Raw genomic sequence first — 57671 nt, 5'->3', positions numbered from 1 at the left:
GTCGCGCACGATCCAGCCGAACAATTCAAACACCAGGCCGATACCGATCAGCACCAGGAAGATACTCAGCTCGGTGGGCATGCGTCGACGGTTCTTGACCGGCGCGGTTGCCGGCTTGTTGTCTGTTATTGCGTTCATAACCCATCACCTTCTTATTCTATAGATCAGTGGACTGCGGTCATCCCGGAAGCCAACTGCATGACTTTTTCCTGGGTCGCCTCGGCGCGATCCAGGGTGCCCATCAGTTCACCTTCGTGCATCACCATCACCCGGTCGCTCATGCCGAGCACTTCGGGCAGTTCGGAAGAAATCATGATCACCGCCATGCCCTCGCTGGCGAGGAAGGCGATCAAGCGATAGATCTCAGCCTTGGCGCCCACATCGATACCACGCGTCGGCTCATCCAGGATCAGCAAGCGTGGGTTGGTCATCAGCCAGCGCGCCAGCAAGGCCTTTTGCTGATTACCGCCGGACAAGGTGTCGATGCATTGCTCCAGTGACGGGGTTTTCACCCGCAGCTTCTTGCACATGTCTTCACACAGGGCACGCAAGGTTTTCTGCTGGATAAAACCGTTGCCCGAATAGTGCGGCAACACCGCCATCTCCATGTTCTCCAGCACCGACAGGCACGGGAACAGGCCGCTGAGCTTGCGGTCTTCGGTCAACAGCGCAAAGCCTTTCTCAATGGCCATATGCGGGTCGGTAATGCGCACCGCCTTGCCGTCCAGGGTGATTTGCCCGCTGGAACTTGGGGTGATACCAAAAATGGTTTCCGCCACGTTGGTGCGCCCGGAGCCCATCAGCCCGGCGATACCGAGGATCTCGCCGGCGTGCAGGTCGAACGATACGTCCTTGAATACGCCGTCCAGGCTCAGGTCGCGCACCGACAGTAACAGCTCACCAATAGGCGTTTCGCGCACCGGGAACAGCTGGCTCAATTCACGCCCGACCATCATCGAGATGAGGCTGTCGCTGTTCATGCTGTCGGCCCGTTGCAAGCCGATGTATTGGCCGTCGCGGAACACCGCCACTTCATCGGCGATGGCGAACACTTCGTTCATCTTGTGGGTGATATAGACGATGCCTTTGCCCTGGGACTTGAGGTCGGCAATGATCGAAAACAGGTGGGCCACCTCCTTGTCGGTAATGGCCGAGGTGGGTTCATCCATGATCAGGATGTCGGAGTCGTAGGACACTGCCTTGGCAATCTCGACCATCTGCCGTTCGGCAATGCTCAGGTTGCCGACCTGTTCTTCGGGGTCGAGGTTGATGCGCAGGCGCGCCAGCAACTCGGCGGTGCAGCGGTGCATTTCGCGGTGGTTGACCATGTGCAGGCTGTTGAGCTGTTCGCGGCCTATCCAGATGTTCTCGGCGATGCTCATATGGGGCATCAGGTTGAGTTCCTGATGGATCATCGCGATCCCGGCCTTTTGCGCGGCCAGCGGCGTTTCAAAGGTGATCGGCTTGCCACGCAGGCGAATTTCGCCGGCGTCGGGCTGGTAGATGCCGGCGATGATTTTCATCAGCGTCGACTTGCCCGCACCGTTCTCGCCCATCAACGCCAGCACCGTGCCGGGGCGCACCCGCAGCTGCACATCGTCCAGGGCCACGACACCGGGAAAGCCTTTGCTGATGTTGAGGATTTCCAGCAGGTAGGGTTCGTCCAGCGCCAGCGCCGGGTGGGCGGCGGGCTGAGACGTGGCGGCTTGAGCAGGCATAGGGAGGTACTCCATCTGCAGGGCGGCCGTGACCGCCCTGCCAGCTTTTGTTGTTATGTCGGGGCTACTTGAAGTCTTTGACGTTGTCCGGGGTGATCAACTGGAACGGGATCACCACGTTCTGCTCGACCGGCTCCTTCTTGGCCATCTTGCGCGCTGCCTCCACCGAACCTACCGCCTGGCCCTTGGCGTCCTGGAAGGCCGACACGGTCATGTCGCCCTTGGTGATCGCGTTCAAGCCATCGGGCGTGCCGTCGACACCGGCAATCAACACGCTGCCTTTTTCCTTGCCGGCCGATCTCAGGGCCATGGACGCCCCGATCGCCATCTCATCGTTGTTGGCCAGCACCGCATTGAACTCCCGGCCCTGTGTCAGCCAGTCGTTGACCAGGGTCATGCCCCTGTCACGCAACCAAATGCCGGTCTGTTCCTGCTCGATCTTGATGTCCGGGTACTTGGCCAGCACTTCCTTCACGCCCTTGGTGCGATTGGTGGTGGAGTTGTTCGCCAGGTCACCCAAAAGGATCACGACCTTGCCCTTGCCGCCGAGTTTTTCGGCGATGTATTGCATTTGCAGGCGGCCGGCCTCGACGTCATCGGAGGTCACGGCCACCACGTCCTTGGGCAGGTCTTTCTGGTCGGGGCGGCGGTTGACGAACACCAGCGGGATACCCGCCTTGGTGGCGGCACTGATGATGTTCTTGGTCGACGCGGTATCGACGGGGTTGACGATAATCGCGTCGACCTTCTGGCTGATGAAGTTCTCGACCTGGCTCAATTGCTTGACCACATCGGCGCGGGCATCTTCGAATTGCAGTTGCACGCCATCACCTTTTGGATAGGACTTGGCTTGCTTGTCCATGTCCTCGCGCAGGTAGGTGAGGAAGGTGTCATCGAACGCGGACATCGTCACGCCCACCTTGAGATCGGCGGCGCCGGCCACACCACTGGCCAGTAGCATGGACAAGGCCAGGGCGGTAAAACGGATCGGGGTCTTCATGAACGGTCTGTCTCCACTTTCTTGTTGGTTTTTTTCGACGTTGCGTTGATCAGGACTCGGCTGTCAGTCGCACCACCGGCGCGCCTGGAATGCAGCACACCAGCGCGCCCTGGTTTTCGACGCACAGCACATTCAGGAAGGAGAAGTAGAACGGCCGGGCGCGGGGCAGTCCGCGTGGCGCTTGGAGGGGGCGTAAAACTCGCAGTACAGCGTTGAAGATTTTCATCTGACGGTACCTGGTTGTTTTTGATCTTGTTTTTGTTGAGTCGCCCGTAGGTTCCGGGACGTACTTTATGCAACCTGGAAAAGACTGTATTAGAAAATAATTTCCATATCAACCTGTTTTAGAATTTTATTCTATTTTCGTCGAAACCACCTGCTGGCGCTCGGCACTCAGGCGCGCGGCGTCCAATATACGGGTGGTTTCCAGGGCGTCATAGGCATTGACCGGCAGCGGCCCCTGCCCCACCACGGCCGCTTGCAACTGCCGATAGAATTGGGGCCAGCAGCCCTTCTCCGACGGCACCCGCTCACGCTCCGGCCCTTGCTCAAACCAGCCCCAGCGTCGATGCTCCTCGGCGCCCCAGTGTTCACCTTCGGTTTTCGGTGACTTGCCGGCCAGCAGCGCTTCTTCCTGGCCATCCAATCCGTCGACGGTGTAGCAGCCCAGGCTGCCACTGACGCGAAATCGCGGCGCCTGGCTGTTCTGCAACGCGTTGCCCCACAGGTGCGAAATCACGCCATTGGCATGGGTGAGGGAGACAAAGAAGCCGTGGTCCACCGTGGGATGTTCTGGTGTGTAGTGCAATTGGGCGAACACCCGCTCCACCGGGCCGAACAGTTGCAACGCCTGGTCCACCAGATGGCTGCCCAGGTCACGCAGCCATCCTCCACCGCTGGCATTGCCCACGGCCTGCGGACTGTAACGTTCCACACGGGATTCAAAGCGGGTGATGGTGCCCAGGGCGCCAGCGTCGATCAGTTTGCGCAGGGTCAGGTAATCCGAATCCCAGCGCCGATTCTGATAAACACTGAGCAACGAGCCCTGACGTTCGGCAGCGGTAATCAGGGCCTGGGCTTGTTCGGCGTTGGCGGCAAAGGGTTTATCGCTGACCACCGCCACCCCGTGCTCGATGGCTTCCAGCGCCAGGGCCGGGCGACCTTTGAGGGTGGTGGAAATCACCAGGGCATCGACGCCGGCTTCGACGATCTGGCCGATGGAGTCGAAGGCTTTGACACCCGGAAGGTCAGTACTCAGTTGCTTGCGACGTTCGGGTGAACGCGTCACCACGCCGACAAAGGTGGCGCCAGGCAGGGTGGCGATCAACGGCGCATGAAAAAAGCGTCCGCCGTGGCCGTAGCCCACTAGTCCGATTCGCATGTTCAACTCCAGAATTGATTTGGAAACCCAATCAACTGTGGGAGCTGGCTTGCCTGCGATAGCAGTGAGTCAGGCAATCAATCTGTCACTGATAGACCGCTATCGCAGGCAAGCCAGCTCCCACAGTGTCAACCACTTTTCTGCAGTGAGTTAGCCGTAGAAGCGCGGGCGATCCGGCAGGCTGACTTTCACAATCTGCCCACTGCCCTGGGCTTCAATACACGCATCCGCCGCCACCGCCGCCGCAAACCCATCCCAGGCCGACGGCCCGCCGACCTGCCCGGCCAGCACGCTGTCGATAAACGCCTGCAACTCCACGTCATAGGCACCGATAAACCTATCCTTCCAATCCATCAGGATTGCGTTGGACAGCTTCGCGTCGCTGCGCAGTTGCACCTGAGATGGTTCCGGCAACCTGGCGATGCCGCTCTCCCCTACCACTTCGCACTGGATGTCGTAGCCGTATTGGCAGTTCACAAACACTTCCACGTCGATACGCGTGCCTTTGGCAGTTTCCAGCAGCACGATCTGCGGGTCGCGCAGGTGCGCCAGCGCCTTGCTGGTCTTGCGCGGGAACACCACCTGCACGGACACGTAGTCGTCGTTGAGCAGCCAACGCAGCACGTCCAACTCATGGATCAGGGTGTCGGTGATCGCCATGCCGGTGTTGTAGTTCTCGCCCACCGTGGGGTTACGGTGCGCGCAGTGCAGCATTAACGGCTCGCCAATCTGGCCGCTGTCGATCACCGACTTGAGGGCACGATAGCCTTGGTCGTACGGGCGCATGAAACCCACCTGGACCAGGCGCTTACCGTGTGCCACTTCGGCCTCGACAATGTTGCGGCAGCCCTCGGCCGTCACCGCCAGCGGTTTTTCACAGAACACCGGTTTGCCGGCAGCAATCGCGGCCAGCACAAACTCTTCGTGGCTCGGCCCCCAGGACGTCACCAGTACCGCTTCGACCTCTGGCGCGTTGATCAATGCATGGCCGTCCGGGTACACCTCGGCGTCCAGCTTCAAGTCCGCCACCACCTGGGCCGCCTGCTCAAGGTTGATATCGGTGACGGCCACCACCTGGCTGTTGAGCAAGGCCTGGCTGCAACGACGAATATGGTCCCGGCCAATGGCGCCCGTACCAATCACTCCAAGTTTCAAAGACATGCAAACACTCCTCTTGTTGTTAGTACTGCCGGGCCTGGGCCAGGTGTTCATTGAGTTTTTTTGCCGCTGCATTCGTACGTTCACTGGTGGACACTTGCGCCACACCCACCCGCCACCACGACAGGTAGCCGTGGATCATGGTCTTGGGCAGCACCTTGATATCGATCAACGTGGAGACGCTTTGCGTGCGGGCATCCGCCAACGCCGCTTCCAGCTGTTCCAGCGTGCTGACCTTGTAGGTCTTGCAACCGTAGGCCGCTGCGCTCATGGCGAAGTCCACTGGCACCAGGCCACCGTCGAGCTTGCCGCTCTCGGGGTTGCGGTAGCGGAACTCGGTGCCGAAGCTGTCCATGCCATTGCCAATCTGCAGGTTGTTGATGCAACCGAACGCCATGTTGTCCAACAGCACCACGTTGATCTTGCGGCGCTCCTGGATCGAGGTGGCCAGCTCCGAGTGCAGCATCATGTAGGAGCCATCGCCGACCAGGGCGTACACCTCCTTGCTCGGCTCGGCCAGCTTCACGCCCAGGGCGGCATTGATCTCGTAGCCCATGCATGAATAGCCATACTCGACGTGGTAGGTGTTGACGCCCTTGCTGCGCCAGGCACGCTGCAAATCGCCGGGTAGGCTGCCAGCGGCGGCCACGATGATTGCGTCATCGGCCAGGCGTGCATTGAGCACGCCGAGCACAGCGCTCTGGGTCAGGCACGAACCGGTCAGCTCGATGAATTCCCGCAGCACGGCACGGTCCAGGTAGTCGTCGACTTCGGGGACAAACTCATCGCCCTGGTAGTGCGCCTGATGCACGCGGTCCACTTCAGCGTCGAATTGCGCCTTGGCGTCGGCGATCTGCTCGCCCCAGCCCGAACGGTAATCGCCCAGGGCATCGGCCAGTGCTTCAAGGGCGACTTTTGCATCGGCCAGCACTTGCACGCCGTCCAGCTTCAACGCATCGCAGGGGCTTATATTGAGGTTGAGAAACTTCACCTCGGGGTGCTTGAACAGCGATTTTGAGGAGGTGGTGAAGTCGGTATAACGGGTGCCGACACCGATGATCAAGTCCGCCTCAGGCGCCAGCAGGTTAGCCGCCAGGCAGCCGGTTTCGCCGATGCCGCCGACGTTCAGAGGATGGCTGGACACCACGGCGCTCTTGCCCGCCTGGGTTTCCGCGAAAGGAATATCGAAACGCTCGGCAAAGGCTTGCAGTGCCTGGTTGGCGGCGGAGTATTTGACCCCGCCGCCGCAAATGATCAGCGGCTTGCGCTTGCCGCGAAACGCAGCCAGCGCGTCGCCGATCATGGCGCTGGTGGCCGGGCGTCGGTCGATGCGGTGCACGCGTTTTTGCAGAAAATAGTCGGGGTAGTCCCAGGCTTCGGCTTGTACATCCTGGGGCAAGGCCAGGGTCACCGCGCCGGTTTCAGCCGGGTCGGTCAGCACGCGCATGGCATGGATCGCCGCGGTCATCAGTTGCTCGGGGCGGTTGATGCGGTCCCAGTATTTGCTCACGGAGCGGAAGGCATCGTTGGTGCTGATGCTCAGGTCGTGGAACTGCTCGATCTGCTGCAAAACCGGGTCGGGCTGACGGCTGGCATAGACATCGCCGGGCAAGAGCAGCAACGGGATGCGGTTGGCGGTGGCAGTCGCTGCGGCGGTGAGCATATTGGCCGCGCCCGGCCCGACCGAGGCCGTGCACGCATAGATCTTGCGGCGCAGGTGCTGCTTGGCGAACCCGATGGCGGCGTGGGCCATGCCTTGCTCATTGCGGCCCTGATGCACCACCAGGTCGCCGCTGCCCTGCTCCAAGGCCTGGCCAAGGCCCAACACATTGCCATGCCCGAAAATAGTGAACACCCCGGCGACAAACTTGCTCTGTACGCCATCGACTTCGATGTATTGGTTGTCCAGGAACTTCACCAGGGCCTGGGCCATGGTCAATCTTGTTGTGGTCATCACTTGCACCTTGTATGAATGCAATTGGAATGTTCAACACCGATCCACTGTGGGAGCTGGCTTGCCTGCGATAGCGGTCTATCAGTTGCACAGGTATTGCCTGACACACCGCTATCGCAGGCAAGCCAGCTCCCACATTCTGATCGCGTTATGGCAAGGGCTTTTGCAAATACGCCATGCTGCTGCCCAACGCCTGCCGGATATTCGCCAACCCGTGCACGCTTTCGGCAAACGGTTCGAACGACAGATAGCCGCTGTAGCCGGTGCTCAGCAAAGTATCGATCTGCGCCGCATTCCCGAGGATATCGTCCTCGCCCACCAGCACGCGGTGGCCATCGCGGATCGACTCCAGCGGCGCCTCGCGGTCTTCCACCCCGGAGATGTGCACCAGCCCGGTCAGTTCCGGGAAGAACTCATGCTCGCCGGCCAGGTGATGGTGAAAGGTGTCGTGCACCACCCGAAATACATCCAGGCCGCCGATGGCCTTGATTGCATCCACTGCCACGCGCTTGCGGCGCAGGGCGGATACGGTGAAGCCCAGGGGCTCGATAAAACCCAGAATCCCGTACTCGCGCAGGATCAACGCCAGTTCGCTCAACGCCGTGCGCAAACCAGCCGCGCGCTGCGCGTCGTTGCGCGTATCGCCAGGCTGATTGAACGGGCACATCACCAAGCCTTCGGCCCCGCACTCACGGGCGTAGGTGGCCAGTTCGATTGCCTGGGCACGGCGTTCGTCATTCCACACATCAAAGGGGTACAGCGCGTTGATCGACAACACCTTGATGCCCTGCGCTGCGCACAATTCACGCACGCGGCTGGCGGGTGTGCCGTATTCGATTTCACGGTTCTTAAGGTCGTTGCGGATCTCAATGGCCTCGCAGTTGAGAGCCGCCGCCAACTGGATGAAATCCGGCAGGGACAGGTTGGGGGCGACCATGCGGTTGAGGGCAAAACGTAGCGGCGACTTCATTGTTTTTGTTCTCCGTCCAACACCGTTTACAGGTCCAGCAGCCAGCTGTGCTGCGGGTCGTTATGGAAATGCCAGGCACGTTTGGGGCCGGCCATCACGTTCAGGTAATAAGACTCGTAGCCATACGGCACGCTGACCGGGTGATAGCCCTTGGGCACCACCACCAGGTCACTGTTTTCCACGGCCATGGCCTGGTCGATGCTGCGATCATCGGTGTACACGCGCTGGAACACGAAGCCCTGGGGCGGGTTGACCTGGTGGTAGTAGGTCTCTTCCAGAAAGCTCTGGTGCGGCAGGTCGTCGGTGTCGTGCTTGTGCGGCGGGTAGCTGGAGGAATGCCCCGACGGCGTGCGCACTTCCACCACCAGCAGCGAATGGGCCGGCTCGCTGTCAGGCAGGATGTCGCAGACGTAGCGAGTGTTGGCGCCTTTGCCGCGCACACTGCGCTTGCACTGCTCGGGGCGGATCAAGCGCGGGGCAAAACCCGTAGCACCCGGCGCTGCACAGACGGCAATTTGCACATCGCTCAGGGCCGTGACTCGGGCGCCAGTGCCCGGCGGCAAATAGGCGGCGAACGGTGACTTGTCTTCGAACACCGACTGGCGATCCCCCAGGTTCTGCCAATTGAAGCCTTCGCCTTCAATATTCACCCGACCGCTGAGCAGCACCAGGCACAGTTCCTGATCGCCCGCACTGACCGGCAGGGTTTCGCCCAGGCTCAGGCGGTACGCGGCAAAGCCCACGTATTCCAGGCGCCCGGCTTCCAACGCCACCATGGTTTGCCCGCGTTTGCTGCTTTTGACCAACAAGCTCATCACTCAAGTCCTCTGGTTGAGAAGCGCACGCAGGGTGTCGTAACCCTTCTTCGCGTAGATATAGCTGGGCGCCACGGCCGGGTCCTGCTCGGCTTCTACCACCAGCCAGCCCTTGTAGTTCGCCGCGAGCAACACATTCAGCAACGGTGCGAAGTCGATATCACCATCGCCGGGCACGGTAAAAGTGCCGTTGACGATGCAGTCCGGGAAGCTCCACATCTGGTTACGCGCCAGTTGCACCACGGGTTTGCGTACATCCTTGAAATGCACATGGCAGACGCGGTCGATATGCTTGCGCAGCACCTCGATGGGTTCGCCGCCGCCCATGTAGCAGTGGCCCGAATCGAACAGCAAGCCGACTTCCGGGCCCGTGCGTTTCATCAACTGGTCGATGTCCTCGGGGGATTCGACGTACGCGCCCATATGGTGGTGATAGGCCAGGCGCACGCCCTGGGACAAGGTGAAACGCGCCAGCTCGGTAAGCTTGTCGGCGTAAGCCTGCCAGGCCTGTTCACTGTGAAAACGCGGGCGCTCGATCAGGCGGATACGCGAGCCCTGGATCGAGTCGGCCACTTCGCCGTATACCAGTACCGAGGCGCCGTTGTGTTTGAGCAGTTCGACATGGGCGGCAATCGCCTCGATTTCTTCAGCCACCGAACGACGGGCCAGACGGCTGGAGTACCAACCGGACACCAGCGCCAGGTCATAAGGACGCAGCACGTCAGCGACGCCATTGGCATCCTTGGGGAATTTGCCGTTGAGTTCAAAACCTTCGTAGCCGATGTCCTTGCCTTCGCTCAGGGCCGTGCTCAGCGGGGTCTCACCGCCGAGGGCCGGGAGGTCGTCGTTGCTCCAGGAGATCGGGTTGATGCCAATTCGGATTGCGGGCATGGCTGCACCTTTTGTTTTTATCTTCAGAATTCACTGGGATCTGCTTTGTGTGGGAGCTGGCTTGCCTGCGATAGCAGTGTGTCAGGCAATACATTTGCAACGGATAGATTGCTATCGCAGGCAAGCCAGCTCCCACATTTGATCGTATTTACTGTCGGGCGCTGAGCCAGGCATTGATGAGCTGTTCGAAGGTCGCCTGCACCTGCTGGATCAGCGTTTCATCATCAATCTCCCCCGCCATCCACGCCCGGCTCGGCTCGTGGAAGATCGTGCGGCCCACGGCAAACCCACGGCAGGTGCTGCTCTGGCTGGCTTGCTTGAAGCCATCGGCGAGAAACTCGGGGGAAGCATTCAGGCCCAGCAACACCACGCCACGGCAGTAGGGGTCGCGTTCCTGGATCAGTTCGTCGAGCTTTTTCCAGTCTTCGGCCGATTGGGTTTCGATCTTCCACCAGGCCGGGTAAATGCCCAGGTTGTACAGGCGCTTGAGGCTACGGTAGAGCACGTCCGGGTAGGTGGACGGGTGATCCTTGGGTGGGATGACTTCCAGCAGCAGTTCGTGGCCACTGACCAGCGACGCCTCGTACACCGCCTTGAGTTGCGCTTCCTGTTCCAGGCGCAGCATCGGCTCGTCATCGGGGTGAAATTGCACCAGGCACTTGATGATCTGTTCCTGGGGCCAGGCAATCAGGTTGCTGCCGATCGAACGCCCGTGCTCGAACGCGAGGGGCCGCGAGTTCTGCACTTCCACAGGGCGAGCGATCCACCAGCCGCGACCGCTGGCGGCGTTGAGTGCATCCTGGCCAAAGCGTTGGTCGGCGAGCAGGCCCACATCCGCCTCGACGCCCTGCTCGGTGAGTTTTCGCTCGACGCGTTCGATGGCCTGGATAAACAACTGCTTGATGTCGCTGATACGCTCAGGGGCCTGGCCGCCTTTTTGCGCCAGCTCCACCAATTGCCAGCGGTGGTCGAAGGCAAAGACGAACAGTTGCTTCCAGGCTTTGCGCGGCACCGTGACACGGTGCAGGCGTTGCAGGGTCACGTCCTGGTCCGGCCGGGTGATGGGCACGGGGCTGTTGAACAGGTAATCGAGTTCGGCGGGGGTCGGCATCGCTGGCGCACAGGCGTGGCGCGATACCACCAGGCCGCCACAGGCATTGGCCAACTGGCTGCAACGCTCATCGCTGGCGTCATTGATCCAGCCGCTGAGGAAACCTGACATAAAGGCGTCACCGGCGCCCAACACGTTGAGCACTTCAACCCGCACGCCAGGATAGATGGCCCCGTCTTCCAGGCGCGCCGGAATTGCGCCGTGAATCACCGTGCAGCCCTGGGGGCCGAGCTTGACCACCAGGGTGGCCGGGGTCAGTTCACGCACGGTGCGCAGGGCGGTGAGCAGGTCTTCACTGCCGCCGGCAATCAGGAACTCCTCCTCGGTGCCGACGATCAGGTCGAAACGCGGCAGGATCTTCTGCACATGCTGGCTCACATTCTGGTCGGCGACGAAACGGGTTTCACCATCGGCCTTGCCTGCCAAGCCCCACAACACAGGGCGGTAGTCGATGTCCAGCACGCGCTTGACGTTGTGCCTGGCCGCGTAATCCAGGGCCTGGAGGCTGGCTTTGTACACGCCGTCGGTGGAGAAATGCGTACCGGTGATCAACAGCGCTTTGCTGGAGGCAATAAAGGCTTCGCTGATGTCTTCGGCGCGCAGGGCCATGTCGGCGCAGTTTTCGCGGTAGAACACCAGAGGGAAGGTTTCGCGGTCCTTGAGGCCCAGCAGCACCAGGGCGGTGAGGCGCTCCGGGTCGACCTTGATGCCGCTGACATCACAGCCTTCACGGGCCAGGGATTCCACCAGGAAACGGCCCATATGGTCATCACCCACCCTGCTCAGCATCCCCGACTTGAGCCCAAGCCTGGCCGTGCCGAAAGCGATATTGGCGGAAGAACCGCCCAGATACTTGGCGAAGCTGGACACATCCTCAAGCCGCGCACCGACTTGCTGCGCATAAAGATCGACGCCCAGGCGCCCGAGGCAAATCAGATCCAATTGACGCCCACTGGCAAAACGAGTCTGGCCCATGCTGGCTCCTGTTATTTTTATCAGCCTGCGTTGTGCCGCCGTGGCGACGGCAAACGCTCTTGGTGGGAGCAGACTAGAACGTCCTCTGGCAGCAATCAATATTTATTCCATAATTATTTTTAGTGGAATATTTTTTCCAATACCTCAGGATAGCGGCACGCCAGCGCCCATGCATCGTTTCAGCAGGCCACGCGGGCCGCGATGCCGGGGTATTTTTTTGTGCCTACCCTGTAGACTTGCGCCACCTATCAGCGCATCAGACGAACACGCCAGAAGGATTGCCCATGTCCCGCACCGATCCCGAGACTACCCTGGAAGAAACTATCGCCAGCCCTCCGATCAATGCCGAACGCCTGTTGCAGCTGATCACCGACGAATACGAGAGCCTGCCGCGCCAGCTCAAGCGTATCGCCAGCTACATGAGTCAGCAGAGTGACCGGATCATGGTCGACCGGATCAGCGACATCGCCCGGGAATGCGAAGTGCACCCTTCGGCCATCGTGCGGTTTTCCCAGCGCTTCGGCTTCAGCGGGTTCAGTGAGATGCAGGCGCTGTTTCGCGAGGCGTATACGCACAAGACCACGCCAGTGCAGAACTACCAGCAGCGCATTCGCAGCATGATCGCCAACAAGTCCCAGAAGGCCAGCGGCGGCGACCTGGCGCGCGAGTGCGTCAACGCCACCCTGTCGGGCATCGAACGCTTGGGGCTGGAGTTGGACGATGCGGCCTTCGAGAAAGCCGTGGACCTGGTGGTCAATGCCGACAACATCTACGTGGTCGGCGTGCGCCGCTCCTTTGCGGTGGCCGACTACCTGGTCTACAACCTGCAGCACACCAACAAGCGCATCCACCTGATCTCGGGGCTAGGCGGCAGTTATCGCGAGCAGATGCGCAGCGTGCGCGCCAACGACCTGGTGATAGCCATCAGCTTCACGCCCTACGGCAAAGAGACCCAGCACTGCCTGCGCATCGCGCAGCATCACCAGGCCAAGACCCTGATCATCACCGACAGCAACCTGTCGCCCCTGGCCAAGCGAGCGAATGCGGTGCTGTTGGTCAATGAAGGCTCCTCGTTTGCTTTCCGCTCGCTGAGCGCCACGCTGTGCCTGTGCCAGGCGTTGTTCATTGCGGTGGCGTATCGGTTGGAATTGAAGGTGGATGAGATTCATGAGCAGGTTGGGTTCGACGACTGACGGGGCCTGCCCTACCCCTGCCCCTGTAGGAGCGAGCTTGCTCGCGAAAAACGCAAGAACGCCGCGGCCATTTTGAATGAACGCGGCGCCCAGCAGTTCTTCGCGAGCAAGCTCGCTCCTACAATTAGTGCATGAAAATCGCGATCAGGATGATCACCGGAATCGGCACGCCGAGGAACCACAGCAGTAATGAGCGCATCATGTTCTCCTTGAATTAACGAACGTAGTTTTCGGTTTCGACGTACACCACGGCATCCCGGCGGCGGCCGCCGAAGGTGGCGGCGAAGCTGGCGAAGAACGCACCGATGAGCAGGGCCACGAAGGTCCACAGCGAGGTGTAGGCCGCTACTTTCGCAGCGGTGTCAGCGGCTTGTTTGGCTTTGAGCTTGGCGTCTTCAACGGCCTTGCGCGCGTCGCCATAGACCTTGTCGATACGGGCTTCGGCATCGGCCTGGCTAAGGTTGGTGCGCTGGCTGATCAGTTGGGCCAGGTAGGCGCGATCTTCCGCTGCCAGTTGGCCGTCGTTGCTCAACGTACGCGTCAGGATACGACCGACCACGGCGTGGGCTGCATCATCGCTGACCGCCGCTGGGCGATCATCGCGGAACAGGCTGTCGACGTAATAACCGAAGTCACCACTGTCGGCACCTTTTGCCGCGCTGCCAGCAGCTTGGGTGAGGCCGCTGGCGGCGCCCGATGCCACGCTGGCGCCAGCTTTCACGCCGCCGCTGACCACACTGCTGACCGAGCCGACCACCAGCATCGCCGTGATCAATGTGGCCACTGCCCACGCCAGGAAGCCATGGGCGGTGTCGCGAAAGTACACCTCGTCCCCGTGCATATTGGCCCACTTCACCCGCAAACGACCGGCGATGTAACCGCCCAGGCCCGAAGCAACGATCTGGGTGAACGCTAGCCAGACAATTGTGGAAATGCCAAGGCCCTTGGCGCTGATACCGCTGTCAGCCCAAGGCGACACCGCCGAAAAGCCCAGGCCGAAGCCCAGCAATACCAAGATCAATGACAGTGCAGCCGCCGCAGCGGCACCGGCGAAAATCGCCCCCCAGGAAACCCCGGAGAGCGTGCTTGACTCTTGCAGCGTGGTTGAGGATGTGATCATTGTTGTTTTGCTCCAGGCACGAAAAATGATGTTACAAGTCTCAAAACGGACAGTGCAGGCAGCGTGCCAGCGGCGATTAAAATTAAATTCCTTTAATTTCAATGATTTATTTAAATTGAACTTAGCCAGATCATGCAGGTTGCAATAAACGGCGATATTAGGCGGGCGTAATGCACTCCCCTGTGGGAGCTGGCTTGCCTGCGATAGCGGCATGACCGCCAACGAATATGCCAGCAGGTAAGCCGCCATCGCAGGCAAGCCAGCTCCCACAGGGCGATGTCGGTTTGAAGAAGATGAAGTTTTATTTAGGAAACATTCAGCAACTTCTTGGCAAAATGTCGCCACTTCTAGTGTGAACGCTCACCAGGTAATCCTATGACCCGCATTTTGACCATCGAGGATGACGCCGTAACGGCCCGCGAGATTGTCGCCGAGCTGAGTAGCCATGGACTGGACGTAGATTGGGTGGACAACGGCCGCGAGGGCCTGGTCCGTGCCGTGAGTGGGGATTACGACCTGATCACCCTCGACCGCATGCTGCCCGAGCTGGATGGCCTGGCCATCGTCACCACGTTGCGCACCATTGGGGTGTCTACGCCGATCCTGATGATCAGCGCCCTCTCCGATGTCGACGAGCGCGTGCGCGGCCTGCGTGCCGGCGGTGATGACTACCTGACCAAGCCGTTCGCCTCGGATGAAATGGCCGCCCGTGTCGAGGTGCTGCTGCGGCGTAAAAGCACCGTTCAGGAATTCGAAACCGCTCTGCGCGTGGCCGACCTGGAACTGAACCTGATCAGCCGCGAAGCCAGCCGGGCCGACCAGCCGCTGACGCTGCTGCCCACTGAATACAAACTGCTGGAATTCCTGATGCGCAACACCGGGCAGATCCTGTCGCGGATGATGATTTTCGAGGAAGTCTGGGGCTATCACTTCGACCCCGGCACCAACCTGATCGACGTGCACATCGGCCGTCTGCGCAAGAAAATCGACCCACCGGGCCTCACGCCGCTGATCCGCACGGTACGAGGCTCGGGCTATGTCATTGCTGAACCCCTCTAAAGGCTGGCGCTCTTCCAGCAGCCGCTTGCTGGCGCTGTACAGTTCGTTGTTCGTGGCGTGGAGTTGCATCCTCATGGGGGTGCTGTACTACGAGGTCTCAGGCTACCTCAGCGACTTGTCGCGCCATTCCCTGTTGCAGCGCCAGCATCTTTTCCAGCGTTTCGACGGCGAAGAACTGGTGGAAGCGCTGACCACCAGCATGACCTTCGACATGAAGGGCGTGGACGCCTATGGCCTGTTCGATGAGCAATTTCGCCCCTTGAGCGGGCCGATCCGTGCCGTACCACCCGACTTGCCGCTGGATGGCAAGATCTACGCCCTGACCAATTGCGTGCAATCCGATGACCCCAAACTGCCCAAGGACAGCTGCGACGCCGTGGCCACCCACACCGAAGACGGCCGCTGGCTGGTGTTGGTACGCGCCAACGGCTCGTTGTTCGGGGTAACGCGGATTATCTGGCACGCCCTGCTGTGGGCGCTGTCCTTGACCATCATTCCTGGCGCTGCCGGCTGGCACCTGCTGCGCCGCCGCCCGTTGCGGCGCATTCGCGGGATCCAGGCCAGCGCCGAGGCCATCGTCGCCGGCGACCTGACGCACCGGTTGCCGCTGTCCAACCGGCGCGACGAGCTGGACATGCTCGCCGCCATCGTCAATGCCATGCTCGACCGCATCGAAAAACTGATGAACGAGGTCAAGGGCGTGTGCGACAACATCGCCCACGACCTGCGCACCCCGCTCACTCGCTTGCGCGCCCAGCTTTACCGCATCAAGCAACAAGCCGAGGAAGACTCGGCCCACGCGGTAAAACTCGATGACGCCATCGCCGAAACCGACACGCTGATGGCGCGTTTTCGCGGGCTGCTGCGCATCTCGGAACTGGAAGACCATCAGCGTCGCTCAGGCTTCCTGGTGCTGGACCCGCTGCCGTTGCTGCGCGAACTGCATGATTTCTACCTGCCCCTGGCCGAAGAAGGCGAACTGGAGTTGGTGCTGCAGGCGCCTGACTCACTGCCGTGGATTACCGGTGACCGTGCGCTGTTGTTTGAAGCCCTGGCCAACCTGCTGAGTAACTCGATCAAGTTCACCCCGCCCAATGGCAAGGTGATCCTGCGAGCAGTCAACGACCTTGGGAGTACGCGCATCGAAGTGCTCGACTCCGGGCCAGGCATTCCAGCCGCCGAGCGCGCGTCGGTGTTCCAGCGTTTCTATCGGGTCGATGAGAGTGATCAGCAAGGCGGCTTTGGGCTGGGCCTGTCGATTGTGGCGGCGATCATCAACTTGCATGGCTTCAAGCTGGAGGTCGGCACCAGTGAGTTGGGCGGCGCCCGCCTGGTGCTGGAATGCCGCCAGCAACTGATGCCGGAATAGAACGTAGGAGCGAGCTTGCTCGCGAAAAACTCACAGACACCGCGTTCATTCAGGAAGCACGCGTTATCGTTGGCGTTTTTCGCGAGCAAGCTCGCTCCTACATTCATATCAAGCCATCTGACGCTATAACACGCTGCCCATGGCCTTGATCAACACCGGGTCACGCGCATAAATATCCGGCGCGTACACCAACTCGCCCTGGCGATCCACTTCTACCGTCCAATACCCCAACAGCACCGGTACCGGCGTGGCGAGCCTGAATTCATGGGTTTCGCCGGTCGCCAGCAGCTCATCGGTGCGGGTGCGTTCGGCGGGCGTTACGAGCAGATCGCGCAATAACAACGGTTGCTCGACCCGCACGCATCCCGAACTGAACGCCCGTGGGCCCTTGGTGAACAAGGGCTGGCTGGGGGTGTCATGCAGGTACACCGAATACGGATTGGGAAAGCGCATCACAATCTTGCCCAGCGGGTTACGCGGGCCGGCCTGCTGGCGCAGCAGGATATTGCCGGGGCGTGCCCAGTCGACTTGGTCGGGGGTCAATGGGTGACCTTCGGCGTCGAGCACCTGCAGGTTCTGCTGGCGCAGGTATTCAGGGTTGAGACGGATGGCGGGCAGCTTGTCCTCACGCATGATGGTCGGCGGGATGGTCCAGGTGGGGTTGAGGGTCAGCCGAGTGATGCGCGACTTGAGCAGTGGTGTCTGGCGTTCGGCACGGCCTACTTGCAGGCGGGTTTGCCACACCGGGATGCCGCTCTGATACACGCTCAGTTGTGCGGCGGCCACATTGACCACGACACCTTCAGGCTCCAGGTCCTGGGCCAGCCAGCGGAAGCGCTCCAGGTTGATGCGCAGCTGTTCACGACGCACCGCCGGGCTGATATTGAGTTCGGCCACGGTGCCGGCGCCGACCACGCCGTCGGCCTGCAACGAGTGGCTGAGCTGAAACGCTTTCACCGCTTTGACCAGTTCGCCCTGGTATTGCTTGCCGTTGCCACTGGGCAACTGAGCCAGGTAGCCACCGCTGTGCAGGCGCCGCGCCAGTTCCGGCACGCGGGGGTCGTTCATCCCCGGGCGCAACAACGCGCCCTCGGCGACCGGGTCCCAATGGGGCAGCGGTTGCTGGCGCACGCCGGCGTAGGCATTGCGCAGGCTGCGATACAAATCAGCGCTGGGCCGCGCCTGATCGAAGGCTTGGGCCATGTCTTGCAGGCCGGTGGCGGCGAACGCCAGTACCTCGGCATTAGGATCGCCACTGGGCGGCTGTGAATGCCATAGAGGCTCAAAGCGCGATTGCTGCAGGCGCCCGTAATGCAAATCCTGCAGGGCTTGCAGGTACTGCTGGCTGTTGGCGATATCGCTGCACAGCACGTTGGCCGTGGCATCCGCCGCAGGCAAGCTATAGTGGGTGGGGTCCAGGCCATCGTCGGCAAGCATCAGCAACTGGCTGTGCAAGGCTTGCCGGCGTTCGTCAGCCGACCATAGCGGGGCATCGCCCTGCTGCTGGTAAAAGGCTTGCAGGCGCACCAACGCGGCAGCATCGATACGCGGCGCAAGGTGCGGGCAGACACTGGTCAACTGCGCCAACGCCTGTTGCAGTGGCGCCAGCGCGACCGGTGCAGGGGTGGTGACGGGCAATGGCTCCAACGGCAGCGTTTCGGCTGTAGCGACCAATGGTGCAACGAGCAGGCAAATGCTCAAGTAACATGCGTGTTTTTTGAACAATTGACTTAGCTCCACTCCACAGCGGGGACTCGACTGTAGATGCTGACTTTTATACGCCTGCTCAGGCTATCCAGCCTGGGCTTGATCACTGGGTGCCTGGCTTTATTGAGCAATGTTGCGCTCGCCGCCAATGGCACCTCTCCTTCCCTGTATAGCAGCCTGGCGCGCTCGGCTCCAGAACTCAATCCCACCGTGCTGAAAAGCGCCCTGAGCGCCGTACAGTGCGCGGTCAATAACGGCGAGGAACGTTCCGATCGCCTAGCGGTTATTGACTACTCCCAGCCCTCGACCGCCCGTCGCCTGTGGATCTTCGACCTGCGCAAAAAGACCCTGGTATTACGCGACCTGGTGGCCCACGGCGCCAAGTCCGGGGAAAACTTCGCCACCCAGTTCTCCAACCTCGAGGGCAGCCACCAGTCGAGCCTGGGCTTGTTCCGCACCCAGGAAAGCTACCTGGGCGCCCATGGCTACTCGCTGCGCATGGACGGTCTGGAACCCGGCTTCAATGACCAGGCACGCGACCGCGCCATCGTGATTCATGCCGCCGACTACGTCAGCCCTTTGTGGAGCAAGCGCGAAGGCCGCATCGGCCGCAGCCAGGGTTGCCCGGCCGTGCGCCCGCAAGTTGCCCGTCAAGTGGTGGACAAGCTCAAGGACGGGCAGTTCATGTTTTCGTGGTACCCCGACCAGCGCTGGCTGAAGTCGTCGACCTACCTCAATTGCAAACCCCAACAGGTGGCGAGTAGTCGTACAATCCGTGGCGGATAGCCTGTCCCCATAGATAAAAGAGAGCGTCGCATGCTTCTACACACCTCCACCTGGATCGAAATCGGGCAGTTCCTGGAACGCAGCCGCACGGTGGTGATTCCCATCGGTTCCAACGAGCAACATGGCCCCACCGGCCTGTTGGGCACTGACTGGATGTGCCCGGAAATCATCGCCCACCACGCCCAGAAGCACGCCGATATCCTGGTCGGCCCGACCTTCAATATCGGTATGGCCCAACACCACCTGGGCTTTCCCGGCACCATCTCCCTGCGCCCTTCCACCTTTATCGCCGCAATTGGCGACTGGGTGCGCTCGTTGGCCGGGCATGGTTTCGAAAAGATCCTGTTCCTGAACGGCCACGGCGGCAACATCGCCACGATTGAAGCGGCGTTCTCCGAGCTGTACGCCGAAGCCAGCTTCGCCCGCCGCCCGGCCGGGTTCGCGCTGAAGCTGGTGAACTGGTGGGACCTGGAAGGCGTCACTGACCTGGCCCAGCGTCAATTCCCGGTCGGGCATGGCAGCCACGCCACGCCGTCGGAAATTGCCGTGACGCAGTGGGCGTATCCGGACGCGATCAAGTCTGCCGACTACTCACCACGAATCGCCAACACCGGCCCGATCCGCGAGGCCCTGGACTTCCGGGCGCGCTTCCCTGACGGCCGCATGGGCTCGGACCCGGCGTTGGCTACTGTGGAGAAAGGCGGTGAGTTGGTGGCGTTGGCGGCGCAGGGATTGGTCAAGACTGTCGACAGCTTCAGCAACGAAGCCAACCCCTGATCCAAATGGGGCCAATACCCTGTAGGAGCGAGCTTGCTCGCGAAAAAATCATAGGCGCCGCGTTTATTCAGGGAGCGCGCGTTACCGTTGACGTCTTTCGCGAGCAAGCTCGCTCCTACAGGGTGTCAAAGGTTGCCCCCGCCCACCTTTGGATTTGCGTTGTGCCTGGGTTTATCTGCAATCCTGTGCGGCCTGCTCCAGCCGCGATGGCTTGATCGCCGAAGCCAGCGGCTTGCGCTCGTACAGGAAGACCTTGGTGCCGTCCTGGGACTTGTAGGCCTCCAGCACATCATCGGCGGCAATCTTGCTGGTCAACAGCACCTTGGCGTGGCGCGAGTTCTGGGTGACGGTCGAGGTGATGCCGTGCTTTTCCAGCTTGGGCAACACGCATTGCACATAGCCGTCGGGGGTCTTGTTGGTTTGCAGGGTCAGTGATGGGGCATTTGGCGCCGTGATACAGCCGGTCAACAATAACGAAGCACAAGCCAGGGCCGGGGCGAAGAAAGAGCGCATAAACATTCCTGAAAATAACCAAATAGGGTTCACAACCATTCGCGGGTCAACCTGCGCGAACCAGGGCCTTGAGCGACGCATCGAACTGCTTCAGGGCATCTTGCTGTACATCGCGTTGTTGCTCGATCAGTGCAGCAATCTCCGGCGCCGCCTTGTCGTGCACCCACACTGACGGCACGTGCTTGTCCACCGAGCCTTCGGCCTTGGCGATAAACTGCAGGTTCGCGTCGTAGAAGCGTGCGACAAAGCGTGCTTCGACCCGGTCATTACGCTGGGTCAGCAATTGGTTATGGGTATCGAGCACCACCACCACATCCGGGTGCGCCTGCACCAGGGCATCCAGGCTGCTATAAACCGTCACCGAGAAAAAAGTGCCCTGCAACGAGTGCATCAACCAGTCGATCGCCAGTTCCGGGTCGGAGCTGTTGACGAACGCCTCGCGAATCCGCCCATCCAAGGCATCCTTGGCGCCGTTCAGCGCCATGGCGTGGTAGCGTTCAAGGTAGCTGAGGTTGTCGCGGGTGTTTTCGCTGAACAACACCCCCACCGACTGGGCACGCTGCAGAGAGTCTACGCTACCCACCAGTGGCAGCAAATGGCCTGTACGCACGTCATCGGCCATCGCCGGGGTGGTCATGACCGCGGTGCCCAGCATCAGGGCCATCAAAGCCAACTGGATAATCGTCCTCATCGCGCATTTTCCTTGAGCTGCGTCTCGATGTGCAGATTCTGCGCGTTTGGCGAAAAAACAGAACTTGTGATCCTTGATGGTGACTATCATTTGAACCGATAGTGTCAGGCCGCCCATAAAATCTATAAGGACCCGCCATGAAGCCCTACCAGAAAATCTTCGATCGTATTCGCGAGGCAGTCCTGCCAGAGTTTCGCGAGCGAGTCGCCGACTACCTGGTCGAGTACGAAACCGTGCTGCTGGACTCACACGCCGACGCCGCAAAAGGCAGCGCCAGCGCCGAGCAACTGCGCGGCTACTTGCGTGGTTTGAACACCATGCGCGTGTTGGGCATGGCCGATTGGGAAGACCTCGACCGGCGCGTTGCCCAGCAGGCAGAGCTAGAGCGCGGGCCGTCGCAGCTCGACCCACTCGCGCACTGACGGCCGCTGCCACTGGCGTTGCGCGTAGGCCACCAGCTGCGCTGGCATGGCGTCACCGTTGAGGATCAGACGATTGAGCATCACCGCCAGGTCCACATCGGCAATCGACCACTGGCCGCACAGGTACTCGCGGTTATCCGCCAGCAAGGCTTGCGCCGCGGTGATCAACTTGGTCGCGGCGGCTTGAGCCTCTGCTGACAACGGCGGCCTCTTCTGCCCGCAGAACACCACCAGCGTCGAGCGCTCCTGGCGAATCGGCAGCAGGTCGCTGCGCAACCACGCTTGAACCTGTCGCGCCCTCGCCCGCTGCTGCACATCCGCCGGGTACACGCGGGTCTTAGGGTAGGCCTGGTCCAGGTACTCGGTGATGGCCGAAGACTCCGACAGCGCAAAATCACCGTCTACCAGGGTCGGCACTCGCTGGGTCAGGGAGCGTTGGACGTAATCTGCCGCCTGGTTCTGCCCGGCATCGAGGTCCAGGGTGAGGGTCTCGAACGCCAGGCCTTTTTCGCGCAAGGCGACAAACACCGACATGGCATAGGGGCTGGTGAACAGCGAATCAACGTAGAGGTGCAGCGGGCCTTGGCTCATGGACAATCTCCTGGTGTGAGGCATCACGCTACGAGATCAGGGCCGATAAAGACAATGCAGGGTTTTTATGGGGGCATTCCTGGCAGGAATAGCGCGGCTAGTGGCAATATTATGGCTCACGCTGATTTTCAAGGAAGGAACAGCACATGAAACAAGCAGTTGTGGTTATCCACGGCATCGGCGAACAGCGCCCAATGGACACCTTGCGCGGCTTTGTCGAAGCGATGATCCCCACGGACACCCCCGATGGCACACCTCTGTACTGGAGCAAGCCGGATCGGCTGTCGCGCAACTTCGACCTGCGCGTACTGAAGGCCTCGGGCCGTACCTCGACGGATTTCTATGAATACTACTGGGCCCACAAGATGCAGGGCACCAAGTTCGGCCATCTGCTGGGCTGGCTGTGGGATATCTTCAAGCGCCCGCGTCGCGACATTCCCGAGGCCATCGTGCCGATCTGGCGCAGCACGCGCTGGACGGTGCTGGTGTTATTGCTGCTGGTTGCCAGCGGTACATTGGCCACGGCCTGGGGCCAATTGCCCCTTAGCGACAACCCCTTCGCGCTGATTCCCCTGCTGCTCGCGGCAATGGGACTGGCGCTGCGCTATTCGGCGCTGGCCTACCTGGGAGACGCCGCACGCTACCTCAGCCCCAACCCGCAAAACGTGATGGTGCGCGAGCAGATCCGTGCTGATGGTGTCGACCTGCTGCGCGCTCTGCACAATCAGGGTGACTACGAGCGCATCATCGTCGTCGGCCACAGTTTGGGCAGCGTGATTGCCTACGACATCGTCGGCTACCTCTGGCATGAGTACCACGACAAACTGACCCAACTGACCCCCAGCAACCGTGAGCTGGCAGCCCGTTATGCCAACCGCGAACCGCTGCAACCGGTGGTCAAGGATGCCCTGCCGGCCGCCGGCGCCTTGCTGGACGGCAGCCTAAGCAACCTGTTGAATTTTCGTCAGCAACAGACCGAAGCTTTTGCCGAACAGCGCGGCCTGGGCAACCCCTGGCGCATCACCGACCTAGTCACGGTCGGCAGCCCGATGGCCCACGCCAGCCTGTTGCTGGGCCGCAGCGTCAGTGATTTCAAACAGCGCATGGAACGCCGCGAAGCCCCGGCCTGCCCGCCGACCGAAGACACCCAAGGCTACGGCTACAACGCTCGCCAACCGCTGATGCTCGGCCAAAAGCCCTTCACCCCGCACTACCTGCACCACGCCGCAGCCTTTGCCGTCACGCGCTGGACCAACCTGTACTTCCCTGCCCCCTTCGGCCTGTTCGGCGACATCGTCAGCGGCCCGGTCAAGCCCGTGATGGGCGGCGGCGTGCTGGACTTGCCGGTGACCGTGGGCAACGGCAAAGGCTGGCTGGCCAAGTCCTGGCTCAGCCATACTCACTATTGGAGCGAACGCGGCGGTGCCCAGGGTTACCTCGACGCACTGGGCAAGGATGAACAGGCGATCACCCAAGGCCCGCGTCCTTCAGCCACTGAAGCGTTGCGGTGGGCGATAGACCTCAAGGGCGTGCGGCGGTTTCGCCGTGTCGCCACCCAGCAGAGCCTGGCGCCTGAACACGCCTAACCGGCGAAGCCACCGGCCTTGAGGAAGGCGAGTTCTTCATCGGTGCTCGCCCTGCCCAACACCCCATTACGATGGGGAAACCGCCCGAACCGCTCGATGATGTCGGCATGCTCCTTGGCCCAGTGGTAGGTGCTGGCATCCAACTGCTGGTTCAGCGCCAGGGAGCGTTGCTGGTCCTGCGGGTCTTCCGAATGTTCAAAAGGCAAATAGCAGAACGCGCGCAACTGAGGTTCAACCTGTTGATCCAATCCCGCGTCCACCATCTTTCGCGCATAAAACCGCGCCAGCGGGTCGGTGGCGAACATATGCGCCGTGCCGCGAAAGGCGTTGCGCGGGTACTGATCCAGCAGGATCAATAACGCCAGCGCGCCATCCGCCGTGGTCAACCAACCTTCGAGTTCACGCCGTGCAGCCTGCATATGAGCCGCGTTGAATCTATCGCGAAAGTCCCTATCGAACCCCTCGTCCTTGGTGAACCAACGCTTGGGCCCCGCCTGTTTCCAGAACGCGATTACAGCTTCGGCCGAGTGTGGGGTCATACTTGTCATCAGCGCCTCGCTTAATGTTATAGAATAACGTCAATATTTTGCCTGCGTGTGATCCTTAACTTATGACTGACGCTATGACTTTACGCAAACGCCTGCTATCCATCGACGCCCTGCGCGGCCTGGTGATCCTGTTCATGTTGCTGGACCACGTGCGTGAAACCTTCCTGCTGCACCGCCAGGTCAGCGACCCCATGAGCATAGACAGCACCGAGCCTGCGTTGTTTTTCAGCCGCACCCTGGCTCACTTGTGTGCGCCGGTGTTTGTGCTGCTCACCGGATTGTCGGCTTGGCTGTACGGTCAGAAATATCAGGGTCGTCGCGACGTGTCGGCATTCTTGTTCAAGCGCGGGCTGTTCCTGGTGGTGCTGGAATTCACCCTGGTCAACTTCGCGTGGACCTTCCAACTGCCGCCCAGCGTGATCTACATGCAAGTGATCTGGGCCATCGGCATCAGCATGATCGCCCTCGCCGCGTTGGTCTGGCTACCGCGTGCCTGGCTGATCGGCTTGGCGCTGGTGATTATCGCCGGGCACAACCTGCTCGATGGGCTGCACTTCGCACCGGGTTCGATGTTGCATGTGCCGTGGACGATCCTGCATGAACGCAACTGGATTGAAGTCTCTGAAAACCTGCGCCTGCGCACCACCTACCCGGTGCTGCCATGGATCGGTGTGATTGCCCTGGGTTACGGCCTCGGGCCATGGTTTGCCAATGCCACGCTGCCGGCTGTGCGTCAGCGTTATTTACTGGTCGCGGGGGTGGGCGCGTTGGTGGGCTTTGGGTTGTTGCGAGCGCTCAACGGCTATGGCGAGCAGCCTTGGCAGGCGTATGACAGCAGCGTGCTGACGCTGATGAGCTTTTTCAATATCACCAAGTACCCGCCTTCGCTGTTGTTCCTGGCGTTGACTCTGGGGATTGGCTTGCTGTTGCTGCTGGCGTTTGAACGCGCCGGGCATAAGCGCTGGATCGGCGTGCTGGCAGTGTTCGGCGCGGCGCCGATGTTCTTTTATCTGTTGCACCTCTATGTATTGAAAATCCTCTATGTGGCCTGCGTTGCGCTGTTTGGCCTCAACCATGGCACTTACTTTGGCTTCGACGATATCGGTGCGGTGTGGCTGGCAGCGCTGCTGTTGCCGATTGCCCTGTACTTGCCCGTGCGTTGGTTCGCCGGCCTGAAAGCACGGCGGCGGGACCTGGCGTGGCTCAAATACCTCTGACCTGATGCAGGGGGCGAATATTGCCCCCTCCCCTTGTAGGAGCGAGCTTGCTCGCGAAAAACTCACAGGCGCCACGTTCATTCAGAAGCTACGCGTAATCGTTGGCGTTTTTCGCGAGCAAGCTCGCTCCTACAGTTTGACTCAGCACGCAGTTGCCGAGCGGCGGTGACCATATGAATGAGCGCCGCCTCGGTCTCCGGCCAGCCCCGCGTCTTCAAGCCGCAATCGGGGTTCACCCATAAGCGCTCTGCCGGAATCCGCTTGGCGGCCTTGCGCAGCAAGTTGGCCATTTCCGAGGCATCCGGCACCCGTGGCGAGTGGATGTCGTAGACCCCCGGGCCGATCTCATTCGGGTAGGCGAAGGCTTCGAACGCGTCGAGCAGCTCCATGTCCGAGCGTGAGGTCTCGATGGTGATCACGTCGGCATCCATGGCGGCGATGGACTCGATCACATCGTTGAACTCGCTGTAGCACATGTGGGTGTGGATCTGGGTTTCATCGCCCACGCCACTCGCGCACAAACGAAACACCTCAGTCGCCCAGTCCAGGTAGTGCTGCCACTGCGCCTGGCGCAACGGCAAGCCCTCACGAAAAGCCGCTTCGTCGATCTGCACGATCTTGATGCCGGCCGCTTCCAGGTCCACCACTTCGTCACGAATCGCCAGGGCCAGTTGCCGGGCCTGCACTTCGCGGCTCAGGTCTTCCCGTGGGAACGACCACATCAACATGGTCACCGGGCCTGTGAGCATGCCCTTCATCACCTTGTCGGTGAGGCCTTGGGCATAGCGAATCCACTCCACGGTCATGGCGTTCGGGCGGCTCAGGTCACCGACAATCACTGCGGGTTTCACACAGCGCGAACCATAGCTCTGCACCCAGCCGAACCGGGTGAACGCGTAGCCATCCAGTTGTTCGGCGAAGTACTCGACCATGTCGTTACGCTCGGCTTCACCGTGCACCAACACATCCAGGCCGAGATTTTCCTGCACCTCGACAGCGTGCTTGATCTCACTGTGCATGGCTTCGACGTATTCGGCGTGGCTCAACTTGCCCGCCCTGTACGACTGACGCGCCAGGCGGATCGACGCGGTCTGTGGGAACGAGCCGATGGTGGTGGTCGGGAACAGCGGCAAGTTAAGGCCGGCCCGTTGCTTTTCGATGCGCTGGGCAAACGGCGACTGGCGCTGGCTGTCCCGTGCAGTGATGGCCGCTACACTAGCTTGAACGGCAGGCTTGTGAATGCGTGGCGATGCAGCACGAGCTGCCTGCACCGCGCGGCTCGCAGCCAGGGCGGTGAGTACGCCAGGGGCTTCGGGCTGATCGACGGCCTTGGCCAGTAGCGCCACTTCCGCGCACTTCTGCACGGCGAAGGCCAGCCAGCTTTTCAGTTCGGCACCCAACTGATCTTCCCGCTCCAGGTCCACCGGGCTGTGCAGCAGCGAGCAGGACGGCGCGACCCACAGGCGATCGCCCAACTTCTCATGGGCATGCTGCAAGGTGGCCAGGGCTTTTTCCAGGTCGCAACGCCACACGTTTCGGCCGTTGACCACGCCCAGGGACAGCACCTTGTACGCTGGCAGGCGGTCGAGAATGGTCGGGTACTGGTCCGGCGCACGCACCAGGTCGATATGCAGGCCATCCACCGGAAGGTTGGCAGCCAGGCCAAGGTTTTCTTCCAGGCCGCCGAAGTAAGTGGCCACCAATTTTTTCAGCGGGTCGCGCTGGATCAGGTTATAGGCGCGCTCGAAAGCGTTCTTCCAATCCTGAGGCAGATCGAGCGCCAGGATTGGCTCGTCGATCTGCACCCACTCAACGCCCAATTCGGCCAGGCGCTGGAATATCTGGCCATACAGCGGCAGCAGTCGCTCGAGCAGGTCGAGCTTGTCGAAGTCAGCGCCCTTGGCCTTGCCCAGCCACAAATAGGTCAGCGGGCCGATCACCACGGGCTTGACGCTGTGCCCCAGGTCGAGGGCTTCCTGGACCTCTTCGAAGAGTTGGTCCCACGCCAGGTGGAATTGCTGATCGACGCTGAACTCCGGCACCAGGTAGTGATAGTTGGTGTCGAACCACTTGGTCATCTCCTGGGCAAGGGCACCGCCGCAGCAGCTGTCACTGACGCCACGGGCCATGGCGAACAAGGTATGCAACGTGGCCTGGCCATCCGCCGGGCGGAACCGCTCAGGGACCACACCGAACATCAACGAATGGGTCAGCACCTGGTCGTACCAGGCGAAATCACCGACCGGCAACAGTTCGATACCGGCTTGCTGTTGCAGCGCCCAGTGGGTGCTGCGCAAATCACGGCCAACGGCGCGCAGGCCGGCTTCGTCGAGCTCACCCTTCCAGAACGCTTCCTGCGCTTTTTTCAGTTCACGATCGCGTCCAATGCGCGGAAACCCGAGGGAATGAGCGACTGCCATGACTTACAACTCCGATGGTGTGATTGATGGCGGTCATTGTCGGCAGAGGGGCGTCTTGAGACAAACTCATTCTGTTCTAGATCATCACAAGATTTACTCATGTTCAGGTAAGCAGGATATTCGCGGCGCTATTGTTGATGTGTGGGGTGCCAGGGGCGCCGTCATCGCGGCCTCGCTGAGGCTCGAGCGCTCCCACAGGAGGCGGCATGATTCTTATGAACGGTCATACTTACGCCCTATGCTTAACGTGGCGCGCAAAATCCGCCGGCTAACCTTTCGATCTGTTCCAAGTGCGGGCACAATGCGTGTCCTTTTTTGGCAGGCACCGCCGCAGGCTCTCAAAAATGATCAAAACGCCGTACTACCTCATCGATAAACAGAAGCTTCTGGTCAACATGCAGAAGATTGCCTACGTGCGCGAACAGTCCGGCGCCAAGGCTCTGCTGGCGCTCAAGTGCTTTGCCACCTGGTCGGTATTCGACTTGATGCAGCAATACATGGACGGCACCACCTCGTCGTCGCTGTATGAGCTCAAGCTCGGTCGCCAGAAGTTCGAAGGTGAAGCGCACGCCTACAGCGTGGCCTGGGCCGACGATGAAATCGAAGAGATGCTCGAGAACTGCGACAAGATCATCTTCAACTCCATCAGCCAGCTGCAGCGTTTTGCCGAACGCAGCGAAGGCAAGACCCGCGGCCTGCGTGTGAACCCGCAGGTGAGCAGCTCTGACTACCTGCTGGCCGACCCGGCGCGCCCGTTCAGCCGCCTGGGCGAGTGGGACCCGGTGAAGATCGATGGCGTGATCGATCAGATCTCCGGTTTCATGTTCCACAACAACTGCGAGAACGGTGACTTCAGCCTGTTCGACAAGATGCTCGGCACCATCGAGGAACGCTTCGGTGAACTGCTGCACAAGGTCAAGTGGGTCAGCCTCGGCGGCGGCATCCATTTCACCGGCGAAGGCTATGCACTGGATGCATTCTGCGCACGGCTCAAAGCGTTCTCCGAGAAGTACGGCGTGCAGGTCTACCTGGAACCCGGCGAAGCGGCGATCACCAACAGCGCCTCCCTGGAAGTCACCGTGCTCGACACTCTCTACAACGGCAAGAATCTCGCCGTGGTCGACAGCTCCATCGAAGCCCACCTGCTGGACCTGCTGATCTACCGCCTCAACGCCAAACTGGCGCCGAGCGAGGGTGAACACACCTACATGGTGTGCGGCAAATCCTGCCTGGCCGGGGACATCTTCGGCGAGTATCAATTTGATCGTCCGCTGGCCATCGGCGATCGGCTGTCGTTCATCGACACCGCAGGCTACACCATGGTCAAGAAAAACTGGTTCAACGGCCTGAAAATGCCGTCCATCGTAGTGAAACAACTCGACGGTACAGTCGAGGTGGTTCGTGAATTTGGTTACGACGACTACCTGTCCAGCCTGTCCTGAGCTGGCGGATAAAGGAGAGATAAAGCAATTGAAAAAGAACGTTCTTATCATTGGTGCAGGAGGTGTCGCCAAGGTGGTGGCCCACAAGTGCGCGCAGCACAACGACGAACTCGGTCGTATTGCTATCGCGTCGCGCAACATCTCCAAATGCCAGGCCATCATCGACAGCGTCAAGGCCAAGGGTAGCCTCAAGGTTCCCGCCGATATCCAAGCCTTCGCGCTGAACGCCCTGGACGTGGAAGCGACCAAGGCCCTGATCCGCGAGACTGATTCGCAGATCGTCATCAACGTCGGCTCCGCCTTCCTCAACATGTCGGTACTGCGTGCCTGCATCGACACGGGCGTGGCTTACCTCGACACCGCCATCCACGAAGAGCCGGGCAAGGTCTGCGAGACCCCGCCGTGGTACGGCAACTACGAGTGGAACCACCTGCAAGAGTGCAAACAGAAGAACATCACCGCCATCCTTGGCGTGGGCTTCGACCCAGGTGTCGTCAACGCGTATGCCGCGCTGGCGCAGCAACAGCATTTCGACCGCATTGATTCGATCGACATTCTCGACGTCAATGCCGGCTCCCATGGCAAATACTTCGCCACCAATTTCGATCCGGAAATCAACTTCCGCGAATTCACCGGGCAGGTGTGGAGCTGGCAGAACAGCCAGTGGACCAGCAACACCATGTTCGAAGTCAAACGCACCGACGACCTGCCGGTAGTCGGTTCGCAGAACCTCTACCTCACCGGCCACGATGAAGTGCACTCGCTGTCGAAAAACCTCGACGTGCCCAACGTGCGTTTCTGGATGAGCTTCGGCGAACACTACATCAACGTGTTCACCGTGCTGAAAAACCTCGGCCTGCTTTCCGAACAGCCGGTCAAGACCGCCGAAGGCCTGGAAGTGGTGCCGTTGAAAGTGGTCAAGGCCGTGCTGCCCGACCCGTCCTCGCTCGCCCCGGGCTACACCGGCAAGACCTGCATCGGTGACCTGGTCAAAGGCACCAAGGATGGCCAACCGCGTGAGATGTTCATCTACAACGTGGCTGATCACGAAGAGGCCTATGCCGAGACCGACAGCCAGGGCATCTCCTACACCGCAGGCGTACCACCGGTAGCCGCTGCGCTGCTGGTGGCGCGTGGCGAGTGGGATGTGAAGCATATGGCCAACGTCGAGGAACTACCGGCCGAGCCGTTCCTCAAGGCGCTGGATGTGATGGGCTTACCGACTCGGATCAAAGACGAAAACGGTGATCGGGCCTGGGATGCGACGGCCTCATAGGCCATAGCTGACCGAGCAAAAGAATGCGCCCCAAGGGGCGCATTTTTTGTTTGGGCTCACCCACAGCTCAAAGAACAATACAGATTCAAAATGTGGGAGCGGGCTTGCCTGCGAAGGCGGTTTGTCAGTCAATGATTTTTCCACTGAACCACCGCCATCGCAGGCAAGCCAGCTCCCACAATGAGTCGCCGGTGTATCCGGGGCTTCGGCTCACTCCAGGTTCCGCGCCGAATTATTCCGCGCCCTTGAGCACTGCCACAGCACGGGGGCTCATATTGGCGCAGGCGTGGCCTGGTATAGCTTGTTGGATAGGTTGAAGGTCCGTTAGATCGCCAATCGCTCTTGCAACTGTCAATTCCAACAGGTTACCGCCTAGGGGAATGCCGTTAGTCTGAGCGAGCCCGTCATAGATTGGCTCACCCATTCACCATGTGCGAAAGGAATCGTCCATGAAACGGCAAACCTCTTCAAACACCCTCACGGCACGCTTGGCTGGCCTGGTCTATAGCACCTGCTGCTACCTGGTGTTCTTATTCACCCTGCTGTACATGATGGGCTTCGTGGGGGCTGTGGTCGTACCCAAACACATCGAGTCCGGCGCACGCATCGACTGGGCGCTGGCACTCATGATCAATGCGTCACTGATCATTGTGTTTGGCGTCCGGCACAGCACCATGGCGCGTAAACGCTTCAAGCGCTGGCTGGCAGTCTTCGCCCTGGCAGCGGTGGAGCGTTCCACCTATGTGTTGCTCTCCAGCCTGATGCTCGCGCTGCTGTTCTGGCAGTGGCGGCCTATTACGCACACCGTTTGGGAAGTTGACGCCGCCTGGGCCAAGGCATTGCTGAGCGGCCTGTTCTGGCTGGGCTGGGGCATTGTGGTGCTGGCAACCTGTTTGATCAGTCACTTCGAGTTGTTCGGGCTGAAGCAGGCCATTGATCGTTGGCGCAACGCCCCACCCTCAGGCCTGACATTCAGGACGCCGCTGCTCTACAAAGTCGTGCGTCATCCGCTGTACCTGGGCTTCCTGATCGCCTTTTGGGCAACGCCGCATATGACCGTAGGGCATCTGCTGTTTGCCCTGGGGATGTCGGTGTATCTCTTCATCGGCGCCCGTTTCGAAGAACGGGATTTGGTGGCGCTGTTTGGTGAGCGGTATCGGCGCTATCAGCGTGAGGTGGGCATGATCGTGCCACGCCTCAACAGGCCCCGTCGTTAGCGCTCGAGTGTGTCGCACGCTCTGCGTGGGAATGCACTCAAATCCAGGGCATATATTTCATCGGTAGCTGCTGCGCTGCTGGTTGCGTGTAACGAGTGGAACACGAAGTACATGTCCAACGTCAAGGAGCTGCTGGCCGAGCCACTCCTCCCAACGCTGGATGTGACGGGCTTGCTGACTCGAAGTAGAAACAGAAATGGCGATCGGGCTTAGGATGCAATCGCCTACAAGCGATAGCTGACAGAGCAAAAAATGCATCTGAAGGGGCACACTTTTAGTTTGGGCGAGCATCGACCTCGAAATCAACGAAGGTAAAAAAAAGCGATTTGATAATCCGAGATACTATTTTGGTATCATCGGATATTCGCCATCAACCCACCACATAAACAAGGATGTTGATAAATGACTCCTCGCCCATTCAAGCCCCTGGCGCTTGCTGCTCTTTTTATAGGTTTAGCAGGCTGTAAAATGGCGCCACCTCTTAATGGCTATACGCAGTATTACCAGTCGGCAAATGGATTCACGCCAGAAATCATCGCGGCAGAGCGCTCAGGGCCGCCCCCCGCTGTGCCGATAATCGACCATGCCACACTAAGCACCTACGAAAACGTCGCAAGAACTTGGTTCCGTCGTGGATACGCAGCTGTTGGTAAATCCGAATTCAATTCGTCCATGCCGATTCCTGAACAACAAGCTATTGATCAGGCAAAGGCCATTAAGGCTGATCTAGTAATCATTATCGAACCGCAATACCAAGGCACCACGACTACCACGACGAAAGTATCCAGACCTACATCCAGCACTTCTGTTACGTCAGTCACGGCAGGCAAACTGAACGGTTCGGCAACCACCTCGACATACGGTACTACAACGGATTACGTGCCGATTACCCAGAAGCAAGTAGCCTATGGCGCACTCTACTTTGTCAAAGCACATATCATCCTTGGCGCAGCCACTATTGAACTGGATGAAGCAGAACGTCAGTCTCGTCAGACGAACTATGGCGTGAAAATCACGATGGTTTCCGATGACTCACCCGCTTTCAAAGCCGACTTACTGATCGGAGATACTATAGAGAAGCTTGATGGCCAGCGCATCAGCAGTGCGGCTCATCTATCGAGCTTGATTAATGCGAAGAAAGGTCAAGTCATCAATTTGTCCCTAACCCGCAAAGGTAAGGCTTTCGAGAAATCAATCCAACTCAACAATTGACGCTTGATCACCAGTCAGATAGCGCCTACCCATCGGCCTAGGCAGTGATCACTTCCAAGCTCTGCATTGGCACCAGAAAGTGCGCCCCGCAAGGCGTGGCGCTATGGTGAACGCTATCGGTAGAACGACTGTGCCGCGGCTGAACAAGCCCATAGCCAACCTTAGCTTGTTCGTTAAGATCATCAACGATAACGCAGATAACCTGGATGACCGCAGGGCCTGGGCTTTTTTCGCGAGCAAGCTCGCTCCTACAGTTCAACGAACAATAGAGATCAAATGTGGGAGCTCGCTTGCCTGCGATGGCGCTGTGTCAGCCAGCATATGCGGCGCTGAAAAACCGCTATCGCCGGCAAGCCAGCTCCCACAGAGGATTTGCGGCGTTAGGATATTTCCCACAGCTGTTTCAGGTTGTCGCTCGGAACTTCACTGACTAACCTCTGGGCCGTCGCTGCCAATTCAGCGGCCGGATTTGACCGTCCGACTCCCAACTGCATCTGTGCCACATCGAATCAGGCGTTTTCTTTACGCCTGCTGTATCGTGTCGCGGCAGCTGTACGCGGGATACCTCCGGGTATGCCGGGCTCCTTGGGACCGGTCGGTCAACCCGCGTATAGCTGCCACCCTAATTCGTTTGACCGCGAACCGTGGCAGCTCCATATCCCTTGGAGTTTCACCATGATCAAAGACAGCCCCAACCCACCAGAACAACTCTTCAACGTGCGCCCCGGCCTAGGCACCGAAACCCTGCTGATCAACGCCTCCCAGGATCTAGCCTCCATCAATGACATCGCTACTCATCTTGCCTTTGAAATCGACGGTACCCAACGCAACGTAGCGCTGGGCATCTGCCGCATGCTCGAAGGTGTGCAGTTGCTCGTGGACAAGGCTCGGGATGACACCCACCCAGCCACTTGACCTGATGCTCGCGCCGCGCCCTTAACCACTGTAGGAGCGAGCTTGCTCGCGAAGATCGTCAACGATGACGCGGGCAACCTGGATGACCGCAGGGCCTGGGCGTTTTTCGCGAGCAAGCTCGCTCCTACAGTGATCGATGGCACTGAAAAACCGCTATCGCAGGCAAGCCAGCTCCCACAGGGGGACCGAGTTCAAAACACCGACCACCCAATCCGCTCACTCAACAATTCCAACGCCTTCATCCCCGCCAGCGAGTTGCCCGCTGCGTTCAACTCCGGCGACCATACGCACACCGTAAACTGCCCCGGCACCACCGCGACGATCCCGCCGCCGACCCCGCTCTTGCCCGGCAGGCCCACGCGGTATGCAAAATTGCCCGCCTCGTCATACAGCCCGCTGGTGGCCATGATCGAGTTCACTTGCTTGGTCTGGCGCGCCGTCAGCACCTGCTCGCCACTGTGGGCACTCACGCCTTCATTGGCCAGGAAGCTGAACGCTCGGGCCAGGTCCAGGCAGCTCATCTGCAACGCGCAATAGTTGAAGTAGCTGTGCAGCACCGCGTCCACATCGTTATGAAAGTTGCCGAACGACTTCATCAGGTAGGCCATGGCCGCATTGCGCGCACCATGCTGGGCTTCAGATTCGGCCACGACGCTGTTGACCAGGATCTGCGGGTTGCCCGACAGGCGCCGTACAAAGTCGCGCATCGACAGAATCGGCACGGCGAAGCGTGACTGGTTGATGTCGCAGATCACCAGCGCGCCAGCGTTGATAAAGGGGTTGCGCGGGCGGCCACGCTCGAATTCCAGCTGCACCATGGAGTTGAACGGCTGCCCCGAGGGCTCGTGGCCCAAGCGCTCCCAGATGGATTCGCCGCCATGGTCGATGGCCTGCACCAGGCTGAAGACCTTGGAAATGCTTTGCACCGAAAACAGCGTGTCTGCATCTCCAGCGCAGTAGGCCGTGCCGTCGTTGCCGTATACCGCGATGCCGAGTTGGTTGGCGGGCACGTCGGCCAGCGCGGGAATGTAATCGGCGACTTTGCCGAGGCCGATCAAGGGGCGCACTTCGTCGAGGATCGACTCCAGCAGCGCCTGCATAGCTTGTCCTGTCATCTTTGTTCGAATCAGTGGTAAACGAGGCGCGGAGGATACGTCAATGGGCGCGCAACACCCACACAATCTCTACCACCCGCTCGGCAATCACCACGTAGATCAGGATCAACAACAGTTGCAACGCCAAGTGATAACGCAACTTGGCCAGGCGGCGGATGCCGTCGCTGACGTTCAACAGCATCAGCACCGTGGACAGCACAATCAAGCCCCAGCCCGCGACGCTGGAGGCGAAGATACCGATCAGCAACTCGCGTGGTCCCACCAGCGAGTTGGTCCCCGCCGCAAACAACAACGCGCAGACCAACAGGTTTTTAACATTGTCGAAAATCTGCGTGCTCAGGTCGTTTTCCAGCAACGCCAGGTACCGCGTCCATAAAGTGCGCATGCTTGAGTACCGAGTGGGAAGGCTCGTCAATCAAGGTAGTTCAATTGTGGACGCTGTCGAGCTTTGGCCAGGCTCAGAAATACGCCACATCCGACACTTCTGCATCCAGCACATCCTGGGCCAACGCCCAGGCGCGATCCTTGGACTCCACCACCAGCAGCGGGTAACCCCAGGCCTTGCCGAACGTCACGGCAAAGGGCTTGAGGGCCAGGCGCTTGGCAGCGCTGGGCTCCACCTGGATCATGCCTTTGACGTAAGCGCGCAAGGCAGCCTTGTTTTTCTTCATCCAGATAGAAGCGCGCTTGCGCTCTTCGTGGGCGTGTTCGTGATTGTTCTCATCCACGGCCTTTTCGTGCAGCAGCAAGAAGGGCTGCTCACGCGCCAGCAGACGTTCGAATGTCAGGAAGGCGTCTTCCGGCGCTCCCTCGCTAGGCGCGTCGAAAAAGATTTTCACCACCGGGAAAGTTGAACTGTCGAGTCGCATGGCAAAGCTCCTTTGATGAGATTGGTTCTCATCATAGGGTGCATGACGCTGGACAGCATTGCATAGAATAGCCAGAATATTTCGCAATCCAGCCAAGGCAGTTATCAGCATGGTTCATCACCGCCTCGACCAATACGACCCCTGCCGGGTCCGGGACGCCGCCGCGATCCCTCGCTCGATTGTTGCAGTGGGCGCCTCGAGTACGTCCGAACGCTGGGAACATATCCCTCACCACCATCAACACGGGCAATTGATCTACACCTTGCGCGGCGTGGTGCATTGTGTGATCGAGGCGGGTATCTGGATCGTGCCGCCGCAATGCGCATTGTGGATTCCCGGCGGTGTGACCCACGCGGCCCGTGGCGCTGGCGAAGCAGATGTATATTGCCTGTTGATCAGCCCGGACGCCGCCAGCGCCCTGCCCCGGCAATGTTGCACGCTGTCGGTGTCGCCATTGCTGCACGAATTGATCGGCAAGGCGGTCAGCTTCCCGCAGCTCTACGACGAAGACGGCGCCCCGGGCCGGCTGGTGGCGACGTTACTCGACGAGTTGGCCTTGGCCCCCCTCGAGGCCCTGCATTTGCCCATGCCCCAGGACCCTCGCTTGCATCGGCTGGCCACCAGCTTATTGGCCAACCCCGGCGACAAATCGACCCTGGGCGAATGGGCCGTGCGCATCGGCATGAGCGAACGCAGCATGACCCGCCTGCTGCTGGAAGAGATCGGCCTGAGCTTCGGTCGCTGGCGCCGGCAGTTGCATGTAATCCTTTCACTGCAGCGCCTGGCTAACGGCGAGAGTGTGCAGAGCGTGGCGCTGGACCTGGGTTATGAAAATGCCAGCGGGTTTATCACCATGTTCCGCAAGGCCATGGGCCAACCGCCGGCGCGTTACCTGGCAGACCGAGCCAGTACCGTCGGGCCGCACAGCAACGTGTCAACTATCGCCTTGACGTGAGGTTTTGATGATCGTTCCCACGCTCTGCGTGGGAATGCCTCGTGTGCCGCTCCGCGTCACGCTTAGGGACGCAGAGCATCCTGGGCTGTGTTCCCACGCAGAGCGTGGGAACAATCCACCCGACTCAGTTCTTGTAGTCGGTATCGGTACGCTCAAGCTGGCGCACCAGCGCATTCCAATGCCGCGCCACGCCCGGGCCTTCGCCATTGCTGAACACCTTGGCCTGCTGCTCGACCTTGGCCACCACGTCAGCCGGTGGGAAGATCAACTCGGCATTCCCCGCTGCCTGTGCCGCAATCTGGATGTTGCAGGCCCGCTCCAGGCTTTGTAGTTGCTGGAAGGCATGCTCGACGCTGACGCCGCCCGTCAACAAGCCGTGGTTACGCAGGATCATCACACTCTTGTCGCCCAAATCCGCCACCAGCCGTTCACGCTCGTCCAGGTCCAGCGCCACGCCTTCGTAACCGTGGTAAGCCACACGCCCCGAGAATGCGATAGCGTGCTGGGAGATCGGCAACAACCCCTGCTTCTGCGCCGACACCGCAATACCGTCGCGGGTGTGGGTGTGCAGCACCGCTTGCAAATCATGGCGTGCGCCGTGGATGGCGCTGTGGATCACATAGCCGGCGTAGTTGATCCCCAGGCCCGTAGGGTCATCGACAAGGGTGCCGTCCAGATCGACCTTGACCAGGTTGGAGGCGCTGATTTCGTCGAACAACAGCCCGAAAGCATTGATCAGGAAATGCTCCTCGGCCCCTGGCACCCGCGCCGAGAAATGCGTGTAGATATGATCGGTCCACTTGTACAACGCCGCCAGTCGGTAGGCCGCGGCCAACTTGACCCGCACCTCCCACTCTTGCGGTGTGACCCGCTGGCGCACATTGCTCAACACACTGGAAATCGGCGTGACGCTACTCATGGCAAATCTTCCTGGATGACCTAAGGGACTTCCAGGCAAGACTAGGGGATGGTCATAAATAATAAAAAGCACATTTTAATCTAAGCTAATTATTATATTTATTTATAAAAAGCAGCAGTGGCAGCGTTCAGGCCACCACGGGAGCAAGCTCCCTCGCCGCCAATCAACTCCGCAGGTTCAACGCCCGTTGTTGAGCTTTTCGTTGATTGCATCCGTTTGCCGTTCAATGTCCTTGATCGAGGTCGGCGTCACGACTTTGTCGATGGTGTCAGTCTTGGGGTTCGCAGGTTCAAGCGTCTGCCCTTTGGTGGCCTGGGCATTACCTTTTTGCGCATCTTCAGAGCTGACGGGGTCGGGGGTTTTATCGGCGGTTTTACGATCAGTCACAGTGCAATCCTCCTGGCAGTGGCAGGCCCCTGAGATGGCGGCCCTATGCAGCAGAACCCTGCGAATCCGGATTGGTTCAAGTCAATTGCCTCGCCTCACCACTGGGCAAAAAAGCGCAAAAAAATTTAAACCTTTTACCCGCCTCTCGATTCAACAGTCAGGTAACGGCATCCCGCCATTTCCAAGGAGAGACACCATGAAAACTCGACTGATGAAACCGATGGGCCTTACCTTCATGCTGATTGCAGGCTCGATTTCCACCGCGATGGCGGCGACCTCCAACGACTTTGTCGACAACGCCGCCGAGGGCGGTATCACCGAGGTGGAAGCGGGCAAGCTGGCCCTGGAAAAAAGCAGCTCGGCGGACGTAAAGACCTTCGCCCAGCATATGGTCACAGACCATACCAAGGCCAATCAGGAACTGATGGCCCTGGCGAAAAAACTCGATATCGAAGTACCCGATGACGCTGCGCTCACCGACCAGGCGAAGAAAGCCATTCTGGAAATGCGCGATGAATCCTTCGACAAGGCCTATGCCAACAACCAGGTAGCGGCCCATGAAAAAACCGTCGAACTGTTCAAGAAAGAAGCGGCCTCCTCGGACAATCCCGAGCTGAAAGCCTTCGCCACCAAGACCCTGCCCACCCTTGAAGCCCACCTGAAAATGGCCAAGGAACTGCAAACCAAATACGCCCATTAATCCATCCATGACCCAAGGAGACACTCGACCATGAGCTCGCAACTCAACGGCAAGCACATCCTCGTCATCACCTCCAACACCGGCATCGAGCGCGACGAGTTGCTCAAGCCTCTGGAGACGCTGCGTGGCTACGGCGCGACCGTGACGCACGCCTCCAGCAAAGGGGGCACAACCCAGACATTTGTCGGCGACACGGAAAAAGACCAGACCGTGGAATCCGACGTGCAACTGTCGGATGTTGTCAGCGCCGACTTCGATGCGCTGGTCATCCCGGGCGGTACAGTGAATGCCGATACACTGCGCCAGGATGCCGCCGCGCTGCGCTTGATCAATGAGTTCGTGCAGGCCGGCAAGACCATCGCGGCGATCTGCCACGGGCCATGGACCCTGATCGACGCTGGCGTGGTCAAGGGCAAAACCCTGACCGCCTATAAAAGCGTGCGCATCGACCTTGAAAACGCCGGCGCTGCCGGCGTGGTGGATGCCGAGGTTAAAGAGTGCCAGGCCAATGGCTGGACCTTGATCACCTCGCGCACGCCGGACGATCTACCGGCGTTCAATGAGGCGATTGCCAAGGCCGTCGGCGGCTGATCGGTTGACCGCAATGAAAACAGGCGCCCCATGGGCTAATGCCAGTCAGTTAAGAGCTCGAGCAGACAACCAGTGACTTGTGGCGAGGGAGCTTGCTCCCGCTGGACGCGTAGCAGTCCCATTTTTGGGGCCGCTTCGCGCCCCAGCGGGAGCAAGCTCCCTCGCCACAGTTACCGATTCTGTCTTAACTGACTGGCATTAGCCCCATGGGGGCCTGTTTTTTATCACTTACCGTTTCAGCTTTTACGCTGCTGCGCCATTTCACGCTTGGGTCCGAACATCGCCCACGCAATCAACCCCAGCAACGGCACGAACACCAGCACCACGACCCACAACCCCTTGGTCTCCCATCCGCCAGTGCTGCGCAAAACGATATTGATCGCCCAGAGTTCCAAGAGCAGCAGAACCACCGCCAATACGATCCAGATATATTCAATTTGCATGATTCACCTCCTGAAGTCTAAGCGTTAGGTCAAGCAGATGCCCCAAGGGTTCCATTAGAATTTTCCTGGCCACACTTTCTGGCCGCCCGTTGCGCTGGAGCGTCAGCAACCGGTTGTGCGTTGTGCAATCTCAACGCGGCCCGACCATGCAAGCTGCACGACCTCCAAGCATACAAAAAAATACAACCAACTGATTTATAAGATAATTTTTAACCATAAAAGTTGGTACGCCTGATGCAACCTTCCTCACCACGAGGCGTGCACTTCGACACGCCCGCATACCCCCCCGTGAGGTTACCTATGAATGCCATCGACCTGCTAAAAGCCGACCATGAACGCGTCAAGACCCTGCTGACCCAGTTAAGCGAATCCACTGAACGCGGGGTAAAAAAGCGTACCGAGTTGTTGGCCAAACTCGAAATGGAGATCACCCTGCATACCCAACTCGAAGAAGAGATCCTCTACCCCGCGTTCAGGAAAGCTGGTGGCAAGGAACAGGACATCATGTACCACGAAGCCAAGGAAGAGCACCGTACCGTCGACTCGCTGGTACTGCCGGACTTGAAGAAAACCGACCCCTCGTCCACCGAGTTTTCCGGTCGCGTCAAAGTGGTCAAGGAGTTGCTTGAGCACCATATCGAAGAAGAAGAAACCGAGATGTTCCCTCAGGCCAAGAAACTGCTGGGTAAAGCGCTGCTCGAAGAGCTGGGAGCCGAGATGGAAGCGATGAAGGCCGCGCACAAAAAAGCCATGGCGAAAAAACCGCTGGCGGCGTAACGGCTACCTCCTCGCAGCAAGGTTCGCGCGACAGTGACCCACAGGCCCTGTCGCGCTATCGATTTGCACCGATGATTTCTCCTCGCTCACTCAGCGATCCGGCCGACCGAGCCGGCCTGGCGCCCCATGCTAGCGTGCCATTGCCCTTGGCAGTGGCCGGGGGCTTTCAGGAGATTCATCACAATGGACACGCACTCCCCCACCTATACCCACCTGTTCAAAGAGGACTGGCACCTGCTGTGTTCGGCCTCTTCCATGGCGGCAATCGACTCCCCGATCGCCTACCTGAAGGCGTTATACCTGTTTGCCCAAGCGCTGGAAAAAAGCGGTAAAGGCAAACAGCCCAAGATCACCCTCGACCGGCGACGCCCCGAACTCAAGACACTGCCCCTGGACGAACGCGGCCTCAGCGCTGTGATTCCTCAACTCTCGATGATCAACGAAACCCTGTCCCGCCAGATCGACGCTCATCTCAAACAAACCCGCCGTGAATACCGCGGCCGCTCCCTTGATGAGGTGCTCGGCAGGCAACGCTTCCCCTTCGTGCTGCCGTTCGAACGCGCGCATCGCCAGTGCTGGCTCGGTTTGTCCGGCGGCAAGCCACAATTGGGCGAACTCAGTTACCGCATCAGCCTCAAGCTGCCCACCAGCCAGCGCGCGCAAAACACTTACGGCGTGGTCCGGCACGAGGCCTATGAAGCGCAACGTTTGCTGTCCGGGCTGAGCCCTGCCCAGCAGGTGTTATTGACCGAGCCTTTGTTAATAAGAACGGGAGACGTACAGGCAGAAGATTTTTTTACCCAGCACTATGGTACCCAGGAGCAGCCCCTTGAGGAGTTGTCCCACTGGTTGCAGAAAACCGGACTCACCGCCGATCAGACCGAAGCGCTACTGGCCTGCGGCAAGTATGTGCCGATGCTGTCGAGCAATGTTCTGGCAAGCGCCCTGCCAACGCCGCCGGCCAAGCTGCGCCTGCACAACGGTGCCGCGTACGTGAACGGGCCGATCACCGAGGCCGGCGCGACCCAGTCGCCCCTGTCGATCAATGCGCAGGACAAGGATGGTGCGCGCCTGCTCAATACCTCATGGGAACGTTACCAGCGCCTGCACCGAATGATCCGCCTGCAACGCTGGACGCAATTGCCCTTCGACGCACTCGACGCCCTGTCAACGAGCGTGGTGCGGCGTGAACACGAGGGCGACCCGGCGCGGCCCGCCAACGACAATACCCTGCGCGCACTGGGCGTCTATCGCTATCTGGAGCGCCGCTACAGCCTGTCATTGCAAGCCTTTGCCGCCGTGCTGGATGAGATACCGGTGTGGGCACCCGGCACTCGTCTGTCGCTGTACGACCAGCTGTTCAATCCCGGCCCGTTGCCAGGCCAGGCATTGACGCTGGACAGGCCGACCCTGGCCTTGAGGGAGGAAATCCCGACAACCCTGCGCCACCAGCTCTGTACCGGCCTGCACCTGAGCGACACCCCGGCCTCGTTGCACTGGCTGATCAAGCAGGCCCGCCTGCATCTACCCGCTTCTTGCCCAACGCTTACGTTTTATAGCGCGCTGTATCGCCAAACCCGTATCGCGCGATTGTTCGGGCTGTCAGTGCTCGACAGCTACCATGTGGCGGCGCTGCTGGGCGGTAAGGATTACACCGCACAACTGGTCAACCCGAGCCTGCGTCGCTCCGGCGTCAATGCCCCTGCCGACCTGCTCGATGTGCTGATGCAAATGGACTGGCTGGTCCGCTGGCTCAACGACACGGGTCAAACGGTTGATCAGCTTCGCCGCCAATTGCTATTGGATGCCCAATCCCCACCGCCCCACGTGCAGACGTACATCACCCAACTCGATGAGGTAATCGAACTGACCCGCCATGGCCTGTTGGCGCAAGAAGACCTCGCTGACCTGTCATTGCCCCAGCCCGAGTCTGACACCAAAGCGGCGCCCATTGCCTGGCATGCCCTCATCGTACAAGGGCTGCTGCACAGCCAACCGCTGCTCAAGCCCGCGCCGCCCAAAGAACTGCCCAATGGGCTGGTGCAGCTTATCGAAGCCCAGACCCTGAGCCTCGACCCAGAACGCAACACGGCTCTGCACAGCGATGCCAAACAGGCAGTGACCAAGAAGCTGGGCGCGTTCTACCAACAAATGCAGCCGCTGAAAGCAAAAATCGACACGCTGCTCAACGCTCCCTCACACCTTGCCGGTGACCCCGCCGCGTACCTGCAATGGCGCAAACTCGTGGTTCGACAAATTGCCCGAACCGCCACTGCCGAATCCACCACGGAGCTGCACAAAAATGTATTGCTGAGCCTGCCGGATGCCGAAGTGTCCTTGGGGCTGGCAGTGAGTCGTGAGGCCTTGCAGACCTTCGTGCTCCATCCGCACTGGCTGAGCCCGGACCACACCGCGGCCTCGCTGCTCAAGCTGACGCTGAGCACGCTGTACCTGCTGCAACGCTTTGCCCATTGCCTCAGCACCTACGGGCTGGCCCAGGACAGCGTGCTCGCCTATTTACAATGCGCCAATTCATCCTCCGTCGAAGGCTCCGCCATAACTGACAATGGGGCTTGCACCTCGCAACTGGCCGCATTGCTCAAGTGGGATGTCGATGAAATCAACCTGCTCGTTGAATCTCTGCCTGCCAAACAGGTGAGGACCCTGGCCGACCTGGACTGGCTCCTGCGTTGCCATGAAGCCGTCAGGCTCACCGGCCTTTCCGCCAGCGCCTTGCTCAAGGCTGCCGACCTGCATGCCACCTTGATGAATGAAGACTGGCAACACGTTGGCTCGGCATTGATCGCCACAACCCCCTAACCCCGTTGTATTTCGCCTGGTTCAAGGAATGACCATGTCTGACACCCTCACCCAACACCTCAACGAACACCTGCGCGACGCGATGCTGGGGTTCTACCTCAACAGCGTGCTGCCTGAAGACACGGCAGTGGCCGATACCGTCAAGACCGTAGACGATATCTATACCTATTGGCTGCTCGACCCCCAGGTCAGCCATACGGTGCCCACCACCCGTATCGCCAGCGCCATTGCCAGCCTGCAGCAGTACATCACAGGCATTTACCTGGGCCTGGAGCCCGGCTACGACGAACAGGGCATGAGCGCTGACGAGCAGAGCGAGTGGCGAGACCAGTTGCTGTCCTATTCACTGTGGCGTGCCCACCAGCAACTCCAGCACTACCCGGCCACCTACCTGAGCCCTGCATTGCGCCATGACAAAAGCGACAACTTCAGGCAACTGGAGAACCAGCTCAACCAATTTCGCATCGAGCCTGCGCCGCTGCAGACAGCCGTCCACAGTTACCTCAGCCGCTTCGAAGCACTTGCCAACATCAAGACCCTCAATGGTTATATCGACGGTGATAAAGACAGCTTTGCCAGCAGCACTTATTACTTCACCGGCAAGTCCAGTCCGGAAAACACCTATTACTGGCGCACGCTGAAAATGGCCTCGGGCGACGCGGCCACTCCGCCAGCCTGGTCCTCCTGGCAAAAGATCCCGCTGTCGATTGACGATAACGTCCCCGAACAGACGATTCGCCCGGTGGTGTTCAACGGGCGCCTCTTCGTGGTGTGGGCCCAATGCATCAACCCGACGTCCTCGTCGAGGGACATCACCCCGATTGGACGAGGTGATGTCGAATCGGAGAGGGAATACCAACAACGGCTGGAAACCCGGATAAAGACCACCTATCTACAGTTGCGCTTGTACTTTTCCTATAAAAAACTGGATGACAGTTGGAGCGTGCCGCAGGCCTGCATTCAGGAATACAGCCTTGCACAGGGCCTTGACGAATTGAGCTCGGAAGACCTGATGAGTGCCACTGCGTCCATCGCCGTACTCGATTCAAAAAGCCAACCGCCGTCACTGTTCCTGGGCCTGAGCGCACAGCCGAACCATCAAACGGCTTCCTCGCACAACGGCGTGCATCGGCATTTCTTTCAAGCGGTACGGCTGGATCAGCACTTCAACGTCCATTGGCTGGAAACCCTGGGCAGCACTCGGCGGATGTTCTCCTGGCATAAAGAGTCTGAACTGGCCGGGCGGTACCAGGCCCTGTTCGGGCACCACAACAGGTCAAGATTTCAATTCAGGGCGCCCGAAACGGTCCAGGTCAAAGTTCACTCCCTGACCAACAATGCGCCCCATGGCACCACCCATGGCTGGAATTACGAAGACAATCAACAGCATATCCGCAGTCTTTCGGCTGAGAGCGATATCCGGTTCAACCGAACGACGTCAGTACTGGAGGTCACCACTCGCCTGGCGAAACGCTTCGAACCGCACCGCACTGTCAGGTTCAGCAAGGCAGACGCAATGGCCAATTTGACCATCACCCTCAGCAGCAGTGGTCCTGCCCAGAACGAGATGCTGGCGTTAGGCCCCACTGCCGAGATTTTCCTGGAAAGCGCCAGGCTGGCAACCTTTTCCAACGTGCGCATCGACTTGACCCTCAAGTGCAACGAGACCGGCGTCAGCTATGCCCAATTCATAAAAAATGCAGCGAATCAGCCGACAACCTTTACCCTGCCGCAGATTGAAAAAGATCAAGAAACCCCGAAAAGCGCGACATTCAATCTGCGCGACCAACGCATTAGCCAAGAAGCCTTCGATTATTTTTTCAATACGCCGGACGCCACCTATACCGTCATTCTCTCGTTCTACAACAATCAAGCGGAGTCCAGCAGCCATGCCTACGACTTGGTACTGGACAAGGTCCAGGTCCAGCAGAAACAACGCCTGTACAAACCCGTGTTGATGTATCCCAGACAGGGAGACAGCGCTTTACCGGAAAGCCCTCATCGCAATAACACGGTACTCGTCGGCCTGGCAGACGCCTCTCGGCGCACCCTGCGCGACACGTTCACTGAACTCTCCGAAACGCACACGCTTGAGGCGCAGATCGAACTCTCCCCCTCGACCTTGCACCCCTACGACGAGGACTCCACTGACACGACGGCTTCCACATTGACGCTGATTCACGGCGTGTTGCTACTGGAAAGCGATGTGCATTACCCCGACCCCATCATCCTGGGCTACGCGCTGAAAACCGCGACTTTCACCCTGCCGCCCGATAACAGCACCCCCATCATTCCACTGGCTCCGTTTATCCGGCGACTCGCTACCCCGCCCTATGGCACGGCAGAGTTCATCGACTTCAGCGGGTCCACTATCGAGTCTCTCGATAAGCCTGAAAACAAACGAGCGCCCATACGCACCAACACCTGCGTGGCCGGGCTGCTGGCAAAAACCGCGGGCGCAGGTTTGCATGAGCTGTTTGCGTTGGCGCCGGATGCCTGGCGCGAGCCGCCCTTGCTAGGCGAGAAAAAGCCCAGTCCACTGGACTTTCACGGCCCCCATGGCACCTATTACTGGGAGTTGTTTCTTTACCTGCCCTGGCTGTTGGCACAACGCCTGAACCAGGAGCAACAATACGCCGAGGCCGAAACGTGGATACGCTACGTGTTCGATCCCGTACACCCATCCGGGTTCTGGCGCCTGCCTGCGCTGCTTACCAGTGCGCCACAACGCCACGACGTCTCGTCCGTGTCCCACCCATTGGCGACAAGCAGCGCGGTACATTTTCGTCAGGCGCTGTACCTGCTGTACGTCGACATCCTGCTCAATCGCGGGGATGCGGCCTACCGGCAAATGACCCGTGACGGCCTGGCCGACGCCAAGTTGTGGTACATCCGCGTCAAGGGCTTGCTCGGGCCAAGGCCGCCGCTCAACCCGGTCGATCCCTGGGCAGCCACGACCCTGGACAAACTGCAAAACCCTTCCACGCTCGATAGCACGACAGTACCTGCGGGCACCTCGCGGCTGTGTCGGTCCCTGAGCCCTGATTTGCTGCTGCGCTGGGACAAGATCGAATCTCGCCTGCACAACCTGCGCCATCACCTGGATCTGACCGGCAAACCCTTGAGTCTGCCGCTGTACGCCGCGACCCTGACGCCTCAAACGCTGCTTGCCGCGTACCAGCAAGGGGCGGTCGGCGCCAGCCTGCGCCCGTCGCTGCGTACCGCCCAGGCCGCGCACTATCGCTTCCAGGTGCTGCTGGGACACGCCTTGCAAGCGGTCGACAACCTGATCCAGTTGGGGACGACCTTACTGTCGTTGTTCGAACGCAAAGAGCAGGCCCAGTACCTGGAAACCCAGCAGCAGCAAGCCTGGGACTTGGCGAGGCTGGCCGTCGAGCAACAGGCCCAGGCCGTACAGTTCGATGCGAGGAACCAGGAGGCGCTGTTGGCAGGACGCCGCATGGTCGAAGCGCGGGTGGCGTTCTTCGAACAGCAGCTCAAGCGGGGCATCAGCCCGGCCGAGGCCCAGGCCACCCAGGAGTACCAGGACAGTGCACGCTGGGACACCGCCGCCGCCGTGGCACAAGCCGGCGCGGGGCTGGCGATGCTGATACCGAATATTTTTGGCACCTCCAACGGCGGCGTGCGCTACGAGGGCGCTTTTCACGCCCTGCACGCGGCGTCCCAAGGCATTGCCAATGAAAAGCGCGCCAACGCTGCCCACCTGGACCGCACCGACCTGTTTGCCCGACGCGCCGCCGAGTGGGCCCATTCGCTTGAACAGGCACGCCTTGAGCTGGCCCAGGTCGACGCGCAACTGCAGGCTTATACCGAACAGCAAGCCCATACCCGCTTGCAACTGGGCCTGGCCCAGACCAGCCTGACCCAGGCACGAAGCCTGTACGACCAGCTCGGCAAACGCTTTACCAACGCCCAACTGTATCAATGGCTCAATGGCCAACTTTCCACTTTCTACTACCAAGCCTATGACTCGACCCTGTCGCTGTGCCTGGCGGCCGAGGCCTGCTGGCAGGAAGAACGGGCTCAGTGGGACAAGCACTTCATTCAAACCCAGCATTGGACCCATCAATATCGCGGCTTCAGCGCCGGCGAAGCGCTCAAGCAAAATCTACTGAGCATGAGTAACGCCTACGTCACCCACAACGAACGTTTGCTGGAGATCACTAAAACCGTGTCGCTGCGCCATCTGCACAGCCAAGACCCGATGGCCACGCGCGACATGCCCTGGGCCGCGCTTAAAGCCGACCTGGTAAAAACCGGCACCTTGACCTTTGAACTGACCCTCAAGCTGTTTGACGACGACTACCCAGGCCATTACCTGCGGCGTATCAAGCACGTCAGTGTGTCCCTGCCCGCCACGCTGGGCCCCTATGAAGACATCAAGGCCATCCTGACCCAAACCGCCAATACCACGCACGTCACCCCAGCGACCAGACACACCGAAGCCGCGGTAAAAAAAGACCTGCGCGCCAAACAGCAAATCGCCCTGTCCAGCGGGCTCAACGACAGCGGATTGTTCACCTTGAACTTCGACAGCGACGAGCGTTACCTGCCGTTCGAATACACAGGAGCGATCTCCACCTGGCAACTGACCTTTCCCAACCATGCCCGGCAAAACGCTCTGCTCGAATCCCTCACCGATATCATCGTGCACCTGCGCTACACCGCTAAAAACACCGGAGGTCAACGATGAGCGTGCAGTCGCCCGAACTCTTGGAACCTAAGATTCCTGCGTTGCCCAAGGGCGGTGGCGCCATCCAGGGCCCCGGCGCGCAATGGGGCGCCGTGGGCACACGGGGTGAGGCGTGCCTGGAGGTGCCCTTGCCCATTTCGCCGGGCCGTGGCTTCACGCCGGCCTTGAGCCTGGGTTATCGCAGCGCCCAAGGCAACGGGCCCTTCGGCCTCGGCTGGGCGATGTCGGCAGGCGCCATCAGCCGTGATACCCGCAAAGGCGTACCGGCCTACGGTGATGACGACCGTTTCATCAGCCCCCAAGGCATCGACATGATCCCTGAGCGTGATGCCGACGGCGAAGTTCAGGCCACGACCTGGGACCACTATAACGGCCTGGCCCTGGGTGAATCCCACCGAGTGGTGCGCTATTTTCCGGTGATAGAAGCGCGCTTCGACCGTATCGAGCATTGGTCTTGCGAAAGCGACAAGGCCGGGTTCTGGCTGGTTCAGGGGGCCGACGGCTGCGTGCACCTGTTCGGCAAGACCCTGATCGCGCGCTGTGCAGACCCGAACGACGATCTACGTGTTGCCCAATGGCTGTTGCAGGAAAGCCTCAACCCCCTGGGTGAGCAGATCTATTACCACTACAAACACGACGACCAGCCGCCAAGCGCCGCCAGGGACTATCGCGCCCAGCGTTATCTGGCGCGGGTGTGCTACGGCAACCTCAAGCCCCTTGAGCATCTGGCGCTGTGGCGCGCGGACGCCCTTGCTGACAAGCAATGGCACTTCGAACTGCTGCTGGATTATGGTGAACGCCACACCGGCCTGAGCCAAGTGCCGACCTATGCCGAACAACACGCTTGGCCGGTCCGCAACGACCCGATCAGCAGTTATGCCTATGGCTTTGAACTCGGCACCCTGCGGCGGTGCCAGCAAGTGCTGATGTTTCATTACTTCCCCGACGAGCCGAGCCTGGGCGCCGAGCCGGTGCTGACGCGGCGTCTGTTGCTGGAGTACACCCATCGCCACGCCATCGGCAGTTGCCTGAACGCCGTGCACAACCAGGCCTTTGACGCCCAGGGAAACGCCAGTGCCTGGCCGCCCCTGGAACTGGCCTACAGCGCCTTCGTGCCGACGCTGGACGCCGCGCGCTACCAAGCGTTCGACGCCATGGCGGGCGTCAACGATGGGCAGCATTATCAACTGGTGGACCTGTACCGCGACGGCTTGCCGGGCATCCTGCACCGCACCGATAAAAGCTGGTACTACCGCGAGCCGCTCAGGGCCCCCGGCCCGGCCAGCAGCAATGCGCTGATCTATGGTCCATGGCAGGCCCTGCCACGCATCCCCCTCGCCGATACCGTCCAAGCCACGCGCCAGGCACTGGCGGATCTTGACGGCGATGGGCATCTGGAATGGGTGGTGGCGCAACCGGGGCTGAGTGGTTTTTTCAGCCTCGACTCGCAGCGGCAATGGTCGGGTTTCGTGCCTTTTGCGGCGATGCCCCAGGAGTTTTTCCATCCCCACGGGCAACTGGCCGACCTGATGGGCAGTGGGAGGCTGGACCTGGCCTTGATCGGCAGCCGTAGCGTGCGCCTGTATGCTCAGCGCCAGGACGGGGGGTTTGATCCTGGCCAGGAGGTGCGCCATGCGCCTGACGATGAGGGGCTACCCACCCTCAGCCATTCGCCGGCTGAATTGATCGCCTTTTGCGACCCCCTGGGCAGCGGCCAACAACACCTGGTGCGTATCCGCCATAACGAAATCAAATGCTGGCCCAACCTCGGCCGTGGACGCTTCGGCAAAGGGTTTGTCTTCGCCACACTGGCGTTCGACCACGCCAGCTTCGATGCCGCCCATATTCGCCTCGCCGACCTGGATGGTTCAGGCGCGGTGGACCTGATTTACCTGGCGCCTGAACACGTACAGATCTATATGAACCGCGCCGGCAGCGGGCTGGCATCGGAGCCACTGACATTGCCTTGGCCCGAGGGCGTGCGCCATGACGCGACGTGCCAGGTCAGCTTTGCCGACCTTCAAGGCCTGGGCTGTTCCAGCCTGATCCTGAGCGTGCCGCACATGACCCCCCAGCACTGGCGGTATGACTTCGTCAGTCTCAAACCGTATTTGTTAACCGCCACGCTCAACAACCGGGGGGCCACCACCCAGCTGAGCTACCGCAGCAGCGCCCAGGAATGGCTCGACGAAAAACAGCACTGGCAAACCTTGGGAGTGCCCCAAGGCAGTAGCCTTGCGTTCCCAGTGCAGGTGGTCAAGCGGCAACAGCAAAAGGACCTGGTCAGCGGCAACCGCTCCACCCAGTATTTTCGTTACCGGCAAGCCTGCTATGACCGTGAGGAGCGCCAGTTCCTCGGCTTTGGCCTGGTGTTGCACACCGAGCAACCCCCTACGGCCGATGCGCAGCCTGGGGTGTTGACCAAACGCTGGTTCCACACCTTTGAGCCCTCGCAGGAGGCTTTTTACCCGGGCGACCCACAGGCGCCCGCGCTGGGGCCAACCCTGCTGGGCCAGTTGGAGGCCGGGCGCACAGGAGACACGCTGATCACCACGCCCGTCGCAACCACCCGCCGCGCGATGCAGCGTGCATTGGCGGGGAGCCTGCTGCGGGAAGAGGTTTATGCCGCCGCCGATTCGCCACCACAGGCAGTGCCGTATTTGGTGCAGCAACAGCGCTATCTCATACGGCAATTAAGCCCGTCGGCCAAGGCCGGCGAACCGGCGGTGCTGCTGCCACTGTTGCTGGAGTCGCTGACCTGTCGCTACGAGCGCCAACCGGACGACCCGTGCTGCCGGCACATCCTCAATCTGCGCTGGGACCGCTACGCCGGCAATCTGCACAGCGTGGTGGTCGACTATGCCCGTCGCAGGACAGCCAGCGACTCCCCACCGCCCGGGCCAGCCCACCAGCAGCAGTGGTGGCGTGACGCACACGACTCAGCGCAGCAGACGTATTACCTCAACGAAACCCGCGCCCGCTTCATTCACCTGGACGCCGCGCAGCGCTGGCGCTTGCACTTGCCCTACCAGCAACGAAGCAACGTGCTGGTGCTGAGCAAAGAGGCGTTAGCGATTGAAAAAATAAGCTATGAACACTTCATCGCGCAGGGCCCGTCCGATCCATTGGGAACAGCGGCCGAACGCAGGCTGGGGGGGCTGTCGGTGCAGCACTACTGCGTGGCGGAGCACACCGAACCCTTGCCGGCCGGCACCGCGAGTTTTCAGGCGCTGCCTGCCTATATCGAGACGGCCGAACTCGATCAGCAAGCGCTGGAGGTATATGAGGGCCGCACTGTCACTGCTACGCTCAGTGCACAGCACTATCGGGCCATGGCCGCGTTCCTGTCACCGGACCCCGGGCAGGACGAGGCCATCACCCTGTGGTCCCTCGGCCAGGGTTACACCCGCTACGGCCAGGCCGAAATGTTCTATCGGCCTCGTCGGCATCAGGCGAGCCTGAGCCATGGGTTCACGCAGTCCGAGTACGACCGCTATGGGCTGTACATCATCAAAGTGCAATTGGCGGACGGCTGCACGACCCAGGCGCAGTACGACTACCGCCTTGGCCTGCCGGTGACGGTGACTGACGCACAGCGTACACAACGCTACGCGCACTACGACGCCCACGGGCAGCTGCTGGCGACCGGCCTCAAGGGTGAGGAGCAAGGAAAGCCCGTCGGCCATGACGCCCCTACGCCCTTCATCCGCACGCCCGATACGGGCCCGGCGCAGGCCCTGGCTGATCCGAAGGCGGCGTTGCTCAACGCTCAAAGCGCGTGCTTCTACGACGTGTTCAGTTGGATGGGGCGCATTCCACCCGCCAGCATCCAGGCGCAATGGGTAAGCAACGGTTACCTGCTGCCCAGCGGGCATATTCGTGCCTCGGCGTTGGCACGCCTGAACAGCCTGAGCGCTGCGCTCCCCCATCATCAAACCCTCAAGCGCATGATTCAGGCGGCCAGGCAAGTGCCGGTGCACGTCGTGGTACTGCACGCCGACCGTTGGCAAGGCACGTCGCAAACGGCGCAGATCCAGGTAGCCCTCGCCTTCAGCGACGGCTTTGGCCGCGTGCGGCAAACCCAGGAAAAGGCGCAACCGGGCCCGGCCTTTGCAGTCGATGACGCCGGTATGTTGAGCGCGGGTGCCGAGCCAACCGATGCCACTCGCCGTTGGCGGATCAGCGGCCGTGTGGAGTATGACAATCAGGGTTGCCTGGCGCGCACCTGGCGACCTTATTTTGCCGACCGTGCCGGCTATATCGACGATGCGGCCTTCAACACCTTGCGTCCCAGCGAGCAGCACTTTCATGACGCGTTGGGGCGCCCGGTACGCGTGCTCAATGCCAATGGCGACACGCGGCGCCAGACCTACCACGCCTGGTACAGCATCGCTGAAGACGAAAACGACACGCACGCGCCGGCCTGACAACAGAGCCGGGCCGTTACACGGCCCGCGCTCCTTGGCCTGACGTTGCGCGTATTAACGGCGGTGAGGGTCCATCACCCTGACCGCCCGATAGTTAAGCCCACTGATGTGCTGGATCATCACCCGATAGGCGCCACGACCGCGCTGCCCGCGATAACGCGGCAAGTCAAAACTGCGGACATTCTGCCCACCCGCCATGGCATGGCCGGTATGAAAATCCAGTGTGCGGTCTTCCAGCCGATCAATCACCCTTCTGAGAATTTCACCTCCGGGGCCATGTAATTCATTCTGAATAGGTGTGACGTCAATCTGGAGGGGCTCAGGCACCAGCCCGGAGGAAGGTCCCGGGCTTACCGGCTGCGCGGCGGGCACCTCAGAAGCGGAGCCTCTGCGGCCCACGCTCGTGACCCTGGTTTGCGGTTGTACTTCGGTGTGGGTCAGCCCAGCCGCTGGCAGCGGGCTGGCGCCCACTTTGCGTGCCGGGGCGCGCAGTTCTATGCCTACAAACCCCAACCTGGCAAGCGTAAAGCTAGGGTTACGCTCCGTTCGTGAGGCTGTTTCAGCCCGGTCCCGATGCTCGGTGGGCCCAACGTACCCATAAAGACCGCCCCGCGCTGCCGGGGTCAGCCCGTAGGACAGACTCTTAGTGTCAGCGGTAGCCAGACGGTGTTCCAGGAAAAATTCCGCCAACTCGCTGACTTCATGTTCGGTAGCGCCCTGTCGGCGGCCCAGCTCTTGCGCACCGACCGTTACGGACTGCTCATAGAACGCTCTGCGCTGAACGTCAGTGGTGCCTAATCGCTGAAGCGCGTAAAGCGCCACGCCCACCACACCTGAAATCAGCCCGAAATAAGCCAGTTCAGCCCTATAGCCTATCTCTACCCCTACTCCGTGCCCGATCAACAACACCAGGAGCAGAACCGTCACCACCTCCAGCATCGAGCGGCGCTGCAAACCGTCTTCGTCTACATAACCCATGGGGTTGTTCCCCACCATCGCATACAGGTTCAACCCATCCACATCCCCCGCCGGGTCAGCGCTGATCCACCGCAACAACCACGGCGCGTAGTACCTGAAGCCGTAGTAATACAGCCCGCTGGCGTCGCGCTCCTTGCCCGAATAACGTCGGGTTTTATAGTTCGCCTCCAAGGCACTTTTTGCCGCCCACCAGGCAGTAGCGCCGAAGGGGTAATAACTTTCCTGGCTCAACAGGCCGGCTGCCTCGTCCAGCTCCAGAGTGCCGCTGCCCAAATGATCGTCGAGGCTGAACCGCAGTTGCTCGTCCTGCATCTCGTCGGGGCGCTGCTGCTCCCACTGCAGCCCTCTGACCGAATGGCGCCCGCCCGGAGCAAGCACCACGTTCAACCACTCGCCATCCGGCCCGTGGCGATGCAGCTCCAGCCCTGGCAGATAAAGCACTTCATGGGTGTGAGTCTGCGTCTTGCCATGTGCCACGCGACGCTTGATGACTCGCTGGCCGGCGCCGTCGTACAGATACACCTCATCGTCATGTTCGCCATTGTCACGCAGCACCTGCGCGACGCGAACCAACTGGTTGCGCCCGTTCCAGGTCAACGCCTGACCAGGCGCCAGAGCCTGGAGATTGCCACGTTGGTCGAAGCCGTTGCCCAGGCCCGGCGCCTTTGCGCCCTCGCGAGCAATCACGCTGTGATTGCTGTGTTCACCCACCTGCATCCGTTGGGTATAACCGCTGCCGGTGCTGGGCACATGGCGCATCTGCGTCAGGTTACTGGCCGAGTCGTAGGCATAGTGGCGGGTGTAGTTGCCCCAGAGGTTGTCGTCTGTGGCGCCGAACGTGATTCGCCCCGGCAGTGCGGATGCGCCGGTATTGCGCGCGTTTTCACGGCCGGTGGCCTTGATCAATCGCGACAGGCTGTCGTATTCGAATGTGCTTACTGCCTCCACCTGCACGTTGCTGGCCCAGCGGGTCGGCTGCGCCGCATCGCGGATGCGCAACACATTGCCGACCCGGTCGTAGCTGTAGAAGAGGTCTTGCAGTCGCTTGCCTGCCGAATCCTTGAGGTGGGCGCTCAAGCGTGTCAAACGTCCATCGGTGTCCGAATACTCGGCAACGCTGAGCACGCCATTACCCAAGCGTTCGCTCAACACCTGGCCCGAGGCGTTGACGCTGCGTTGATCCACCAGGGTCTTGCGCGCTCCGCTTTTGAACAGGATCTCGCTTTTCGTCAACTGGCCGTCGACACCGTATTGAGATTGCTGGCGATTGCCGCGCGCGTCGACCTGCTCCAGGCGTTGCCCCAGCGCGTCGTGCTGCCAGGTGGTGGTGAAGGTCTGAGCTTGCAACTGCGCATCCCGCTCACTCACGGGCAGCGGCCAGTCGGGCACGGTGTGCGACGTGCACAGGCGCCGGGTTTGCTCGGTGATGTTGCCTTGCACGTCGTAGCGCTCAACGAGCAACGTGCCTGCCGGGTCATCGTGACGAATCATGCGCCCACAGCGATTGCGAGCCGCCTCCGTGGACGTCATGCCCGCGTAACTCATGCGCTCGACACAGCGTTCAGCCGCCGCCTCCTCCGCGCGCTCGAATACCGCGACGGGGCGCAGCAACGGGTCGTATTCGAACCGCTGGCGCGTGCCTCGACTGTCCCACTGTTGCACGACCTGGCCGCCACTGCCGAGCAAGCGCGTCTGACGGCCCGCATCCACGCTGTCGGTGCTCAGCACTTGCCCGCTCAAGCTATAACGATGAGACAGATTGGGCCGCACGTCGGGATCGGCAGCGTGCAACTCGAACAGCCTGGGGTCCCACTGTTGCTGCAACAGGCCGCGAGCGTCGAACACCTGCCGCGTGACCTGCGCGCTGGGTGATTGCTGCGCGGTATTGCGATGGTACGCCACGCTGCGCACGGTCAACCCTCGCGGGTCGACCACCGTCAGCGTGGGCGTGTTGTGATGCAAAGAAGACATAACCTGATGACCTGGAAACCAAAGAAGCCTAGAGCCTAGTCATCAAGCCGGTGCCAGCCTGCGGGCTCCGCACGCTGCGCAGTGTGCGGCGCTTCCGAGGGTGTCGTGAGGCTTACCGGACGCGGCGCTTCATGGCACCGGCAGCCAACCGCTGAAAGCACCTTGGGCACCCAACGGGGACCAGGCAAAATCCCAGGCGGGCGGCGGCAATGCCGGTCGCGGCGCGGCTATCGAAGGGTGGCCCTTCCAGTCGAACAGGGTGCAATCGCGCCAGCTCAAGACAATGCCTGCCGCCGGGCTGTCATCCGTCAGCACCCAGCGCGCAGCAGCGGCGGCCATGAAGGCCTCGATCGGCTCCTCATCGACCTGCGTGCGGTACGTCGAACTCAGCAACCAGCGGCATACGTTCAGATGGTACGTCCAGTCCAGCGGCGGCTGGTTGCGATAGGCCCAGGTCATGAAGGCGCGAAACAGGTTCAAGCCCTCCGGTGGGTCGAGCTTGAGCAACGCCGGGCAGATGTCGAACAAGGTATGCCAGTGAGGCAGCAGGCGTGCATCCAGGTGCACGAAGCAGCGCGAATTACTCGGGTAATCAGACAGCGCCGGTTGCGCACGCAGGCGCCGCGACGCCTTGCTGACCAGGCGGCCGGCGTCGGCAGGCAATTGAGGGTTCATAGAGTGTTCTCACAATCGTGACGAGAGAATGCCTCCTGGTTACAGGAAGCCCAAGGCACACGTCAGGATGCGGGAGAAGCGCGGGGGTTGGCCGAGGGCCAGGAATAGCGCGGCGGCGCCTTATTGCGCCGCTCATGGGCGACACGCGGGGCTTGGGTGAGGCCGAGCAGCCAGGCCAGGCCGATCAGAAACACCAGGGCAACGGTAACCGCGTTGCACACCGGGCAGGCAAAGTAGTTCGAGATGTTGCTGGAGGACGGGTTCGCCAACCCTTTGTCGGAAATTGGCGACTGACCGCCGTCCACCGAACAGAACAGCCCGCCGATGCCGTTGAGCTGCTGCCCCATCATCTGGCCATGCCCCAAACCGCAGGCGAACAGGTTCATCAGCACGCAGAAGTACAGGGCCCAGGCGATCAGTGAGCGGTCAGAGTGGCGCAATTTCATGGCGGCGACTCTACCACCGAAGCCATAAAAGAAAGAAATGCGACGCGCCCCTGTGGCAGAACGTCGCAGATTACGCGCGCCGGCCAGGGTTGCTAGACTCTGCACCCTTCTCGTTACTCCTTTTCAAAGCCTGGCGGAGCAGCTCCACGGCCCTACAGGCGTTTCACAGGATGCACAGTTGATGAGTACGTTATTCACCCGCCGCAAAGTGCTGACCGGCATGGGCCTATTGGGTCTGGGCAGCCTGCTGGGCGGCTGTGACTACAGCCCCAAGCTGAACTTCAAGTACGGCAAGGACCTCAGTGACAAGATCATGGGCCGCACCTTCAAGCTCAAGAACACCGACGGCGAAACCGTCACCCTGAGCTCGTACCGCGGCCTGATGCCGGTGGTGTTCTTCGGCTTCACCCAGTGCCCGGCCGTCTGCCCGACAGCCCTGGCCCGCGCCGCCCAGGCCAAGAAGCTGATGGGCCGCGATGGCAAGATCATGCAGGTGGTGTTCATCACCCTGGACCCCGAGCGCGACACCCCCGAAATTCTCGACAACTACGTCAAGGCCTTCGACCCAAGCTTCGAAGCGCTCTACGGCACCCCGGAAGAAATCGCCGTGGCCGCCAAGGAGTTCGGGATCTTTTATGAAAAGATCCCCGCCGGCGACACTTATACCCTCTCCCACACCGCCACCAGTTTCGTGTTCGACACCCGTGGCAACCTGCGCCTTGGCTTGCAGGCATCCCTTACCGCTCAAGAGTGCGCAGAAGACCTGCTCACCGTCATGGAGGTCTGCTAATGACTGCCGTTCAACACCTCAAGCGTCTCACCCTCGGTCTAACCCTGCTGGGCCTCGCTG

Annotated in this window: 49 protein-coding genes and 1 pseudogene (2 of these 50 only partly in view); 23 read left to right on the top strand and 27 right to left on the bottom strand. The window is 60.5% G+C overall.

Features of this window, described 5'->3' with window-relative positions; genetic code table 11:
- From BT204_RS18465 to iolC, 11 genes are all read right to left on the bottom strand, one after another.
- On the bottom strand, positions 1–138 hold the start of the coding sequence (locus BT204_RS18465) for an ABC transporter permease (protein ID WP_003191668.1). It extends 885 nt beyond the left edge of the window; the window shows 138 of its 1023 coding nt (coding positions 1–138); the start codon lies at positions 136–138; its stop codon lies off the left edge, out of view.
- Between the two features lie 26 nt (positions 139–164).
- The gene (locus BT204_RS18460; RefSeq protein WP_072447801.1) at positions 165–1718 is read right to left on the bottom strand and encodes a sugar ABC transporter ATP-binding protein; all 1554 of its coding nucleotides are present in this window, start codon (positions 1716–1718) and stop codon (positions 165–167) included.
- A gap of 64 nt (positions 1719–1782) precedes the next feature.
- Positions 1783–2718 carry a sugar ABC transporter substrate-binding protein gene (locus BT204_RS18455; protein ID WP_034125692.1) on the bottom strand — a complete coding sequence of 312 codons (936 nt, stop codon included), beginning with the start codon at positions 2716–2718 and terminating at the stop codon, positions 1783–1785.
- A gap of 49 nt (positions 2719–2767) precedes the next feature.
- Positions 2768–2944: a hypothetical protein gene (locus BT204_RS27910; RefSeq protein WP_003191673.1), complete on the bottom strand. Its 177-nt coding sequence runs from the start codon at positions 2942–2944 to the stop codon at positions 2768–2770.
- Positions 2945–3070: 126 nt separating this feature from the next.
- Positions 3071–4099, bottom strand: a complete 1029-nt coding sequence (locus BT204_RS18450) for a Gfo/Idh/MocA family protein (protein ID WP_072447799.1) — start codon at positions 4097–4099, stop codon at positions 3071–3073.
- Between the two features lie 150 nt (positions 4100–4249).
- The gene (locus BT204_RS18445) at positions 4250–5260 is read right to left on the bottom strand and encodes a bifunctional inositol 2-dehydrogenase/D-chiro-inositol 1-dehydrogenase (protein ID WP_072447792.1); all 1011 of its coding nucleotides are present in this window, start codon (positions 5258–5260) and stop codon (positions 4250–4252) included.
- Positions 5261–5279: 19 nt separating this feature from the next.
- On the bottom strand, positions 5280–7211 hold the full coding sequence (gene iolD / locus BT204_RS18440) for a 3D-(3,5/4)-trihydroxycyclohexane-1,2-dione acylhydrolase (decyclizing) (protein ID WP_072447790.1): 1932 nt from the start codon (positions 7209–7211) through the stop codon (positions 5280–5282).
- Positions 7212–7359: 148 nt separating this feature from the next.
- Positions 7360–8181: a TIM barrel protein gene (locus BT204_RS18435; RefSeq protein ID WP_072447788.1), complete on the bottom strand. Its 822-nt coding sequence runs from the start codon at positions 8179–8181 to the stop codon at positions 7360–7362.
- A gap of 26 nt (positions 8182–8207) precedes the next feature.
- Complete coding sequence (gene iolB / locus BT204_RS18430) at positions 8208–8996, bottom strand: 5-deoxy-glucuronate isomerase (RefSeq protein WP_057977494.1); 789 nt, start codon at positions 8994–8996, stop codon at positions 8208–8210.
- Positions 8997–8999: 3 nt separating this feature from the next.
- Positions 9000–9887, bottom strand: coding sequence for a myo-inosose-2 dehydratase (iolE, locus tag BT204_RS18425; RefSeq protein WP_072447786.1), 888 nt, complete (start codon positions 9885–9887; stop codon positions 9000–9002).
- Positions 9888–10035: 148 nt separating this feature from the next.
- Positions 10036–11973, bottom strand: coding sequence for a bifunctional 5-dehydro-2-deoxygluconokinase/5-dehydro-2-deoxyphosphogluconate aldolase (gene iolC, locus BT204_RS18420; RefSeq protein ID WP_072447783.1), 1938 nt, complete (start codon positions 11971–11973; stop codon positions 10036–10038).
- 284 nt (positions 11974–12257) lie between these two features.
- Between iolC and BT204_RS18415 the strand changes: the two genes are divergently transcribed.
- Positions 12258–13166 carry a MurR/RpiR family transcriptional regulator gene (locus tag BT204_RS18415; protein WP_034125700.1) on the top strand — a complete coding sequence of 303 codons (909 nt, stop codon included), beginning with the start codon at positions 12258–12260 and terminating at the stop codon, positions 13164–13166.
- A gap of 214 nt (positions 13167–13380) precedes the next feature.
- On the opposite strand, the gene BT204_RS18410 is transcribed toward BT204_RS18415, so the two are convergent.
- A complete protein-coding gene (locus BT204_RS18410; RefSeq protein WP_054897777.1) occupies positions 13381–14286 on the bottom strand; it encodes a hypothetical protein in 906 nt (301 codons plus the stop codon).
- Positions 14287–14661: 375 nt separating this feature from the next.
- Between BT204_RS18410 and BT204_RS18405 the strand changes: the two genes are divergently transcribed.
- Positions 14662–15345, top strand: a complete 684-nt coding sequence (locus BT204_RS18405; RefSeq protein WP_003191687.1) for a response regulator transcription factor — start codon at positions 14662–14664, stop codon at positions 15343–15345.
- Positions 15323–16714 carry a sensor histidine kinase gene (locus tag BT204_RS18400; RefSeq protein WP_034125702.1) on the top strand — a complete coding sequence of 464 codons (1392 nt, stop codon included), beginning with the start codon at positions 15323–15325 and terminating at the stop codon, positions 16712–16714. The genes BT204_RS18405 and BT204_RS18400 overlap by 23 nt, the downstream gene beginning before the upstream one ends.
- A gap of 123 nt (positions 16715–16837) precedes the next feature.
- On the opposite strand, the gene BT204_RS18395 is transcribed toward BT204_RS18400, so the two are convergent.
- A complete protein-coding gene (locus BT204_RS18395; protein ID WP_072447781.1) occupies positions 16838–18439 on the bottom strand; it encodes a L,D-transpeptidase family protein in 1602 nt (533 codons plus the stop codon).
- A gap of 39 nt (positions 18440–18478) precedes the next feature.
- On the opposite strand from BT204_RS18395, the gene BT204_RS18390 reads away from it, so the two are divergent.
- Both BT204_RS18390 and BT204_RS18385 read left to right on the top strand, forming a co-directional pair.
- On the top strand, positions 18479–19207 hold the full coding sequence (locus BT204_RS18390) for a murein L,D-transpeptidase catalytic domain family protein (RefSeq protein ID WP_054897775.1): 729 nt from the start codon (positions 18479–18481) through the stop codon (positions 19205–19207).
- Between the two features lie 30 nt (positions 19208–19237).
- Entirely contained in the window at positions 19238–19984 is a 747-nt protein-coding gene (locus BT204_RS18385) for a creatininase family protein (RefSeq protein ID WP_072447779.1), read from the top strand.
- A gap of 171 nt (positions 19985–20155) precedes the next feature.
- Here the strand turns inward: BT204_RS18385 and BT204_RS18380 are convergent, their stop codons facing one another.
- Both BT204_RS18380 and BT204_RS18375 read right to left on the bottom strand, forming a co-directional pair.
- A complete protein-coding gene (locus BT204_RS18380) occupies positions 20156–20497 on the bottom strand; it encodes a hypothetical protein (protein WP_034125705.1) in 342 nt (113 codons plus the stop codon).
- A gap of 46 nt (positions 20498–20543) precedes the next feature.
- Complete coding sequence (locus tag BT204_RS18375) at positions 20544–21188, bottom strand: hypothetical protein (protein WP_054897774.1); 645 nt, start codon at positions 21186–21188, stop codon at positions 20544–20546.
- 137 nt (positions 21189–21325) lie between these two features.
- On the opposite strand from BT204_RS18375, the gene BT204_RS18370 reads away from it, so the two are divergent.
- A complete protein-coding gene (locus BT204_RS18370) occupies positions 21326–21610 on the top strand; it encodes a hypothetical protein (RefSeq protein WP_034125707.1) in 285 nt (94 codons plus the stop codon).
- Here BT204_RS18370 and yfcF read toward each other — a convergent pair.
- Positions 21569–22201 carry a glutathione transferase gene (gene yfcF, locus BT204_RS18365; RefSeq protein ID WP_072447777.1) on the bottom strand — a complete coding sequence of 211 codons (633 nt, stop codon included), beginning with the start codon at positions 22199–22201 and terminating at the stop codon, positions 21569–21571. The genes BT204_RS18370 and yfcF overlap by 42 nt on opposite strands.
- Positions 22202–22347: 146 nt before the next feature.
- Here yfcF and BT204_RS18360 point away from each other — a divergent pair, with 146 nt between their 5' ends.
- Complete coding sequence (locus BT204_RS18360) at positions 22348–23787, top strand: alpha/beta hydrolase family protein (protein WP_072447775.1); 1440 nt, start codon at positions 22348–22350, stop codon at positions 23785–23787.
- Here BT204_RS18360 and BT204_RS18355 read toward each other — a convergent pair.
- Positions 23784–24326 carry a DUF924 family protein gene (locus tag BT204_RS18355; RefSeq protein WP_034125710.1) on the bottom strand — a complete coding sequence of 181 codons (543 nt, stop codon included), beginning with the start codon at positions 24324–24326 and terminating at the stop codon, positions 23784–23786. The two genes, BT204_RS18360 and BT204_RS18355, sit on opposite strands and share 4 nt — an antisense overlap.
- A 71-nt stretch (positions 24327–24397) precedes the next feature.
- Between BT204_RS18355 and BT204_RS18350 the strand changes: the two genes are divergently transcribed.
- Positions 24398–25552 (top strand): acetyltransferase domain-containing protein, encoded by a 1155-nt coding sequence (locus tag BT204_RS18350; protein ID WP_072447773.1) that lies wholly within the window; start codon positions 24398–24400, stop codon positions 25550–25552.
- A gap of 77 nt (positions 25553–25629) precedes the next feature.
- Here BT204_RS18350 and metE read toward each other — a convergent pair whose 3' ends face one another.
- Complete coding sequence (gene metE / locus BT204_RS18345; RefSeq protein WP_072447771.1) at positions 25630–27972, bottom strand: 5-methyltetrahydropteroyltriglutamate--homocysteine S-methyltransferase; 2343 nt, start codon at positions 27970–27972, stop codon at positions 25630–25632.
- A gap of 344 nt (positions 27973–28316) precedes the next feature.
- On the opposite strand from metE, the gene BT204_RS18340 reads away from it, so the two are divergent.
- From BT204_RS18340 to BT204_RS18315, 6 genes and pseudogenes are all read left to right on the top strand, one after another.
- Positions 28317–29414 (top strand): carboxynorspermidine decarboxylase, encoded by a 1098-nt coding sequence (locus BT204_RS18340; RefSeq protein WP_005787689.1) that lies wholly within the window; start codon positions 28317–28319, stop codon positions 29412–29414.
- Between the two features lie 28 nt (positions 29415–29442).
- On the top strand, positions 29443–30690 hold the full coding sequence (locus BT204_RS18335) for a saccharopine dehydrogenase family protein (RefSeq protein ID WP_054918531.1): 1248 nt from the start codon (positions 29443–29445) through the stop codon (positions 30688–30690).
- Positions 30691–31139: 449 nt separating this feature from the next.
- Entirely contained in the window at positions 31140–31907 is a 768-nt protein-coding gene (gene mddA, locus BT204_RS18325; RefSeq protein ID WP_054918535.1) for a methanethiol S-methyltransferase, read from the top strand.
- Between the two features lie 63 nt (positions 31908–31970).
- Positions 31971–32120, top strand: a pseudogene (locus BT204_RS28180) (saccharopine dehydrogenase); the annotation flags it as partial.
- 189 nt (positions 32121–32309) lie between these two features.
- Positions 32310–33119, top strand: a complete 810-nt coding sequence (locus BT204_RS18320; protein ID WP_054918537.1) for a PDZ domain-containing protein — start codon at positions 32310–32312, stop codon at positions 33117–33119.
- Between the two features lie 675 nt (positions 33120–33794).
- On the top strand, positions 33795–34034 hold the full coding sequence (locus BT204_RS18315; protein WP_054918539.1) for a DUF6124 family protein: 240 nt from the start codon (positions 33795–33797) through the stop codon (positions 34032–34034).
- Positions 34035–34225: 191 nt separating this feature from the next.
- Here the strand turns inward: BT204_RS18315 and glsB are convergent, their stop codons facing one another.
- From glsB to BT204_RS18300, 3 genes are all read right to left on the bottom strand, one after another.
- Positions 34226–35134: a glutaminase B gene (gene glsB, locus BT204_RS18310; RefSeq protein WP_014718789.1), complete on the bottom strand. Its 909-nt coding sequence runs from the start codon at positions 35132–35134 to the stop codon at positions 34226–34228.
- 55 nt (positions 35135–35189) lie between these two features.
- Positions 35190–35534, bottom strand: a complete 345-nt coding sequence (locus BT204_RS18305) for a hypothetical protein (protein ID WP_072447769.1) — start codon at positions 35532–35534, stop codon at positions 35190–35192.
- A 73-nt stretch (positions 35535–35607) separates the two neighbouring features.
- Positions 35608–36018: a hypothetical protein gene (locus BT204_RS18300; protein WP_034125714.1), complete on the bottom strand. Its 411-nt coding sequence runs from the start codon at positions 36016–36018 to the stop codon at positions 35608–35610.
- A 109-nt stretch (positions 36019–36127) separates the two neighbouring features.
- Between BT204_RS18300 and BT204_RS18295 the strand changes: the two genes are divergently transcribed.
- Positions 36128–36973, top strand: a complete 846-nt coding sequence (locus tag BT204_RS18295; RefSeq protein WP_054897762.1) for an AraC family transcriptional regulator — start codon at positions 36128–36130, stop codon at positions 36971–36973.
- Between the two features lie 124 nt (positions 36974–37097).
- Here BT204_RS18295 and BT204_RS18290 read toward each other — a convergent pair whose 3' ends face one another.
- Positions 37098–37892 carry a class II aldolase/adducin family protein gene (locus BT204_RS18290; protein ID WP_072447767.1) on the bottom strand — a complete coding sequence of 265 codons (795 nt, stop codon included), beginning with the start codon at positions 37890–37892 and terminating at the stop codon, positions 37098–37100.
- 177 nt (positions 37893–38069) lie between these two features.
- Complete coding sequence (locus BT204_RS18285; RefSeq protein WP_057977469.1) at positions 38070–38279, bottom strand: hypothetical protein; 210 nt, start codon at positions 38277–38279, stop codon at positions 38070–38072.
- Positions 38280–38475: 196 nt separating this feature from the next.
- On the opposite strand from BT204_RS18285, the gene BT204_RS18280 reads away from it, so the two are divergent.
- Positions 38476–38979: a DUF4142 domain-containing protein gene (locus tag BT204_RS18280; RefSeq protein WP_020303039.1), complete on the top strand. Its 504-nt coding sequence runs from the start codon at positions 38476–38478 to the stop codon at positions 38977–38979.
- Positions 38980–39009: 30 nt separating this feature from the next.
- On the top strand, positions 39010–39570 hold the full coding sequence (locus tag BT204_RS18275; protein ID WP_003191729.1) for a type 1 glutamine amidotransferase domain-containing protein: 561 nt from the start codon (positions 39010–39012) through the stop codon (positions 39568–39570).
- Between the two features lie 236 nt (positions 39571–39806).
- Here the strand turns inward: BT204_RS18275 and BT204_RS18270 are convergent, their stop codons facing one another.
- Entirely contained in the window at positions 39807–40013 is a 207-nt protein-coding gene (locus BT204_RS18270; RefSeq protein WP_003191730.1) for a PLDc N-terminal domain-containing protein, read from the bottom strand.
- 300 nt (positions 40014–40313) lie between these two features.
- Between BT204_RS18270 and BT204_RS18265 the strand changes: the two genes are divergently transcribed.
- From BT204_RS18265 to BT204_RS18250, 4 genes are all read left to right on the top strand, one after another.
- Positions 40314–40790 carry a hemerythrin domain-containing protein gene (locus tag BT204_RS18265; protein ID WP_003191732.1) on the top strand — a complete coding sequence of 159 codons (477 nt, stop codon included), beginning with the start codon at positions 40314–40316 and terminating at the stop codon, positions 40788–40790.
- A 183-nt stretch (positions 40791–40973) separates the two neighbouring features.
- Entirely contained in the window at positions 40974–43610 is a 2637-nt protein-coding gene (locus BT204_RS18260; protein WP_072447765.1) for a Tc toxin subunit A, read from the top strand.
- A gap of 34 nt (positions 43611–43644) precedes the next feature.
- The gene (locus BT204_RS18255; protein ID WP_072447764.1) at positions 43645–48324 is read left to right on the top strand and encodes a Tc toxin subunit A-related protein; all 4680 of its coding nucleotides are present in this window, start codon (positions 43645–43647) and stop codon (positions 48322–48324) included.
- Positions 48321–52751 (top strand): SpvB/TcaC N-terminal domain-containing protein, encoded by a 4431-nt coding sequence (locus BT204_RS18250; protein ID WP_072447762.1) that lies wholly within the window; start codon positions 48321–48323, stop codon positions 52749–52751. Before BT204_RS18255 ends, BT204_RS18250 begins: the two co-directional genes overlap by 4 nt.
- A gap of 54 nt (positions 52752–52805) precedes the next feature.
- Here the strand turns inward: BT204_RS18250 and BT204_RS18245 are convergent, their stop codons facing one another.
- The 3 genes from BT204_RS18245 to BT204_RS18235 all read right to left on the bottom strand — a co-directional run bounded on the left by BT204_RS18245 (position 52806) and on the right by BT204_RS18235 (position 56821).
- Complete coding sequence (locus BT204_RS18245; RefSeq protein ID WP_072447760.1) at positions 52806–55700, bottom strand: RHS repeat-associated core domain-containing protein; 2895 nt, start codon at positions 55698–55700, stop codon at positions 52806–52808.
- Positions 55701–55829: 129 nt separating this feature from the next.
- Entirely contained in the window at positions 55830–56375 is a 546-nt protein-coding gene (locus BT204_RS18240; protein WP_072447758.1) for a putative natural product biosynthesis protein, read from the bottom strand.
- 62 nt (positions 56376–56437) lie between these two features.
- Entirely contained in the window at positions 56438–56821 is a 384-nt protein-coding gene (locus BT204_RS18235) for a DUF2946 domain-containing protein (protein ID WP_054918556.1), read from the bottom strand.
- A gap of 181 nt (positions 56822–57002) precedes the next feature.
- Between BT204_RS18235 and BT204_RS18230 the strand changes: the two genes are divergently transcribed.
- Together BT204_RS18230 and BT204_RS18225 are read left to right on the top strand one after the other, a co-directional pair.
- Entirely contained in the window at positions 57003–57611 is a 609-nt protein-coding gene (locus BT204_RS18230; RefSeq protein ID WP_034125726.1) for an SCO family protein, read from the top strand.
- On the top strand, positions 57611–57671 hold the beginning of the coding sequence (locus BT204_RS18225; RefSeq protein WP_054896538.1) for a copper chaperone PCu(A)C. The gene runs 422 nt beyond the window's last position; the window shows 61 of its 483 coding nt (coding positions 1–61); the start codon lies at positions 57611–57613; the stop codon falls past the right edge of the window. Before BT204_RS18230 ends, BT204_RS18225 begins: the two co-directional genes overlap by 1 nt.

It is taken from the genome of Pseudomonas sp. NFPP02 (genome assembly GCF_900119355.1).
Taxonomy (GTDB): domain Bacteria; phylum Pseudomonadota; class Gammaproteobacteria; order Pseudomonadales; family Pseudomonadaceae; genus Aquipseudomonas; species Aquipseudomonas paracarnis.
Note: the sequence above shows the minus strand (reverse complement) of the source record. Positions and strands in the feature narration are given on the sequence as shown.

Excerpts from the sequence above, each read along its gene's own strand:
- BT204_RS18350 (WP_072447773.1), top strand. The coding sequence starts at position 24,398 with ATGACTGACGCTATGACTTTACGCAAACGCCTGCTATCCATCGACGCC.
- BT204_RS27910 (WP_003191673.1), bottom strand. The coding sequence starts at position 2,944 with ATGAAAATCTTCAACGCTGTACTGCGAGTTTTACGCCCCCTCCAAGCG.
- BT204_RS18270 (WP_003191730.1), bottom strand. The coding sequence starts at position 40,013 with ATGCAAATTGAATATATCTGGATCGTATTGGCGGTGGTTCTGCTGCTC.
- BT204_RS18460 (WP_072447801.1), bottom strand. The coding sequence starts at position 1,718 with ATGCCTGCTCAAGCCGCCACGTCTCAGCCCGCCGCCCACCCGGCGCTG.
- BT204_RS18415 (WP_034125700.1), top strand. The coding sequence starts at position 12,258 with ATGTCCCGCACCGATCCCGAGACTACCCTGGAAGAAACTATCGCCAGC.
- BT204_RS18410 (WP_054897777.1), bottom strand. The coding sequence starts at position 14,286 with ATGATCACATCCTCAACCACGCTGCAAGAGTCAAGCACGCTCTCCGGG.
- BT204_RS18290 (WP_072447767.1), bottom strand. The coding sequence starts at position 37,892 with ATGAGTAGCGTCACGCCGATTTCCAGTGTGTTGAGCAATGTGCGCCAG.
- BT204_RS18250 (WP_072447762.1), top strand. The coding sequence starts at position 48,321 with ATGAGCGTGCAGTCGCCCGAACTCTTGGAACCTAAGATTCCTGCGTTG.
- BT204_RS18295 (WP_054897762.1), top strand. The coding sequence starts at position 36,128 with ATGGTTCATCACCGCCTCGACCAATACGACCCCTGCCGGGTCCGGGAC.
- BT204_RS18370 (WP_034125707.1), top strand. The coding sequence starts at position 21,326 with ATGAAGCCCTACCAGAAAATCTTCGATCGTATTCGCGAGGCAGTCCTG.
- BT204_RS18320 (WP_054918537.1), top strand. The coding sequence starts at position 32,310 with ATGACTCCTCGCCCATTCAAGCCCCTGGCGCTTGCTGCTCTTTTTATA.
- yfcF (WP_072447777.1), bottom strand. The coding sequence starts at position 22,201 with ATGAGCCAAGGCCCGCTGCACCTCTACGTTGATTCGCTGTTCACCAGC.
- iolD (WP_072447790.1), bottom strand. The coding sequence starts at position 7,211 with ATGACCACAACAAGATTGACCATGGCCCAGGCCCTGGTGAAGTTCCTG.
- BT204_RS18405 (WP_003191687.1), top strand. The coding sequence starts at position 14,662 with ATGACCCGCATTTTGACCATCGAGGATGACGCCGTAACGGCCCGCGAG.
- BT204_RS18240 (WP_072447758.1), bottom strand. The coding sequence starts at position 56,375 with ATGAACCCTCAATTGCCTGCCGACGCCGGCCGCCTGGTCAGCAAGGCG.
- BT204_RS18315 (WP_054918539.1), top strand. The coding sequence starts at position 33,795 with ATGATCAAAGACAGCCCCAACCCACCAGAACAACTCTTCAACGTGCGC.
- iolE (WP_072447786.1), bottom strand. The coding sequence starts at position 9,887 with ATGCCCGCAATCCGAATTGGCATCAACCCGATCTCCTGGAGCAACGAC.
- BT204_RS18260 (WP_072447765.1), top strand. The coding sequence starts at position 40,974 with ATGGACACGCACTCCCCCACCTATACCCACCTGTTCAAAGAGGACTGG.
- glsB (WP_014718789.1), bottom strand. The coding sequence starts at position 35,134 with ATGCAGGCGCTGCTGGAGTCGATCCTCGACGAAGTGCGCCCCTTGATC.
- BT204_RS18400 (WP_034125702.1), top strand. The coding sequence starts at position 15,323 with ATGTCATTGCTGAACCCCTCTAAAGGCTGGCGCTCTTCCAGCAGCCGC.
- BT204_RS18235 (WP_054918556.1), bottom strand. The coding sequence starts at position 56,821 with ATGAAATTGCGCCACTCTGACCGCTCACTGATCGCCTGGGCCCTGTAC.
- BT204_RS18275 (WP_003191729.1), top strand. The coding sequence starts at position 39,010 with ATGAGCTCGCAACTCAACGGCAAGCACATCCTCGTCATCACCTCCAAC.
- BT204_RS18360 (WP_072447775.1), top strand. The coding sequence starts at position 22,348 with ATGAAACAAGCAGTTGTGGTTATCCACGGCATCGGCGAACAGCGCCCA.
- BT204_RS18445 (WP_072447792.1), bottom strand. The coding sequence starts at position 5,260 with ATGTCTTTGAAACTTGGAGTGATTGGTACGGGCGCCATTGGCCGGGAC.
- BT204_RS18255 (WP_072447764.1), top strand. The coding sequence starts at position 43,645 with ATGTCTGACACCCTCACCCAACACCTCAACGAACACCTGCGCGACGCG.
- BT204_RS18245 (WP_072447760.1), bottom strand. The coding sequence starts at position 55,700 with ATGTCTTCTTTGCATCACAACACGCCCACGCTGACGGTGGTCGACCCG.
- BT204_RS18280 (WP_020303039.1), top strand. The coding sequence starts at position 38,476 with ATGAAAACTCGACTGATGAAACCGATGGGCCTTACCTTCATGCTGATT.
- BT204_RS18375 (WP_054897774.1), bottom strand. The coding sequence starts at position 21,188 with ATGAGGACGATTATCCAGTTGGCTTTGATGGCCCTGATGCTGGGCACC.
- BT204_RS18450 (WP_072447799.1), bottom strand. The coding sequence starts at position 4,099 with ATGCGAATCGGACTAGTGGGCTACGGCCACGGCGGACGCTTTTTTCAT.
- BT204_RS18390 (WP_054897775.1), top strand. The coding sequence starts at position 18,479 with ATGCTGACTTTTATACGCCTGCTCAGGCTATCCAGCCTGGGCTTGATC.
- BT204_RS18435 (WP_072447788.1), bottom strand. The coding sequence starts at position 8,181 with ATGAAGTCGCCGCTACGTTTTGCCCTCAACCGCATGGTCGCCCCCAAC.
- BT204_RS18380 (WP_034125705.1), bottom strand. The coding sequence starts at position 20,497 with ATGCGCTCTTTCTTCGCCCCGGCCCTGGCTTGTGCTTCGTTATTGTTG.
- BT204_RS18340 (WP_005787689.1), top strand. The coding sequence starts at position 28,317 with ATGATCAAAACGCCGTACTACCTCATCGATAAACAGAAGCTTCTGGTC.
- BT204_RS18265 (WP_003191732.1), top strand. The coding sequence starts at position 40,314 with ATGAATGCCATCGACCTGCTAAAAGCCGACCATGAACGCGTCAAGACC.
- BT204_RS18385 (WP_072447779.1), top strand. The coding sequence starts at position 19,238 with ATGCTTCTACACACCTCCACCTGGATCGAAATCGGGCAGTTCCTGGAA.
- BT204_RS18355 (WP_034125710.1), bottom strand. The coding sequence starts at position 24,326 with ATGACCCCACACTCGGCCGAAGCTGTAATCGCGTTCTGGAAACAGGCG.
- iolC (WP_072447783.1), bottom strand. The coding sequence starts at position 11,973 with ATGGGCCAGACTCGTTTTGCCAGTGGGCGTCAATTGGATCTGATTTGC.
- BT204_RS18230 (WP_034125726.1), top strand. The coding sequence starts at position 57,003 with ATGAGTACGTTATTCACCCGCCGCAAAGTGCTGACCGGCATGGGCCTA.
- BT204_RS18455 (WP_034125692.1), bottom strand. The coding sequence starts at position 2,718 with ATGAAGACCCCGATCCGTTTTACCGCCCTGGCCTTGTCCATGCTACTG.
- iolB (WP_057977494.1), bottom strand. The coding sequence starts at position 8,996 with ATGAGCTTGTTGGTCAAAAGCAGCAAACGCGGGCAAACCATGGTGGCG.
- BT204_RS18300 (WP_034125714.1), bottom strand. The coding sequence starts at position 36,018 with ATGCGACTCGACAGTTCAACTTTCCCGGTGGTGAAAATCTTTTTCGAC.
- BT204_RS18305 (WP_072447769.1), bottom strand. The coding sequence starts at position 35,534 with ATGCGCACTTTATGGACGCGGTACCTGGCGTTGCTGGAAAACGACCTG.
- metE (WP_072447771.1), bottom strand. The coding sequence starts at position 27,972 with ATGGCAGTCGCTCATTCCCTCGGGTTTCCGCGCATTGGACGCGATCGT.
- mddA (WP_054918535.1), top strand. The coding sequence starts at position 31,140 with ATGAAACGGCAAACCTCTTCAAACACCCTCACGGCACGCTTGGCTGGC.